Origin of the sequence: Thermomicrobium sp. CFH 73360 (assembly GCF_023806465.1) — a bacterium.
Taxonomy (GTDB): Bacteria; Chloroflexota; Chloroflexia; order Thermomicrobiales; family Thermomicrobiaceae; genus Thermomicrobium.
This window is the reverse complement of record NZ_JAMSLS010000009.1, coordinates 1-54,783: the sequence shown is the minus strand read 5'-3', so window position 1 is coordinate 54,783 and position 54,783 is coordinate 1. Positions and strand designations below refer to the sequence as shown.

The 54,783-nt window shown below is 59.5% G+C and carries 67 protein-coding genes, 4 tRNA genes and 1 pseudogene (1 of these 72 only partly in view); 22 read left to right on the top strand and 50 right to left on the bottom strand.

From position 1 onward, the window contains the following. On the top strand, positions 1-551 hold the 3' portion of the coding sequence (locus NET03_RS12400; protein ID WP_252129237.1) for a CapA family protein. The gene continues 1,168 nt to the left of window position 1, outside the view; only the last 551 of its 1,719 coding nucleotides appear in the window; the start codon falls outside the window, past its left edge; it ends in the stop codon at positions 549-551. Between the two features lie 291 nt (positions 552-842). After that, positions 843-916: transfer RNA gene (locus NET03_RS12395), tRNA-Asp, on the top strand. A gap of 93 nt (positions 917-1,009) precedes the next feature. Here the strand turns inward: NET03_RS12395 and NET03_RS12390 are convergent. Next, complete coding sequence (locus tag NET03_RS12390; RefSeq protein WP_252129236.1) at positions 1,010-1,795, bottom strand: SDR family NAD(P)-dependent oxidoreductase; 786 nt, start codon at positions 1,793-1,795, stop codon at positions 1,010-1,012. Positions 1,796-2,136: 341 nt separating this feature from the next. On the opposite strand from NET03_RS12390, the gene NET03_RS12385 reads away from it, so the two are divergent. Further along, positions 2,137-3,186 (top strand): mannonate dehydratase, encoded by a 1,050-nt coding sequence (locus tag NET03_RS12385; protein WP_252129235.1) that lies wholly within the window; start codon positions 2,137-2,139, stop codon positions 3,184-3,186. A 471-nt stretch (positions 3,187-3,657) separates the two neighbouring features. Next, complete coding sequence (locus NET03_RS12380; RefSeq protein WP_252129234.1) at positions 3,658-4,920, top strand: ATP-grasp domain-containing protein; 1,263 nt, start codon at positions 3,658-3,660, stop codon at positions 4,918-4,920. Between the two features lie 8 nt (positions 4,921-4,928). Here the strand turns inward: NET03_RS12380 and NET03_RS12375 are convergent, their stop codons facing one another. Next, a complete protein-coding gene (locus NET03_RS12375; RefSeq protein ID WP_252129233.1) occupies positions 4,929-5,237 on the bottom strand; it encodes an oxidative damage protection protein in 309 nt (102 codons plus the stop codon). Between the two features lie 62 nt (positions 5,238-5,299). Here NET03_RS12375 and NET03_RS12370 point away from each other — a divergent pair, with 62 nt between their 5' ends. Next, positions 5,300-6,226, top strand: a complete 927-nt coding sequence (locus NET03_RS12370; RefSeq protein ID WP_252129232.1) for a formyltransferase family protein — start codon at positions 5,300-5,302, stop codon at positions 6,224-6,226. Here NET03_RS12370 and NET03_RS12365 read toward each other — a convergent pair. From NET03_RS12365 to aroB, 5 genes are all read right to left on the bottom strand, one after another. Beyond that, positions 6,184-7,146, bottom strand: coding sequence for a GDP-mannose 4,6-dehydratase (locus NET03_RS12365; RefSeq protein WP_252129231.1), 963 nt, complete (start codon positions 7,144-7,146; stop codon positions 6,184-6,186). The two genes, NET03_RS12370 and NET03_RS12365, sit on opposite strands and share 43 nt — an antisense overlap. A gap of 17 nt (positions 7,147-7,163) precedes the next feature. After that, complete coding sequence (metK, locus tag NET03_RS12360; protein WP_252129246.1) at positions 7,164-8,378, bottom strand: methionine adenosyltransferase; 1,215 nt, start codon at positions 8,376-8,378, stop codon at positions 7,164-7,166. Between the two features lie 73 nt (positions 8,379-8,451). Then, on the bottom strand, positions 8,452-9,723 hold the full coding sequence (locus NET03_RS12355; RefSeq protein WP_252129230.1) for an adenosylhomocysteinase: 1,272 nt from the start codon (positions 9,721-9,723) through the stop codon (positions 8,452-8,454). Between the two features lie 32 nt (positions 9,724-9,755). Continuing rightward, positions 9,756-10,817 carry an S-methyl-5-thioribose-1-phosphate isomerase gene (gene mtnA / locus NET03_RS12350; protein WP_252129229.1) on the bottom strand — a complete coding sequence of 354 codons (1,062 nt, stop codon included), beginning with the start codon at positions 10,815-10,817 and terminating at the stop codon, positions 9,756-9,758. A gap of 30 nt (positions 10,818-10,847) precedes the next feature. Further along, complete coding sequence (gene aroB, locus NET03_RS12345; protein ID WP_252129228.1) at positions 10,848-12,494, bottom strand: 3-dehydroquinate synthase; 1,647 nt, start codon at positions 12,492-12,494, stop codon at positions 10,848-10,850. 126 nt (positions 12,495-12,620) lie between these two features. Here aroB and mdh point away from each other — a divergent pair, with 126 nt between their 5' ends. Together mdh and NET03_RS12335 are read left to right on the top strand one after the other, a co-directional pair. Then, the gene (gene mdh / locus NET03_RS12340; protein WP_252129227.1) at positions 12,621-13,550 is read left to right on the top strand and encodes a malate dehydrogenase; all 930 of its coding nucleotides are present in this window, start codon (positions 12,621-12,623) and stop codon (positions 13,548-13,550) included. Positions 13,551-13,577: 27 nt separating this feature from the next. Next, positions 13,578-14,909 (top strand): molybdopterin molybdotransferase MoeA, encoded by a 1,332-nt coding sequence (locus tag NET03_RS12335; protein ID WP_252129226.1) that lies wholly within the window; start codon positions 13,578-13,580, stop codon positions 14,907-14,909. Here the strand turns inward: NET03_RS12335 and NET03_RS12330 are convergent. Continuing rightward, positions 14,906-15,811, bottom strand: coding sequence for a DMT family transporter (locus NET03_RS12330; RefSeq protein WP_252129225.1), 906 nt, complete (start codon positions 15,809-15,811; stop codon positions 14,906-14,908). The genes NET03_RS12335 and NET03_RS12330 overlap by 4 nt on opposite strands. Positions 15,812-15,900: 89 nt before the next feature. Here NET03_RS12330 and NET03_RS12325 point away from each other — a divergent pair, with 89 nt between their 5' ends. The 8 genes from NET03_RS12325 (at position 15,901) to NET03_RS12295 (ending at position 24,052) form a co-directional block, all read left to right on the top strand. Further along, positions 15,901-16,893: an ROK family protein gene (locus NET03_RS12325; protein WP_252129224.1), complete on the top strand. Its 993-nt coding sequence runs from the start codon at positions 15,901-15,903 to the stop codon at positions 16,891-16,893. 212 nt (positions 16,894-17,105) lie between these two features. Then, the gene (locus NET03_RS13635) at positions 17,106-17,231 is read left to right on the top strand and encodes a hypothetical protein (protein WP_286207465.1); all 126 of its coding nucleotides are present in this window, start codon (positions 17,106-17,108) and stop codon (positions 17,229-17,231) included. 35 nt (positions 17,232-17,266) lie between these two features. Continuing rightward, entirely contained in the window at positions 17,267-18,886 is a 1,620-nt protein-coding gene (locus NET03_RS12320) for a hypothetical protein (RefSeq protein ID WP_252129223.1), read from the top strand. 17 nt (positions 18,887-18,903) lie between these two features. After that, positions 18,904-19,824 carry a HEAT repeat domain-containing protein gene (locus NET03_RS12315; protein WP_252129222.1) on the top strand — a complete coding sequence of 307 codons (921 nt, stop codon included), beginning with the start codon at positions 18,904-18,906 and terminating at the stop codon, positions 19,822-19,824. Continuing rightward, the gene (locus NET03_RS12310; protein ID WP_252129221.1) at positions 19,818-20,843 is read left to right on the top strand and encodes a lipid II:glycine glycyltransferase FemX; all 1,026 of its coding nucleotides are present in this window, start codon (positions 19,818-19,820) and stop codon (positions 20,841-20,843) included. Before NET03_RS12315 ends, NET03_RS12310 begins: the two co-directional genes overlap by 7 nt. Before the next feature lie 4 nt (positions 20,844-20,847). Further along, a complete protein-coding gene (locus NET03_RS12305; RefSeq protein ID WP_252129220.1) occupies positions 20,848-22,365 on the top strand; it encodes a UDP-N-acetylmuramoyl-L-alanyl-D-glutamate--2,6-diaminopimelate ligase in 1,518 nt (505 codons plus the stop codon). A 98-nt stretch (positions 22,366-22,463) separates the two neighbouring features. Continuing rightward, positions 22,464-23,315: an LpqB family beta-propeller domain-containing protein gene (locus NET03_RS12300; RefSeq protein WP_252129219.1), complete on the top strand. Its 852-nt coding sequence runs from the start codon at positions 22,464-22,466 to the stop codon at positions 23,313-23,315. A 650-nt stretch (positions 23,316-23,965) separates the two neighbouring features. Continuing rightward, positions 23,966-24,052, top strand: a tRNA-Leu gene (locus tag NET03_RS12295). 903 nt (positions 24,053-24,955) lie between these two features. On the opposite strand, the gene NET03_RS12290 is transcribed toward NET03_RS12295, so the two are convergent. Together NET03_RS12290 and NET03_RS12285 are read right to left on the bottom strand one after the other, a co-directional pair. After that, positions 24,956-25,028 (bottom strand) — tRNA-Gly (locus tag NET03_RS12290). A gap of 229 nt (positions 25,029-25,257) precedes the next feature. Continuing rightward, entirely contained in the window at positions 25,258-26,703 is a 1,446-nt protein-coding gene (locus NET03_RS12285) for an AAA family ATPase (RefSeq protein WP_252129218.1), read from the bottom strand. Between the two features lie 126 nt (positions 26,704-26,829). Here NET03_RS12285 and NET03_RS12280 point away from each other — a divergent pair. The 3 genes from NET03_RS12280 (at position 26,830) to NET03_RS12270 (ending at position 27,483) form a co-directional block, all read left to right on the top strand. Continuing rightward, positions 26,830-26,904: transfer RNA gene (locus NET03_RS12280), tRNA-Ile, on the top strand. Between the two features lie 37 nt (positions 26,905-26,941). Further along, positions 26,942-27,313, top strand: coding sequence for a ribosome silencing factor (gene rsfS, locus NET03_RS12275; RefSeq protein ID WP_252129217.1), 372 nt, complete (start codon positions 26,942-26,944; stop codon positions 27,311-27,313). 14 nt (positions 27,314-27,327) lie between these two features. Next, entirely contained in the window at positions 27,328-27,483 is a 156-nt protein-coding gene (locus NET03_RS12270) for a hypothetical protein (protein ID WP_252129216.1), read from the top strand. A 9-nt stretch (positions 27,484-27,492) separates the two neighbouring features. Here the strand turns inward: NET03_RS12270 and NET03_RS12265 are convergent, their stop codons facing one another. Genes NET03_RS12265 through NET03_RS12245 form a run of 5 tightly spaced genes read right to left on the bottom strand, consistent with a single transcriptional unit; the run spans position 27,493 to position 31,674 of the window. Then, positions 27,493-27,888 (bottom strand): TraR/DksA family transcriptional regulator, encoded by a 396-nt coding sequence (locus tag NET03_RS12265; RefSeq protein WP_252129245.1) that lies wholly within the window; start codon positions 27,886-27,888, stop codon positions 27,493-27,495. Positions 27,889-27,890: 2 nt separating this feature from the next. Beyond that, positions 27,891-29,168 (bottom strand): glycosyltransferase, encoded by a 1,278-nt coding sequence (locus NET03_RS12260; RefSeq protein WP_252129215.1) that lies wholly within the window; start codon positions 29,166-29,168, stop codon positions 27,891-27,893. A gap of 2 nt (positions 29,169-29,170) precedes the next feature. Continuing rightward, a complete protein-coding gene (locus tag NET03_RS12255) occupies positions 29,171-30,535 on the bottom strand; it encodes a nicotinate phosphoribosyltransferase (RefSeq protein ID WP_252129214.1) in 1,365 nt (454 codons plus the stop codon). 27 nt (positions 30,536-30,562) lie between these two features. Further along, positions 30,563-31,243 (bottom strand): RNA polymerase sigma factor, encoded by a 681-nt coding sequence (locus NET03_RS12250; protein WP_252129213.1) that lies wholly within the window; start codon positions 31,241-31,243, stop codon positions 30,563-30,565. 14 nt (positions 31,244-31,257) lie between these two features. Beyond that, positions 31,258-31,674, bottom strand: a complete 417-nt coding sequence (locus NET03_RS12245; protein ID WP_252129212.1) for an HPF/RaiA family ribosome-associated protein — start codon at positions 31,672-31,674, stop codon at positions 31,258-31,260. 162 nt (positions 31,675-31,836) lie between these two features. Between NET03_RS12245 and NET03_RS12240 the strand changes: the two genes are divergently transcribed. After that, positions 31,837-32,268: an Hsp20/alpha crystallin family protein gene (locus NET03_RS12240; protein ID WP_252129211.1), complete on the top strand. Its 432-nt coding sequence runs from the start codon at positions 31,837-31,839 to the stop codon at positions 32,266-32,268. 63 nt (positions 32,269-32,331) lie between these two features. Here the strand turns inward: NET03_RS12240 and NET03_RS12235 are convergent, their stop codons facing one another. Continuing rightward, the gene (locus NET03_RS12235; protein WP_252129210.1) at positions 32,332-34,101 is read right to left on the bottom strand and encodes an adenosylcobalamin-dependent ribonucleoside-diphosphate reductase; all 1,770 of its coding nucleotides are present in this window, start codon (positions 34,099-34,101) and stop codon (positions 32,332-32,334) included. 523 nt (positions 34,102-34,624) lie between these two features. Between NET03_RS12235 and NET03_RS12230 the strand changes: the two genes are divergently transcribed. The 3 genes from NET03_RS12230 (at position 34,625) to NET03_RS12220 (ending at position 37,279) form a co-directional block, all read left to right on the top strand. After that, positions 34,625-35,416: an MBL fold metallo-hydrolase gene (locus NET03_RS12230; protein ID WP_252129209.1), complete on the top strand. Its 792-nt coding sequence runs from the start codon at positions 34,625-34,627 to the stop codon at positions 35,414-35,416. Beyond that, positions 35,413-36,333, top strand: coding sequence for a P1 family peptidase (locus NET03_RS12225; protein ID WP_252129208.1), 921 nt, complete (start codon positions 35,413-35,415; stop codon positions 36,331-36,333). Before NET03_RS12230 ends, NET03_RS12225 begins: the two co-directional genes overlap by 4 nt. An 85-nt stretch (positions 36,334-36,418) precedes the next feature. After that, positions 36,419-37,279, top strand: a complete 861-nt coding sequence (locus tag NET03_RS12220) for a sugar phosphate isomerase/epimerase family protein (protein ID WP_252129207.1) — start codon at positions 36,419-36,421, stop codon at positions 37,277-37,279. A 67-nt stretch (positions 37,280-37,346) separates the two neighbouring features. Here NET03_RS12220 and rpsI read toward each other — a convergent pair whose 3' ends face one another. From rpsI to rpsJ, 34 genes and pseudogenes are all read right to left on the bottom strand, one after another. Then, positions 37,347-37,778 (bottom strand): 30S ribosomal protein S9, encoded by a 432-nt coding sequence (rpsI, locus tag NET03_RS12215; RefSeq protein WP_353655827.1) that lies wholly within the window; start codon positions 37,776-37,778, stop codon positions 37,347-37,349. Positions 37,779-37,807: 29 nt separating this feature from the next. After that, positions 37,808-38,275 (bottom strand): 50S ribosomal protein L13, encoded by a 468-nt coding sequence (gene rplM / locus NET03_RS12210; protein WP_252129206.1) that lies wholly within the window; start codon positions 38,273-38,275, stop codon positions 37,808-37,810. 3 nt (positions 38,276-38,278) lie between these two features. Next, on the bottom strand, positions 38,279-39,160 hold the full coding sequence (gene truA, locus NET03_RS12205; RefSeq protein WP_252129205.1) for a tRNA pseudouridine(38-40) synthase TruA: 882 nt from the start codon (positions 39,158-39,160) through the stop codon (positions 38,279-38,281). Beyond that, on the bottom strand, positions 39,157-39,510 hold the full coding sequence (gene rplQ / locus NET03_RS12200) for a 50S ribosomal protein L17 (protein WP_252129204.1): 354 nt from the start codon (positions 39,508-39,510) through the stop codon (positions 39,157-39,159). Before rplQ ends, truA begins: the two co-directional genes overlap by 4 nt. Before the next feature lie 2 nt (positions 39,511-39,512). Next, positions 39,513-40,493 carry a DNA-directed RNA polymerase subunit alpha gene (locus NET03_RS12195; protein WP_252129203.1) on the bottom strand — a complete coding sequence of 327 codons (981 nt, stop codon included), beginning with the start codon at positions 40,491-40,493 and terminating at the stop codon, positions 39,513-39,515. 37 nt (positions 40,494-40,530) lie between these two features. Then, entirely contained in the window at positions 40,531-41,184 is a 654-nt protein-coding gene (gene rpsD, locus NET03_RS12190) for a 30S ribosomal protein S4 (protein WP_252129202.1), read from the bottom strand. Positions 41,185-41,203: 19 nt separating this feature from the next. Next, on the bottom strand, positions 41,204-41,617 hold the full coding sequence (rpsK, locus tag NET03_RS12185; protein ID WP_252129201.1) for a 30S ribosomal protein S11: 414 nt from the start codon (positions 41,615-41,617) through the stop codon (positions 41,204-41,206). A gap of 30 nt (positions 41,618-41,647) precedes the next feature. Continuing rightward, positions 41,648-42,031, bottom strand: coding sequence for a 30S ribosomal protein S13 (gene rpsM, locus NET03_RS12180; RefSeq protein ID WP_252129200.1), 384 nt, complete (start codon positions 42,029-42,031; stop codon positions 41,648-41,650). A 9-nt stretch (positions 42,032-42,040) separates the two neighbouring features. After that, positions 42,041-42,154 (bottom strand): 50S ribosomal protein L36, encoded by a 114-nt coding sequence (gene rpmJ / locus NET03_RS12175; protein WP_252129199.1) that lies wholly within the window; start codon positions 42,152-42,154, stop codon positions 42,041-42,043. Between the two features lie 18 nt (positions 42,155-42,172). Beyond that, a complete protein-coding gene (gene infA, locus NET03_RS12170) occupies positions 42,173-42,412 on the bottom strand; it encodes a translation initiation factor IF-1 (RefSeq protein ID WP_252129198.1) in 240 nt (79 codons plus the stop codon). 64 nt (positions 42,413-42,476) lie between these two features. Then, positions 42,477-43,226, bottom strand: a complete 750-nt coding sequence (gene map / locus NET03_RS12165; RefSeq protein ID WP_252129197.1) for a type I methionyl aminopeptidase — start codon at positions 43,224-43,226, stop codon at positions 42,477-42,479. Then, positions 43,211-43,915, bottom strand: a complete 705-nt coding sequence (locus NET03_RS12160) for an adenylate kinase (protein WP_252129196.1) — start codon at positions 43,913-43,915, stop codon at positions 43,211-43,213. Before NET03_RS12160 ends, map begins: the two co-directional genes overlap by 16 nt. Before the next feature lie 10 nt (positions 43,916-43,925). Next, entirely contained in the window at positions 43,926-45,224 is a 1,299-nt protein-coding gene (gene secY, locus NET03_RS12155; RefSeq protein ID WP_252129195.1) for a preprotein translocase subunit SecY, read from the bottom strand. Next, complete coding sequence (gene rplO / locus NET03_RS12150; RefSeq protein ID WP_252129194.1) at positions 45,224-45,664, bottom strand: 50S ribosomal protein L15; 441 nt, start codon at positions 45,662-45,664, stop codon at positions 45,224-45,226. Before rplO ends, secY begins: the two co-directional genes overlap by 1 nt. 18 nt (positions 45,665-45,682) lie before the next feature. After that, entirely contained in the window at positions 45,683-45,889 is a 207-nt protein-coding gene (gene rpmD / locus NET03_RS12145) for a 50S ribosomal protein L30 (RefSeq protein ID WP_252129193.1), read from the bottom strand. Beyond that, positions 45,879-46,433, bottom strand: a complete 555-nt coding sequence (gene rpsE / locus NET03_RS12140) for a 30S ribosomal protein S5 (RefSeq protein ID WP_252129192.1) — start codon at positions 46,431-46,433, stop codon at positions 45,879-45,881. Before rpsE ends, rpmD begins: the two co-directional genes overlap by 11 nt. A gap of 20 nt (positions 46,434-46,453) precedes the next feature. After that, positions 46,454-46,828, bottom strand: coding sequence for a 50S ribosomal protein L18 (rplR, locus tag NET03_RS12135; RefSeq protein WP_252129191.1), 375 nt, complete (start codon positions 46,826-46,828; stop codon positions 46,454-46,456). Positions 46,829-46,906: 78 nt separating this feature from the next. Beyond that, the gene (gene rplF, locus NET03_RS12130) at positions 46,907-47,458 is read right to left on the bottom strand and encodes a 50S ribosomal protein L6 (protein ID WP_252129190.1); all 552 of its coding nucleotides are present in this window, start codon (positions 47,456-47,458) and stop codon (positions 46,907-46,909) included. A 16-nt stretch (positions 47,459-47,474) separates the two neighbouring features. Beyond that, positions 47,475-47,873, bottom strand: coding sequence for a 30S ribosomal protein S8 (gene rpsH / locus NET03_RS12125; protein WP_252129189.1), 399 nt, complete (start codon positions 47,871-47,873; stop codon positions 47,475-47,477). Positions 47,874-47,910: 37 nt separating this feature from the next. Then, the gene (locus tag NET03_RS12120) at positions 47,911-48,096 is read right to left on the bottom strand and encodes a type Z 30S ribosomal protein S14 (protein ID WP_252129188.1); all 186 of its coding nucleotides are present in this window, start codon (positions 48,094-48,096) and stop codon (positions 47,911-47,913) included. A 19-nt stretch (positions 48,097-48,115) separates the two neighbouring features. Next, positions 48,116-48,682, bottom strand: a complete 567-nt coding sequence (rplE, locus tag NET03_RS12115) for a 50S ribosomal protein L5 (RefSeq protein ID WP_252129187.1) — start codon at positions 48,680-48,682, stop codon at positions 48,116-48,118. A 12-nt stretch (positions 48,683-48,694) separates the two neighbouring features. Beyond that, a complete protein-coding gene (gene rplX / locus NET03_RS12110; RefSeq protein ID WP_252129186.1) occupies positions 48,695-49,039 on the bottom strand; it encodes a 50S ribosomal protein L24 in 345 nt (114 codons plus the stop codon). A 12-nt stretch (positions 49,040-49,051) separates the two neighbouring features. Then, on the bottom strand, positions 49,052-49,420 hold the full coding sequence (gene rplN, locus NET03_RS12105) for a 50S ribosomal protein L14 (RefSeq protein ID WP_252129185.1): 369 nt from the start codon (positions 49,418-49,420) through the stop codon (positions 49,052-49,054). Then, positions 49,417-49,740, bottom strand: coding sequence for a 30S ribosomal protein S17 (gene rpsQ, locus NET03_RS12100; protein WP_353655830.1), 324 nt, complete (start codon positions 49,738-49,740; stop codon positions 49,417-49,419). Before rpsQ ends, rplN begins: the two co-directional genes overlap by 4 nt. Before the next feature lie 147 nt (positions 49,741-49,887). Continuing rightward, positions 49,888-50,070 (bottom strand): annotated as a pseudogene (gene rpmC / locus NET03_RS13875) (50S ribosomal protein L29); the annotation flags it as partial. Next, positions 50,067-50,507: a 50S ribosomal protein L16 gene (gene rplP / locus NET03_RS12090; RefSeq protein WP_252129183.1), complete on the bottom strand. Its 441-nt coding sequence runs from the start codon at positions 50,505-50,507 to the stop codon at positions 50,067-50,069. The pseudogene rpmC and the gene rplP, both read right to left, overlap by 4 nt. A 16-nt stretch (positions 50,508-50,523) precedes the next feature. Continuing rightward, a complete protein-coding gene (gene rpsC, locus NET03_RS12085) occupies positions 50,524-51,198 on the bottom strand; it encodes a 30S ribosomal protein S3 (RefSeq protein ID WP_252129182.1) in 675 nt (224 codons plus the stop codon). Beyond that, positions 51,191-51,547, bottom strand: a complete 357-nt coding sequence (gene rplV, locus NET03_RS12080) for a 50S ribosomal protein L22 (RefSeq protein WP_252129181.1) — start codon at positions 51,545-51,547, stop codon at positions 51,191-51,193. The genes rpsC and rplV overlap by 8 nt, the downstream gene beginning before the upstream one ends. Positions 51,548-51,562: 15 nt before the next feature. Further along, positions 51,563-51,847, bottom strand: a complete 285-nt coding sequence (gene rpsS, locus NET03_RS12075) for a 30S ribosomal protein S19 (protein WP_252129180.1) — start codon at positions 51,845-51,847, stop codon at positions 51,563-51,565. A gap of 18 nt (positions 51,848-51,865) precedes the next feature. After that, positions 51,866-52,693, bottom strand: a complete 828-nt coding sequence (rplB, locus tag NET03_RS12070) for a 50S ribosomal protein L2 (protein ID WP_252129179.1) — start codon at positions 52,691-52,693, stop codon at positions 51,866-51,868. 23 nt (positions 52,694-52,716) lie between these two features. Continuing rightward, positions 52,717-53,025, bottom strand: a complete 309-nt coding sequence (rplW, locus tag NET03_RS12065; protein WP_252129178.1) for a 50S ribosomal protein L23 — start codon at positions 53,023-53,025, stop codon at positions 52,717-52,719. 4 nt (positions 53,026-53,029) lie between these two features. After that, positions 53,030-53,668, bottom strand: coding sequence for a 50S ribosomal protein L4 (rplD, locus tag NET03_RS12060; RefSeq protein WP_252129177.1), 639 nt, complete (start codon positions 53,666-53,668; stop codon positions 53,030-53,032). Between the two features lie 17 nt (positions 53,669-53,685). Beyond that, complete coding sequence (gene rplC / locus NET03_RS12055) at positions 53,686-54,330, bottom strand: 50S ribosomal protein L3 (protein WP_286207461.1); 645 nt, start codon at positions 54,328-54,330, stop codon at positions 53,686-53,688. Positions 54,331-54,418: 88 nt separating this feature from the next. Continuing rightward, positions 54,419-54,736, bottom strand: coding sequence for a 30S ribosomal protein S10 (gene rpsJ / locus NET03_RS12050; RefSeq protein ID WP_015921949.1), 318 nt, complete (start codon positions 54,734-54,736; stop codon positions 54,419-54,421). Positions 54,737-54,783: the final 47 nt, after the last annotated feature.

Sequence of the window (54,783 nt, the reverse complement as noted above, 5' to 3'; positions counted from 1 at the left end):
GCGCACTTGAACCTGCCATCCTCGGTGCTCGGACATCGACCGTTGCACTGCTGGGCTTTGATGGTGTCTCTGCTGACTGGTATGGCGCGACCGATGAGTCACCGGGGACTGCGCCACTTGATCCCGAGCTCATCCAGCACGCTATCAGTGCCGCTGCAAATCAGGCGACGATCGTGATTCCATTCTTCCATTGGGGCGTGGAGTACACGCTCGTCCCGACCGCGTTCCAGCGGGAAATTGCCCGCCTAGCCATCGACGCCGGCGCCACGTTGGTCGTCGGATCACACCCCCACTGGGTCCAGGGGGTCGAATGGTATCGTGGTCGCCCAATCTTTTACTCGCTCGGCAATTTTGTTTTCGACCAAGAGTGGTCACCCGAGACGAAGCAAGGTCTGATTCTCCACCTCTGGTTCCGCAACTCTGATCTCATGCGTTACGAACTGCTTCCGGTCATCATTGAGGACTATCACCGTCCCCGACTCGCCACAGAAGCGGAGGCCACGATGATCCTCCGTCGGGTGCAGGAGTCTACTCGCGCACTTCGCTCCTGAGCCGGAGATCGCTAGACTCACAGCTCACATCAGGTGACCAAACGGCTACACCAGACTCAATGATCACTGACCGGTCAATCCTGCCCTACTGAGCATGCTGAGGCTGTGAGACTTTGCGCCCGGTGCTCGAAGATGCAGCATCCACGTGGCCGAACAGCTCAACCCACCGCGACGTGGGTCACTCTTGGCTCATGGACCGCAGTGCCGCAAGCGATCCTCGCCCATTCGTGTTGTGCAAGCCACCCTTGACAACGTTGGCCTCGCTATGCCATACTTTCGCCGTGACAACGCGGAGGCGTGGTGTAGAGGCCTAACACGCGGCCCTGTCAAGGCCGAGATCGCGGGTTCGAATCCCGTCGCTTCCGCTGAGTTTTCAAGCGCGGTCTGAAGGCCGCGCTTTTCCTCTTTTTGCGTGGCCTTCAGAAGCTGGTGAGCTCATTCCCACGTGTGCAGGTCCTTCACTGCGGTGTCTCGCCTTGCTCCCACCACAGCCCCATCCGCGCCTGTGTACCGCCATCCACAAACAACACCTGGCCAGTGATGAAGTCCGCGTCATCCGAAACGAGAAAAACCGCCGCTTTTCCAACGTCCTCTGGCCGACCAACCCGTCCCCATGGTACCATCTGGTTCCCTCGTTCCGTCGCATACCCGGGAATCTGGAAGTATCGTGGCACTTCAATCAGCCCAGGCCCAATCGCATTGACCCGAATTCTGAGCGGCGCCAGTTCGATGGCAAGCGACCGGGTGAAGGCAATGATCGCCCCCTTCGTCGCCGCGTATGCCGCATGCCGCGGAAATCCTGCAGCACCGTGAATCGAGGTGATGTTCAGGATTGCCCCACTACCGCGTTCCAGCATATGACGCACAGCCTGCTGAGCACAGAAAAAAGTCGCACGCATATTCAGGTCAAAGAGCTCCTCATAGACCTCCTCCGGGAAATCCAGAAATGATCGCGCGCGCGTCACCCCCGAATTGTTAACTAAAATATCAAGACCACCAAGCGCTGCGGCTGCCTCGTCAACAACGCGCCGACACTCTGCCACTGAGCGGAGATCTCCACCGAGCGCCACCGCCTGGCCACCATTCCGACGGATCTCCTCAACTGCCGCCTCTGCTCCTTCACGGCTGTGAGCATAGTGCAGCGCTACCGCAGCTCCCTCCGCAGCGAGTGCCAGTGCGATGCCACGGCCGATCCCCATCCCAGCCCCGGTGACAAGGGCACGCTTTCCATCTAACCGTCCCACCCCTTCATCCTCCCTTCGTCACGATCCCTCTCCGAGGACGCAGTATCGCGTGATCGCAGCACAACGAGTAGTCCCTCTCTATGCCATCTGTACCGTCGGTGCTGAGATCGTTTAAACAGGCCAACAACTTGAGAGATCTCGCAACGGGTAGCCAGAGGGCCATTGAGAAGGACGCTCGTAACCCCCACAACAGGACACCCGATGCACCCCCAGTCACAGTCACGCGCGGTCGGAGCCATCCACCCCAACAATTCGTCGGACGCAACAGAGGGGGTATCTTCCGCATACGCGTCTTCTGGGCGACAATGGTCTCGGCGATTGCGAAATGAATGGGGGATACTATGGAACTCGCCCTGATCCTTCCTCCTTGGCCCAATGAGCGCTGGAAACTGGCATTGCAGTTGGGTGTCACACATGCGGTCACGACTTTGCCATTCCACGTTGCGGGAGGACATCAGGCATCGAACCCACCAGGGGTACCTCAGCCCGTTGTGCCGCACGACGTGCCACCGCCGGAATATCGTCCCTGGGATTTCATGCCTCTCCTACTCATGGTGCAACGCTTCCGTGAGGCGGGGATCACCGTCTCGGTCATCGAGGCCTCCCCACCGATGCACCGTGCCCGGCTCGGTCTGGACGGTCGCGATGAGGAGATCGAATGGGTCATCACGCTCATTCGCAATATGGGCAAACTCGGAATTCCGGTCTGGTGCTGGAACTGGATGGCCGTGATCAACTGGGCACGCACCTCGACGACCACGCCGACACGCGGTGGAGCACTCGTCACGAGCTATGACCACGAACTTATGGAACGAGCAGGCCCGACAGTCTACGGCGAAATTCCGGCAGAACGGCTCTGGCAGAACCTCGAATACTTCTTAAAAGCGGTCGTTCCAGTCGCTGAGGAGGCTGGCGTCCAGCTCGCCCTCCACCCCGATGATCCCCCTGTTCCATCCTTGCGCGGGATCGCACGAATCCTGATCACACCAGAGGCACTGCAGCGAGCGCTCGACCTCTACCCGAGCCCTGCACATGGGTTGACCTTTTGCCAGGGCACAATCTCAACCATGGGTGTCGACGTCCCACACTGGATTAGACATTTCGGCCGACAAAACAAGGTTCACTTCGTCCACTTCCGTGACGTGCGCGGTGGCCCGACACAGTTCGTTGAGACCTTCCACGATGACGGACAAACCGACATGTATGAAGCGATGAAAGCCTATTACGAGATTCATTTCCAAGGCGTGATGCGGCCAGACCACGCACCAACGATGGAGGGCGAGCCGAACACCGAGCCAGGGTACATGATGCTCGGGCGTCTCTTTGCCATAGGATACATGAAAGGACTGCGCGAGGCTGTGCTGAAGACCGCCGCCGCTTCAGTCTCGTAGTGTGCGACAGTTGTAGTCGAGAGTACCTCGCCCTGGGGGAGCAAGACACTTCGCCTTCGGCACTTCCAGGTCATCCTATCCTGTTCTGATGCTCCCACCACTTCACTCTTCAGAGGACTGCGCGATTGATTGCCGCACAACTCGGCGCCCCTTCGACAACAAGGCTTCGAGTTATCAGCATCAATCTAAACCCTTTCTGAGATCGCGCTCCTTACGTGCTGCAAAGAGGCCATGGGAATCCAGAGACCCCAACGAGATCTCCCATGTGTGGCTTGATACGACACTCAGGTCGCGCAAGGAAATAAGCGCTGATCGCACCAGCAGCGACGAAAAGTCGGTCACCGCCTACAGACTTCTTGACACGTCGCCACACTCACGGTCGTGACGTGCCCCACGGGAACGTCTGCTGATGGAAAACAATTACACTTGTTGTGGCATGCTCACACACGAGGGCGCGAGGTGACGAGCAAAATGAGTGCACATCCCCGTCGCATCATGCTTCTGACTACACCGACAAGCTACCGTACGGCCGCATTCCTCACTGCCGCCGCGCGATTGGGTATTGAGGTTCTGCTCATTGAAGACACGCCTGAGCCCCTCCGGCAGATGTGGGAACTCCGCTACGCCGTTGACTTCAGCGCTCCAGAATGCGCCGCGGAAGAACTCGCGCGCCTTGCTCAAACACATCCGGTTCGTGCTGTCGTACCCGTCGACGACTCCGGGACACTCCTCGCTGCGCTGGTGTCTGAGCAGCTTGGCCTTCCAAGCAATGACCCCGGTGCAGCGCTCGCCGCCCGCGACAAATGGATCATGCGTCAGCGGTTCGCAGCGGCCGGTGTTCCAGCGCCAAAGGCTCAAGCGTTCCCCGCCCTGGTAAACCCGGCAGAAATTGCAGCCTACGTCTCCTATCCGTGTGTCATCAAGCCTACTCGGCTCTCCGGCAGTCGCGGCGTGATTCGAGCAAATAATCAAAACGAGTTCACGGACGCGTTCGAACGTGTCCGTGCCATCTTAGAGAGCGACGGGATGAACCTGCAGCAGGCGTCCATTCTCGTCGAGCCATTCGTGCCTGGTTTCGAGGTCGCGTTAGAAGGGCTATTGACCAATGGCAAACTAGAGGTCCTCGCCCTGTTTGACAAACCTGATCCGCTCGACGGTCCCTACTTCGAGGAGACGATCTACGTGACGCCGTCACGGTTGTCACCCGAAACACAAACAGGGATCGTCTCGGCTACATGGCAGGCAGCGCAAGCGCTCGGACTCCAGACCGGACCGATCCATGCTGAGCTTCGCGTGAATGATCAGGGGCCTTGGGTTATCGAAGTTGCCGGACGGTCAATCGGCGGTCTGTGTTCGCGCATCCTCGAGTTTGGAACCGGGACGACGCTCGAAGAACTCATTCTCGCCCATGCGGTCGGCGATCCGATTCCCTCCCGAGATCACCAGAGAGGTGCGGTCGGTGTCATGATGATTCCGATACCAGGTCGGGGCATCTTGAAAGGCGTTGATGGTATTGCCGAAGCGCAGCGCGTACCCGGTATTACCGGTATCGAGATCACCGTGAAGCGCAACCATCGGATTATTCCATTGCCGGAAGGAGCGAGCTATTTGGGGTTTATTTTCGCACAGGGAGACAGTCCTGACAACGTCGAGACTGCACTACGACGTGCTCACGCGCAGCTCCGGATTCGCCTCGCCCCCGAGCTCCCTCTCATCACTGCCCGACGCGTATGAGGATTCGCTCACTTCTTGCGCGCTGGAGCACCTTTCACCGGTTGTCCAACGCCTGGTGGCACCCAGCCCTCCGGCAACTCCTCTTCTTCTCCGAAGAAGAACGTTTCCATATGCTCACGGAGAATGGTACGATCCTCCGGGTCAGCTGGATTCAAACCGTAATGATTGATCACGATCGTCTGATACTCACGCCACAGCTCCCAGGCCTCTTGGGAGACCTCCCGGTAAATGCGCTCTCCCAGCGGACCGGGGAAAGGCGGTCGCTCAAGACCAGGCAATTCCCGCTTCAACTTCACGCAGTAAACCATACGCGCCATGGTGAGCCGTCCTCATTCGTCGTCGCGTTTGACACTGCGGCAAGGGTATCGAACGGGAACCGATGATGTCAAAAGGATCTCAAATACCCCGCGTTGTGCTCTGGGGCTCCTTAAGTCGTCAAACTGCGGTTACGCTGCACGCTTTGCTCCAGGCCGAAATTCCCGTACAAGGTCTCATCGTCGCTGGCAATCCACTGCAGCACCCAATACCGTCGGCTGTGCCCTTTGCAATCTGGCACACCGATCCATTCACCATCGCTCGCCGCAGAAACATTCCTATCATCACTCTCAACCGACGTTCAAAGCTCCACGAGTTGACGCATACCACGCAACTGTCCGGTGAACTCGGACTCGTGTCATGTTTTCCCTGGAAGCTGCCAAAGGAGGTGGTAGCCTCGTATCCTGGCGGAATGCTGAATATCCACCCCTCTCCCCTACCAGCTTACCGCGGACCAGCACCGCTCTTTTGGCAGTATCGTGATGGCTGCCTCAAGACCGGCGTGGCCCTGCATGAGGTCACTGAGCAACTGGATTCCGGCCCGCTTCTGGCGCAGGTTTCTTGTACTCTTCCGCTTGCCTTCCCCGGTGATCGGCTCGAGGCATGGCTTGCTTGGTATGGGGTCGGATTGCTCCTTTGGGTTCTCCGCGGGGAGCGTACCGTGTACACGGCACCGGCCGAGTCCGTCTCTTCCGGGTGGGCACCACTCCCAGGACCAGCACAGTCAACCATCGATTGGACCTGGTCCTGCTGGCGCGCTGCACACTTCTTGGCTGGCGTCCTCCCGCTCGGTTACAACGTCACGATCGTAGATCGTGACGGCCAGAACTGGCTTGTTGAGCGTTTTCTCGCGTGGAGTTCCCACCCGCTCGTTCCACACAAGGGATCCTCCACAATCGTCTCACTCGAGTTCGCCGACGGATACCTCACCGTCCAAGCACGACCGCTTTACTCTGTCGAGCGACCTCGCCGCAGCGTCCGACGCCAATAGTCGAGCGTGTCAGCGAGCGTCTGCTCAAGCGGAATTTCCGGGCGCCAGCCAGTCGCTGCTCGCAATGCACGCGCATCACCGCGTAACGCCCGTACTTCCACCGGCCGCAGTCTCCCCGGGTCTTGTTCAACACGGAGCGCAAGTCGCGCCATCGCGAGTAAACGCTCTACCACCTCAGCCAACTTCCAGGAGTATCCGCTGGCAATATTGAACACCTGTCCAACGAAGCGCTGGTCAGCCACAAGCTCATACGCACGGACGACATCACGCACGTCAAGCAGGTCACGCTCCACGTTCAAGTCGCCGACGAGCAGAACAGGGGGGGCGAGACCGAGTTCAGCCTCGGCAATCTGTCGCGCAAAGCCAGATATCGAGAAACGCTCGCTTTGTCCGGGGCCAATATGGGTGAATGGCCGAACCCGTACCACCGGCAAGCCATAGGCCAAGTAGTACTGCAGCCCAAGGAGATCCTGACCGGCCTTACTCACGCCGTACGGGCTCAGCGGCCGAAACGGCTGCGCCTCTGTCACCGGCAGCTCGTCCTCGTGAACCAGACCGTAGGCATCAGAGGAACTCACCACGATGACGATCGGAGGCGGATCGAGTGTCCGTGCTGCCTCGAGCAAGTGCACTTGACCAATCATATTGTTTGCAATCGTTCCGACCGGATCTTGGAACGATCGCGGAACGTAACTGACAGCCGCAAGATGGAAAATCACCTCCGGTCGCCAGTAGGTGATTGTCCGCCGGACCAGTTCGCCATTGAGGAGGTCACAAACCAGATGCTGGACGAAATACGGCGACGGCGCGCTCGGACGAGCCGAGAGCCCGATCACCTCCCAGCATCCCGAGGATGCCAAATGTGCTGCCAAGTGACTTCCAGCGAAGCCGGACGCACCGGTGATCAAGGCCCTGTGCATCGTGCGGCCGCGCTCCTTTACCGTTCGGGGAGCCTTTCGACAACTCCTGCTTCCGCCCTGAGAAGCTCTGCCTTATCTGTCCGCTCCCAGGGCAGATCCAGGTCTGGGCGGCCGAAGTGTCCGTAAGCCGCAACCTGTCGGTAGAGCGGCCGTTGCAGTCCCAGTCCATGGATGATGGCTGCAGGGCGCAAATCGAAATGCTTCCGGATCAATTCCACAAGTCGTTCTTCGTCGATTCGGCCAGTTCCAAACGTCTCGACATGGATCGCGACCGGACGCGCGCGACCAATCGCGTACGAAATCTGGATTTCAAATCGATCCGCGAGACCCGCCGCAACCACGTTCTTCGCAACATAGCGTGCCGCGTACGCGCCTGAGCGATCGACCTTGGTCGGGTCCTTTCCGGAAAAGGCTCCACCACCGTGCCGTGCCATTCCACCGTACGTATCAACCATAATCTTCCGGCCGGTCATACCGGCATCGGCCCGCGGACCACCAAGCACGAATGAGCCACTCGGATTGATCAGAATTTCGGTCTCGCGATCAAGCAACTCCCCGGGGATCACCTCGTGGATAACCGCCTCGATCAGGTCGCGCCGCAGTTGCTTTTGCGACACATCGGGATCATGCTGCGCCGACAAAACGACCGTTGCCACACGTGCCGGCTGTCCATACCGATACTCGACGGTGACTTGGCTCTTTCCATCAGGCCGCAAGTACGGCAGGAGCTTCGCCTTTCGCAGGAAGGCAAGCCGCCGGACGAGGCCATGTGCCAATGCGATCGGCAGAGGCATCAACTCTGGCGTCTCAGTGCAAGCGAACCCGACAACCATCCCTTGGTCGCCCGCACCGATACGATCGAACTCGTCTACCGCGATCCCCTCACGCACTTCTAACGACTCGGAGACCCCTTGTGCAATCTCCGGAGCCTGCTCTTTCACCGAGAGGATGACACCCATGGTCTGACCATCAATCCCAAACTCCGATGTCGTGTACCCTGCCTCGGCGACCACTTGGCGCGCAATTTCCGCATAATCGACGCGTGCCGTCGTTGTGATCTCTCCAATGATGATCATCAAGCCCGTCGTCGTCGCCGCTTCGCAAGCAACACGTCCTGATGGGTCCTGTTCCAAAACAGCATCGAGCACCGCATCGGAGACCTGATCACACAGTTTATCGGGATGCCCCTCGGTCACGGATTCTGACGTGAAAAACGCTTGTGGGGCACGCATGATGCTCAGCGTCACTGTTCCCAACCCCTTCTGCTCATCGAACGGGCCGTTGCCCGCCTCCACGCGCGGCCTCTCACGTTCCGTGCTGCCAGGACATGAGATACGCCTCTTGCTCCTGCGTCAGCCGGTCGATTTCGATCCCCATGCTCTGAAGCTTCAAGAGTGCAACGTGCCGATCGATGTCCTCCGGAACTTGATAGACGCCTGGGGCCAGTTCCCCCTGACGCTGTACCAGATACACACAGGCCAACGCCTGGTTTGCAAAACTCATGTCCATGACGCTCGCCGGATGGCCCTCGGCAACAGCAAGATTCACCAACCGGCCTTCCGCAAGCACAACCAGCCCACGCCCATCTGGCAAGACAAACTCCTCCACGGCGGGACGCAAAGTCCGCCTTTCAACAGCAAGTTCTGCCAGCGCCTCCAAATTGATTTCAACATTAAAATGACCAGCATTGCAGAGAATAGCCCCATGCTTCATCACAAGGAAATGCTCGCGATCGATCACATGGACATTCCCCGTCGCTGTGACGAAGAGATCACCGACTCGCGCAGCCTCCCTCATTGGGAGCACACGATAGCCATCCATCGCGGCCTCAAGTGCCCGCACGGGATCGACCTCGGTCACGACGACCTGAGCCCCCATACCTCTTGCCCGCATTGCGATCCCTCGACCGCACCAGCCGTATCCCGCCACGACCACGGTCTTCCCAGCGAGCAGGATGTTCGTGGCGCGAAGGATCGCGTCGATCGTGCTTTGCCCGGTTCCGTAACGATTGTCGAAGAAATGCTTTGTCTGGGCATCATTGACCGCGATCGCTGGGAAAGCCAGTAGCCCATCCCGTGCAAGAGCCCGCAGTCGGATTACTCCGGTCGTCGTCTCTTCAGTCGAGCCAATCACAAACTCTAAGACGTCGCGGCGTTCCCGATGAACAGTCGTCACGACATCAGCACCATCGTCGATGATCAAATGCGGACGATAATCAAGTGCGAGATTGATATGCCGATAGTATGTCGCCGCATCCTCACCCTTGCGGGCGTACACCGAAAAACCGTCGGCGACGAGTGCAGCCGCCACATCATCCTGCGTCGATAGCGGATTACTCGCGCAGATCACCGGGATAGCTCCCGCTGCCCGAAGCGTGTAGGCCAGATTTGCGGTTTCCGTCGTCACGTGCACACAGGCGACGATGCGGATCCCTTCCAGGGGTCGCTCATGCGCGAACCGTTCTCGCAAGAGCTGTAATACTGGCATCTCACGGCGAGCCCACTCGATCCGCTGTCGCCCCTGTTCCGCAAGCCCCGGATCTGCAATGTCGTACCGAATTGCCACATGCTCACTCACCGCTCGTCCAGCTCCGTTTCTCTGATCCCGACCTACCGTCTAGCACCGCTCGCCGCCAAAAGTGCCGCAATCTTCGGTCTGTCAGGTGACGGTACGACGCCGTACTCAGTCACCAGCGCTGTGATGAGCCAGCCTGGCGTCACGTCGAAAGCAGGATTCCACACCGGGGTCTCGGCCGACGCAATCCAGGCCTCTCCCAAGCGTAGCACTTCTGCCGAATCTCGCTCCTCAATCGGAATCGCCGATCCTTCACTAACGTTCGGATCGAACGTGGAGAGTGGCGCAGCCACGTAGAAGGGAACGCGAAACCGATCTGCCGCGACCGCCAAGGCGAGCGTGCCAATCTTATTAGCGACGTCTCCGTTCACCGCCACCCGATCTGCTCCGACCACGACTGCCTGAATCTCACCTCGTGACATTAACCAGGTTGCGGCTCCATCCACGATCAATGTGTGCGGAATCCCGAGTCGCCGCAGTTCCCACGTCGTCAACCGGGCACCTTGTAGTCGCGGTCTCGTCTCCGTCACCCACACATGGTCAAGATGTCCGAGCTCGTACGCGCGTCGCACAATTCCCAGCGCCGTTCCGTATGCACCGGTCCCCAGCGCGCCGGTGTTACAGTGTGTCAGTACTCGTGCGCCTCGCGGCAGGAGCCCTGCGCCATGCTCGGCAATCGCTTGGTCGATTGCCCACTGCCGTTCCAGCAATTCCTTCACGAACTCCGAGAGGACTTGAGCGGCCTCTTCTGGATCTGTGGCGCCCACGATCCGCTCTCGTGCACGTTCGAGCCCATGGAAGAGATCGACCGCTGTCGGCCGCGTACTCACGAGGAGGCGTGCAGCAGCCTCGAAAGCTTGCCTCCAGTCACCTCCTGTGCTGGCGCTGCCACGAAGTGCCAGCGCGAGGCCCGCCACCGCAGCGATTCCGATCGCTGGCGCTCCCCGGATTCGCATCTCGCGAATCGCTGCTGCAACCTCCTCAGCTGTCCGACACTCTAGATATCGTTCCTCACGAGGGAGCGCCGTTTGATCGAGAAGAATCAGCGCATCCCCCGTCCACTGCATGGGGCGCCAGGTCGCTTCCCTCTCGGCCATCCGGTCCTCCTCGCATGACCAGCCGTGACCCTAGCCCGTAGTGAGGAGCGCGGCAGCCACCTCCCGGACCAACTGACTGGGAACATCGCGTCGCACGACCACACGACCTGGTTCGACCGGAAGAATCCAGGTCGGCATCCCGCCAGCAACCTTCTTGTCATACCGGAGACGCGCGAGTACTTCCTCCACTGGAAGTGTCGCGGTACGCGGCAAGCCCGCCGCGTCTAAGAGTTCGTCCTGGAGTGCGACCAGTTCCTCGCTGCAGAGCCCCATTTGCTGCGCAATACGTGCTGCCGCCCGCAGACCGAGCGCTACAGCTTCACCGTGGCGTAGCTGATATGCGCTGGCCGCTTCAATGGCGTGTCCCAGCGTATGCCCATAATTGAGGATTCGCCGTAATCCGCTCTCCCGTTCGTCCTGAGCCACAACGCTCGCCTTAATCACAATGTTCCGCCGAATCACCTCATCCAGATCCGTCGAATGCCACCAGTCCTCAAAGCGTCGCTGCTGGAGTAACTCCACCAACGGAGGAACAACGCTTTGGCATGTCGCCGAGTACTCAATCATCGCGTGCTTCACAACCTCCGCCCAGCCAGAACGGCGCTCCGCCTCTGGGAGTGTTTCGAGTACAGTCGGATCCGCGACCACGAGGTGCGGTTGATAAAAGGTCCCGATCAAGTTCTTCCCGAGCTGGTGGTCAACTCCGGTCTTCCCTCCCACGCTCGCATCAACCATCGCGAGGAGACTTGTTGGGACCTGTACCAGTCCAACTCCGCGGAGCACGATCGACGCCACGAATCCGGCAAGATCCCCAACCACTCCCCCTCCAAGAGCGACGACAATATCAGTGCGTTCGATACCATGCCCTAATAGCTGATCAAGTAACCACTCAACCGTGGTTAAAATCTTCGACGTTTCTCCCGGAGGGATGCGAAGCACACTGACGTCAAAGCCACCAGCCTCAAGGGCACGTCGGGTAGGCTCACCCCAGTGCCGCGCGACATGATCATCTGTAATCACGAACGCCCGCCGCGCATCTGGCCAGCGATGCCGTGCAAGCTCACCGAGCGCAGCGAGCAGCCCCGACTGGACGTAGAGATCCGAGCGGCCTGTTGCGCTCGCCAGGGCGAGAAACGGGATTAGTCCGCGCTCCGCACGTGAATGAACCGCTGCGGCGATCACTTCTACGAGTTCCTCGGGGGTCCGCCTGTCGGTTTCCACGACGATATCAGCCCGCTGGTACAGCGCGCGACGCTGCTCCCAGAGCGTGTGCAACCGCGCTTCCAGATCACCGGCCAATAGCGGCCGAGCGGACGCGGCATCCAACGCCCATTGTGAGCGGAGCCTTGCGGCAAGCGTTTCGATACGCGCGGTGAGATGCACGACGGCTGTGCCCGAACGGAGCGGAACCCAGTTCCGCTCGTCGAGCACAATCCCCCCACCAGTCGCGATGACAACGTGGCGCTGCGCCGTCGCCTGGAGCAGCGCCTCACGCTCCGCGGCACGAAACACCGACTCGCCGAATCGTGCGAAAATCTCCGTGATCGGAAGCCCAAACCGCTCCTCGACCATCTGGTCTGTATCAACCGGTCTCCAACCGAGCCGGTCCGCAAGCAGCGGAGCGATAGCACTCTTCCCGGAGCCACTTAGTCCAATCAGTGCGATTCGTTCGACCACCGGCTATCCTCTCCCAGCAACGCGCCGGTCTCGCGCGATTGTATCCCACGAATCGTGTTAGCTGTGTGTTAGGATACCGGTGATGAACGGTCCGCGAGGGCAAGGGCCCAATGGAGGCATAGAAAAATGCGACGGAAGGTCTCAATCATTGGTGCAGGTGCAGTCGGCGCAACCACGGCGCAGTATCTCGCCGGACGCAACATCGCTGATATTGTTTTGGTGGATATTGTCGAAAACCTTCCGCAGGGCAAGGCGCTCGACTTACTCGAGGCCGGACCCGTCATCGGGTATGACTGCGAGATCGTCGGTAGCAATGGGTACGAGGCGACCGCCGGCTCAGACGTGATCGTCATCACCTCCGGCTCGCCGCGCAAGCCAGGTATGAGTCGAGACGATCTTTTGCGCGTCAACATGAATATTGTCCGCAGTGTGACCGAGCAAGCTGCTCCTCTTTCGCCTAACGCGGTCATCATTGTCGTCACCAATCCGCTCGACGCAATGTGTCACGTCGCCCTCGAGGCCTCTGGTTTCCCGTCTGAGCGCGTTATCGGCCAGGCTGGAGTCCTCGATGCTGCCCGGTTCCGAACCTTCGTCGCGATGGAACTCGGTGTCTCTCCACGTGATGTGCATGCAATGGTGCTCGGCGGGCATGGAGACACGATGGTTCCGTTGCCGCGCTATACCACTGTGTCGGGGATTCCGATCACACAACTCATTCCGCCCGAGCGCATCCAGGCAATCGTCGAGCGCACTCGTGACGGTGGTGGTGAAATCGTCCGTCTCCTGGGGACAAGTGCCTTCTATGCGCCAGCAGCCTCCGTTGCCGAAATGGTCGAGGCCGTCTTGCTGGATGAGAACCGCGTCCTCGCAGCCAGCACCTATCTCACTGGACAGTACGGCATCACCGACCTCTACGTTGGCGTCCCCATCAAGCTTGGAGCCGGCGGTGTCAAGCAGGTCATCGAGATCCAACTTACGGACGAAGAGCGCGCGGCTCTTCACCGCTCTGCAGCAGCGGTCCGCGAGCTCGTGCAAGCAATGCGGCAACTCGCATAGGAGCAAGGGCGTTTAAGGAGGAGCATCATGGCGAGCACCGCAACCCACTCCTCCGGTCCACGCCAGCAGTTCATCAGTGTTGACGAGGCACGGCAGAGGATACTCGACCACTTTGTTGCTCTGCCTCCACGGCGTTTGCCATTGCTGGAGGCACTCGGACTGGTGCTTGCAGAGTCGGTTTGGGCCCACGAACCGGTACCGCCATTTACTAATTCAGCAATGGACGGATATGCGGTCCGCGCTGCTGATACAGTCGGAGCAAGCCCTGATCGTCCGCTGACCTTACGTGTGATCGGTGAGGCTCCCGCCGGTGGTGCCAGGCCGCGTCCCCATTCACCGAATGCTGGGAACCTCGCTGTACAACCTGGTACAGCGGTTCGCATTATGACGGGTGCCGTCCTTCCACCCGGGGCCGACGCTGTGGTTCGCTTTGAGGAGACAGACGAAGCCGACACGGAGAACCTTAGGGGTCGACGCGAGACCGTCACAATACGGCGTGCGGTTCTTCCCGGAGAAAATGTGCGTCCCGCCGGAGAAGACATCCCATCAGGAAGCCTTGTCTTGCAGGCGGGAACGGTACTCGGGCCAGCGCATCTTGGAATCCTGGCCGCGCTGGGTCATACCTGGGTTCTCGTTCATCCTCGGCCACATGTCGCGATTCTCGCGACTGGTGATGAAATCGTCCCGCCCGATCGGCCGCTTGAGCCAGGGCAGATCCGGAATACCAATAGCATTGTCCTCGCAGCGCTCGTGTCCCAGACCGGTGGAATCCCTCATCTCATCGGTATCGCCTCCGACCAAGACTCCGATCTCGAACGGCACTTCCACCTTGCTCGTGATGCGGATCTGATTTTGACCTCTGGCGGTGTCTCACAGGGTGACTACGATCGGGTGAAAGAGTTCCTTCGTCGTCGTGGTCGATTCGAGATCTGGCAGGTACGTATCAAACCTGGTAAACCGATGGCCTTTGGCTTCATTGACGAGACCCCAGTTATCGCGCTACCTGGAAACCCGGTCGCGAGCGTGGTTGCCTTCCTCCAATTCGCACGTCCGGCCTTGCTCCGTCTCCTTGGACGGAGCGAACTCGAACCGCTACGTGTGCGGGCGACATTGACACAACGAGTCGACAACCGCGGGCAGCGACGGCACTTCGTTCGTGCTCAAGTCGAGGCACAAAACGGGCGGTTGTTCGTTACTCCGGTACCGAACCAAGGATCTGGTGTACTAACCGGACTTGCGCGCGGCAACAGTCTCGCAGTCATCCCAGAGGAGTGGTCGGAGGCTCCAGCGGGCAGCGAAGTGGAAGTCGAACTCTACGACATGGCCACCGCGGCCGCTCTGCTTGCTGCACTACACTAACGCAGCAAAACGAGCAGTATTCCGAGCAACATGATCGCGGCACCAACAACCGCGTTGGTGCTGGGAATCTCGCCCAGGATCAGCCAGGCCAAAATGATGGCTCCGGTCATCTCCTGTGTATAAATTACGTTCGCAACGGCAGCATTCAGACGGCGCACACTCGCGTTATACAAGGTATGGCCGAGCGTATTGGGTATAAGCCCAAGACCAAGTAACGCCAAGATGACGTTCCAATCGTAGCGTGCTAGTCCAGCGCCGCTCTGCACGGCCGCTACAAGCGCAAACGGTAGAACCCATAATGCCGCAAATCCATACACTGCGACTGCATAGACAAAGAGCGGCAGACGTGTCCGCTCCCGCCTTCCCACCAGTGAATAAGCGGCATATGCTGCCGCCGAGACCAATGCCAGGCCGTCCCCAAGAGCGATACGCGCATTGAACTTGGGCTCGAAACCGGCGAGGACGACAACACCGGCAAGAACAAGAACAATCCCTATCAACTGGGCTCGGCGTAACGGCTCGCGAAGTGCAAGCGCGGAAAGAGCAGCAAGCATAATGGTAGAGGTGTAGAGCAACGGAAGAACGTGCGCGACCGGCGCAAAGCGCAAGGCAGCGTTGTATGCAACGAAGTGCACCGCGAGCGTTCCGCCATAGAGTGCGAGTCGCATCCACCCCACACTACGCATGGCGTCTAAGGCTCGACTGGGTCGGATAAAGGGGAGCAGCACGCTCGTGGCCACCACAAGTCGCCAAAACGCGATCTCGAACGCGCTGACACCTTCAGCCAATCGGATTAAGACGGCGCTGGTCGAAACTGCCAAGACACCGAAGAGAGCAAAACCCAGCCCGATGACATAGTCCACTTTGGGCTGCTCTAGCTCGACCGACTGTCGCGTCTCCACCTTCCTGGAGTCCTTCCCCGCTCTCGATCGTGGGTGGTAGGATACAACGCCTAAAGTGTCGCGTCGTCGAGTTGACCGGATCTCGAACGATGACGGAGTTGACTGTCCGGCGGTTCCGAGCCCGCCCGCCAGCGGCAAGCGACCGAGTCCTCGGACTCGCGATTGCAGGCGGTTTGCTGCGTGCAGTGGTTGCAGATGGAACAGGGCGCATTCTTGGTGAAGCATCGGAACCACTTGAGAACTTGGATGCATCAGGCGTACTGCGCCGCTTGACCCAGCTCGCCCACCTGGCCTCGACGCGCGCTGGGTTGGCCCACCTCGATGTCAAGGCAGCCGGCATTGCGTTTGGTGGACCGGTCGATCCGGTGCGTGGCCTGACCATTCTGTCACCCCGTTCACCCGGTTTCGAGCAGTACCCCTTGGCAGCATTAATTGAGGAGCGCCTTGGTATTCCAACTGTTCTGGAAAACGATGCTCGCGCTGCGGCCTTCGGTGAAGCGGTCTTCGGAGCAGCCCGCGGTTGTCAGACAGTGATCTATCTTCATCTTGGGACAGGCGTGGGCGGCGGCATCATTGTTGATGGGCGCCTCGTCTATGGCGCGAGCAATACTGCGGGTGAAATTGGTCATATTGTCGTGACGGCTGGAGGACCAATTTGTTCGTGTGGGAAGCCAGGGCATCTCGAGGCCTATGCTTCTGAACCTGCGATCATCGCTCGCGTCCTGGAAGCTTTGCTTTTGGCCCCGGACGATCCCGGACAGCAGCTGCTGGCAAGTCAGTTGACAACCCGTCGCTTATTTGAGTTCGCCCGGTTGAGCCCGACCATTCGGCGGGTGCTCGATGACACAGTCCAGATGCTCGGCTTGGCCATTGCCTCCCTGATTGCTACGCTCAATCCCGAAGCGGTCATCATCGGTGGACCAGTCGCCGAAGCTGGTCACGAACTCCTGGAGCCACTCCAGGCGCGGGTGCGGCAGTTTGCGTACCCGGCCTCGCTGCGGCGCGTGCGAGTCGCGTTCGCCGAACTTGGCGCGGACGCGCCGGTGATCGGCGCTGTGGCGCTCGCCCTCGCTCGCACGTGACACTTGGATCCCCAGGGAAAATGAGATGAGCAGAGAGTCTCCCAAAGCTCATGGTCCTGTCGCCATTCTCCGCGGTGCAATGAGTAAATCAGTCTTTCAAACACTACTTCGCCGACACGACGGTCGACACGCTCCCAGTGCACGCTGCCCCCTGTTGCGAGGTAGACGGCGAGGAGGTATCCTTGTTTGGTGGCGCGACTGAAGGGGGTGGCATGTCCACACCGACCCTGAGCCCAGAAGTCCAGAAGACGCTCGTGCAGATCCTCCGCGAGCTCGGTCGTCCGGCGTCCACGGAGGAACTCGTGCGACTGCTTCGCGAGCGTCTCCAAACTGCATGACGAGCCGCGACATGTGAACAAAGGGAGCCTACGACGTGGCTGAGACGACTCAGCTGTCAACTCTGCCGGAGATCGAGTTTCTGGGCAGCGAGGAGGAACAGCGCCTCGCACAGCGTGTGTTTGCCTTGCTCCGTGCGACAGCACGCTTTTATCCCTTGAATGCGCCGATTCGGGTTCCTTTGGCGGTTCTCGCCGAGCATTTCTCGACTGTTGATCCGGCTGTGTCGTCTGCCGAGTGGGAGGAGCGGCTCCAGAAGGCGATCGCCGCAAACGCGCATGTCTTCGCCCTGGAGATCGAAGAAGGGAAAGTATTCGTTGCAACCACACGTGCCGGAAAGCCCCCCTTGCCCCCCGAGGCACTGATCGACACAGCGCATCAACTTCCCCGGCGCTTCATGGAGCCACCGCCGGAGGCCGTGGCCCCGGTGCGTCGGCCACCAGTCGCCGAGCCGGTACCAGCAGTAAGTGAGCAAGAACACCCGCCGGTCGAGGAAGTCGAGGTCGTCGAGCAGCCGCGCCTCCAGGTCGTTGAAGATATCTCAATGCTTTCCGACGAGGAGCTCGCTGCTGCGATCCGCGCGACACTCGGCAGCACACCGGAAGTCGTTGGATTCGGTGATCTCTGGGCTCCAGCCGAGCTTGTGCCGCGCCTGTCCCGAGGAGATGTCCGACGCATTCGCGAGTACATCGTCGAACGCGGTGAGCCACTGACTGATGCCGAGCTCCTCGAAGTCGTCTTGGGAGTCCGCCCGACTGCCCCCGACTTCGCTTTGCAACAGCTCGCCCTGGATGCACGGCTGGCGAGCGAAGACGATTTCGAATTCGTCGGCGTTCCGGGCGGTCATGCGTGGACCGTGCGCGAGGTGAACCCGGTTCTTGCTCCGAAGCGCCGCCCAGCCGACATTGGACAGGATTACCGGTTCCTGCTGGAAGAACTTCAGGGGATCACTCCGGGCAGCGAAGCTGTCGTCGATCACGTTCTGACCTTCTATGAGCATTACCACGGCGTCTTGCCCTACAATGCCTTGCTTGCCTCAGTCTTGCCACCACGCGTGTACCCGAGTCAGACCCGAGCCCTCCTCCGCTTTGAGGCGCCACAGACACACGAGACGTTCTACGTGGAACTCCGCTACCCGACGGCGAATCGCGGGGGTTTTCTCTTCGGGTTCGAGCACTTCTTCGCCGCCAACCTTGTCGCGGGCGCACTGATCACCATCGAGCGCTCAGAACAACCCGGGCACTTTATCATCGACTATCTGCCGATCTCTCGGCAGGAGCGCCGCCTCCTGGCACTGGACGAGAAGCAGCGCAAGTACATCTTCAAGCCCACAACGTATTTCTGCGCGGTCCAGGACAGCATGTTGCTCACCGAGCAACGGTTCCCGCGCTTTGCCGGCCAGGAACCACTCGACGAACGAACCCGCCGCTCATACGAGCGTGTCCTAGAGATCACCTTCGAGCGGGTTGGAGAGAACGTCGGTACGGCAGAGTCGCCGCGTTACATGGCAACGCTCGATGATCTCGTTGCGGGGGTCAATGTCGAGCGCCCGTTGAGTGCGGATAAGATCCGGCAACTCCTGACCTTGGGAGAGTTTCCGCAATTTGAAGCGGATCCCGACGTCGCAGACCTGTACTACTTCACACCACATCGCTGACAGACACACGAGGTGACATGGTAGGGACGTCCGATCTTCAGAAACTTCTCACCCGCTTGAGCGGACAGATCCGAGCAAGCGATATCGCGCAACTATCCGATCTCCCTCGTGCCACAGCTCGCACCCTGCGCCAGCTGTGGCCAACGGTTCCGGTTGCAAATCGCCGGCGGATCATACGCGAGATGGTCGAACTGAGCGAGTTGAACCTTTCATTGAATTTCCGTCAGGTCTTCCTTGTCGCGCTCGACGACCCTGATGCTGAAGTACGACGAAGCGCTGTGGATGGGCTTTGGGAGGAAGAAGATCCCGCCATCTTGAGACGACTGCTGGCGCGACTAGCGGTTGAGACGGAGATTCCAGTCCGCGCGGCACTCGCTCAAGTTCTTGGGCGGTTCGCTGAACTTGACGTCTTTGGCCGACTTCCCCGCCAGGAGAGCGAGGAACTGCGCAGCGCACTCATTGCACTGCTGGACCCACGAGAGCCAATCGACGTTCGACGTCGAGCACTCGAGTCTGCCGCTGTCTATGCGGATGCGACAGTCATCGCAGCAATCGAGGAGGCGTACTGGTCAGGAGACCCGCTCTTGCGTACCAGTGCGTTGTATGCGATGGGACGCTCAGTCGACCGCCGCTGGCTTCCCCTCCTGCTGGATGAACTCCACAGCGAGGATCCTGAACGCCGCTACGAGGCGGCGACCGCTTGCGGCGAGTTAGGCGCAGAGGAAGCTGTCGACGATTTAATTGGTCTCACGAGCGATCCCGATCGCGATGTTCAAGGGGCTGCGATCCTCGCTTTGGGACGGATCGGCGGCACAGTGGCCACGAATGTTCTCCGTCGGCTCGCCCGCTCAGCCGATCCCGTGGTGCGGGAAGCTGCAGAAGAGGCACTCGCCGAAGCGGTTTTCGCCGCTGATCCTCTCCGGCCGACTCCATGGTGACGCACCTCGCCCCTGCACAGACGATTGAAGACTCAGAAGCATGGGATGCTCTTGTCTTACACTTTGGGGGCCGCCTCCTCCAGAGCTGGCGGTGGGGCGAGTTCAAGAGGCGACACGGCTGGAAACCTTATCGGATTATCGTCCGCATCGGCGGTGCTACTGGCCTCGCCCAGATTCTCGTGCGACGTGTCTACGGGTTATCTGTCCTTTACATCCCCCGTGGCCCATTGGCAGACGCTGTGTCGCCTGAATTGGCTGTCGCTTTTCGGGAGGCTGTCGACCGGCTCGCTCACGCGACCCGTGCGATCAGCATCCTTGCCGAACCAGAAGATGAGCGTGGTCTTACGCTTCTACCGGAACATCTCGGTTGGCGTCCAAGTCCCTTTGTCATCCAGCCCCGGCGTACGCTGCGTCTTCCCCTCGGTGACGACGATCAGCTTCTCAACCAGATGAAGCCGAAAACACGCTACAACGTGCGCCTTGCGTTTCGGCGGGGTGTGACCACTCGTCAAGCCTCGCTCGCAGAACTCCCAACGTTTTACGAACTCCTCCGTGAGACAGCCGAGAGAGACGGCTTCGGTATTCACCGCATCGACTACTTCAGCGATCTTCTCCGTGTATTCAACGAAGACGCTGCACTGCTCTTCGCAGAATTCGAGGGGCAGCCGGCTGCGGCGGCATTGGTTGTTCGCTTTGGGGAGGAGGCCGTGTACTTGTATGGCGCCTCCAGAACCGAACTGCAACGACATATGCCAGCCTATGCGGTTCAGTGGGCCGCAATGCAATGGGCTCGCGCAAGAGGCTGCCGGTGGTACGACCTCTGGGGCATTCCTGAGTCAAACGAACTTCCCCCTGATACGGACGAAAACCACCTTAACGTCCGCTTCGGACTCTGGGGTGTTTACCGCTTTAAGCTTGGGTTCGGAGGGCATCCGTATACTTACCCCGGCACGTGGGAGCTCGTTCGGCAGCCTCTCCTCGTTTGGCTGTGGCGTCGCCTGCGGCCGTTAGGAGGCTGATCATATGCCGAAACTCCAGGAATTGCTTCACGATCTTCCCGTGGAAATCCGAGGTGATCCCACTGTCGACATCAATGCCATCTCATACGACTCACGGTGCGCCAGTCCAGGGAGCCTTTTCGTTGCGCTGCGTGGTGAACACACTGACGGGCATTTGTATCTGGCCGACGCTCGCACTCGTGGTGCGGTCGCAGCACTCGTGGAAGAATGGCCAAATCAACTAACTGTGCAGCTACCAGCAATAGCTCGTGTAGCCGATACCCGAGTAGCCTTGGCGACTCTCGCTGCCCGTTTCTACCAATTTCCAGCTCAGAGTCTTGGGCTTGTCGGTGTCACCGGAACTGATGGGAAAACCACCACTTCCTTTCTCATTGACAGTATCATGCGAGTAGCAGGCTACCGCACTGGACTCATCGGGACTGTCGCAATCCGCATCGGTGACGCATGGTATCAGCATGACCTTCGCCAAACGACCCCGGAGTCACTCGACGTGCAACGCCTTTTGGCCGACATGCGTGCTGTCAATGTGGAGTGGGCAGTTCTCGAGGCGACAAGTCATGGCCTTGTCCTTCATCGACTGGACCACTGTCCGTTCGATATTGCAGTTGTAACCAACGTCACCCAGGAGCATTTGGACTTTCACGGCACAATCGAGAACTACCGACGAGCAAAAGGAAAACTGCTCGAGTTCGTTCGCGATCGGGGCGCCCGCCCATATCCCACAGGCATCGTGTTGAACGCCGACGATGAGGGAGCGCGCTCGCTGGCTTATTTCGCCGGAGACACGCCAATTCTCTGGTATTCCACCAGAAGACAGGCGCAGCTGACTGCTGATGCGATCCGTGTCTCCACGAAGGGAACCACTTTTCGTTTCCATGTCGGCGAACAGATCGCCGATGTTACGCTCCAACTTATTGGCTCTTGGAACGTCGAGAATGCGCTCGCCGCAGCAGGAGTCGGGCTCCTACTGGGTCTCCCGCTCGACGTGATCATTCGCGGACTCGAACAGCTTCCCAGCGTACCGGGGCGCTTCACAAAGGTCGATTGTGGGCAGCCGTTCAGTGTGATTGTTGACTACGCTCATACGCCGGAGTCTTTCCAGCGCGTTTTGCCGCTCGCGCGACAGATCGCGAGAGGACGCGTTATCGTGGTTTTCGGAAGTGCTGGTGAACGAGACCGTGTCAAGCGCCGGCTTCAGGGCACGATAGCTGCTCAACTAGCCGACTTTGCGATCCTGACGTCTGAGGACCCGCGTTTCGAGGATCCAAGGTTCATCATCGATGAAATCGCTGAAGGGATGCGTTCGGCCGGTGCACGCGAAGGCCAAAACTATCTGCGCATCGAAGATCGCCGGATGGCGATTCGGGAGGCACTTCGACGTGCGCAGCCGGGCGATATTGTCTTGCTCTTGGGGAAGGGGCATGAGCAGTGCATCATTTACGGCTCCGAACGCCGACCGTGGGACGAACTTGCCGAGGCCCAGAGCGCGTTGGAGGATCTCGGCTATCGCTGCTCGCGCTGATACTCTCCGTGGTGCTGACGATCGCTCCGTCGTGTACTTCTCCATCCACAGAAGAGCGAGTGGGGTTCGCTGCGACCCCAAGCGGTAGGATTTTGTTCGTGCAGAATGGTGACATCTACATCTGGGAAAATGGCAAGATACGCCGCGTGCTCGAACTTGGGAACGCAGCCTGGCCACGCTGGTCACCAGATGGCACCCGCATCGCGTTCGTCCGAATGGGTGATGCCTTCTCGGATCTCTACGTGGTACGAAGCGACGCCCAGAATATGCGGCAACTCACCCGCAACCAGCCTGGCTTCACACCTGGATCCTACGAATACGTACAAAATGCCGTGTGGGCACTCAGTCCCGCGTGGTCACCCGACGGCGCCACAATCGTCTATGTTTCGGACCTGAACTCACTCAAAAACTTCCTTTGGCTCATCCCTAGTCAAGGAGGGACTCCTCAGCGGCTCGAACCTTCGACACGCCTCGGCGACAACGTGGACCAACCCACCTTCTCTCCGGACGGGACTCGCATTGCCTTCGTTCATCGGGTAACTCGCGAGGATGGGCTGAGTCGGAGGACCGACATCTGGGTTGTCAATCTTCGTACGGGCGAACTGACACCGCTTGTACAAGGTGGCGACGGCCAGTACGCCCCGACATGGTCCCCGGACGGGAGCTGGATCGCTTACGTCGGGCGCAGTGGCAGTGCCAATGACCTTTTTGTGATTCCAGCATCAGGGGGCCAACCGGTGCAGCTCACGAATTCGGGCGTCGTCGCAAGCCCCACTTGGTCACCCGACGGCCGGATGATCGCCTTTCTCCAGCTCGAACGAGACGGTTTCGCGGTGTACACTATTGAGTTCACGCTCGGGTCAGATGGGCAACCGCATGCAGGAGAACCAAAGAAGTTGTTTGCCGCAGAAAACATCGACGCGGTCTCTGGTCTCTCTTGGCACTCGTAAGGAAGTGAAAATAACTTAAAATCGCCGAGCAACGGGCATCAACCACAAAGCCCATTTGTAGTTTTCGGCTGCCCCACGGCATCACCACGAGCCGGTTCTCAATCAGTCAGCCTCGCTGATTCGGTTTCGGAAACGACGTGGCCGAAGACTGAAGGACGCCGCTTCCTGGGCCGAGGACGAACGTACGGGGACCACCACCGGGTGCCGGCCATCCCCGAGCAGCGAATCAGATGCTCTGTCCAGTGCTCCTTCTACAGAAAGACCCTTCGGCATCCTTAACGCAGAAAGGACCAGTCGAAGAGCTTGTCTGGAGACGCACGCGCAGCGTATTGGTACGGAATGGTGAGGGTTTTGCTCACTGCTCTGGTAGCCTGCGCTCACCGTGTCGAGTGTCCTAACGTTCCGAACTAACAGCAGCTTCTGCCCACTCGTGCTCCACAAGACCGTTCGGCTCCCCGAGAACGTCACTTGCGAAAGATGGCGGAATCAGAGTTGGTAGCGGATCAGGTACCGCCGAAGCCGGATAGTCACCACTGAGGCCCGAACAGGCGAGGGTCTTGCCAGAGACCTGAGTGAGGACCAAGGAAATACGGTAAGGTAGACTCGGCAAAAGTGCGTCGCACAGCGCATACTATTATTGGTGGGCACGGGCGGGGATGGCGGAACGGCAGACGCAGCCGTCTTAAAAACGGCAGGGATGACCTCCCGTGCGGGTTCGAGTCCCGCTCCCCGCACCAAACAGGCGGAATGAACCTGGGGTCAAAGTGGGGTCACCCTAGTCTACTGGAAAACCGCACTCCACGGGCACCTGGCCGGTCGGAGCCGTGTTCAGCTCCGCTTGCTGCTTCCGGGCGAGACCATGCCCCACTCAGCTCAGTGCCGCGATTGATCGAGGAGTGCCGCGACACTCGTTTCGGAAACGTGCAACAGCCTTTTGTGACCCAGCTGGTGGCCCTTACCCTGGATGTGAAGCCCCTAGTACATTGACCAGAAACTTCTTGCCCCCAACGAGTAGGGGGTACAGTCGTCGGTGTGAAGTCCTTCGTCCGTTGACCAGAAACCGAACCAGCCAAAAGAATCCGCCAGACGTTCTGAGGAAGCCACGTGATAGGCTCCCTCCATTGCAGGCCCAACCTGCCTGACAATGAGGATCCATTCTCTGGCTCAACACTTTGCGCACGCGCTGGTGCAAGCACACGAGCTGACGAGTTGTGGCCAATCAGACACCCCTTGGGAAGCCGTCTCAGCAACGAGCCCGCTAATCCTTTTCACCTCGCTCGGTTTCCTGACAAGCCAAGGTTGAAGACCAACAATTTGCTCCGCAGTATTGATACGAACTTTATGCCGCTCCAAGAAGCAGGCAAAGTCTCCGCTGCAATATCTTTCGGATGCCCAACACATCGCTCGCAGGTCGCTTCGTTCGGCGCGCAGAGGGGATACCGCTTTGGGGTGCTGCTTTGCCGCAGCCCGGTATAACCGCCGGCGGCACAAACTTGGTTACCAAGTGTCAAAAGCGAAGAATGCAAGAGATGCCAACCCGCAAAACTCGCCAATCTGAGGCTGCAAGAGTCTCTGAACGGAGGGAACGCGCCTGCCAAAATCATAAAAAGTAAGCCCCGGAGATTCTCCGGGGTTTCCGGAGCGGAAGACGGGATTCGAACCCGCGACCTCCTCCTTGGCAAGGAGGTGCTCTACCAGCTGAGCCACTTCCGCATCAGCTCTCGGCGGCTCCTCACCGCCACTTGCACTCCTGAGTATAGCGAGCGCCCACGCCGATGTCAAGCCCCTTACCCACCTTCTCTAAAGCGCAGCCTGTGAGACTCAACGAACGTCTCCAGCCGTTCGTGGCTCGGTTCTCTCATTGCTTGTGACTCCTCACGTTTCGATCGAATGCCAAAGGAAAGTTTCCCTAGGACATCCACTCGTGATCCGCTCGAGGAACTCAAGCACCCAACGAAGTCGCGCTTGGTCTACCACTTTCCGGCGCACTCGTAACTGTGCTCGTCGGCCACTCGTTCATCGGCGTCTCCGATGCCATTATCCTCTCCACTTCCTCGCGAGGCAGAAGAAGCGACTGCGTGAGGTCTTCTGGAGTGAGCAATCGACGCGGTGGAACCGCATACGCATGACGTGCAGCGACCGATACAAGCTCGAGTTCTGGGTAACGAAGCGCCGTGAGTCGATTGCCAAAGACACACCCCGTATCGATGTTGATGGTCCGATTGATCCAAACTGCTTCCGTAACCGGCGTATGCCCATAGACGACAATCGCACGTCCACGGTAGGCAAGTGCCCAGTTCACGCGGATCGGCAAACCACGCTCATCGACTTCACCCGTGGTCACACCGAAAAGCGCAATACGACGCACCACGGGGGAATCTCGCCCGTGATACTCCTGAGGCAGCCCAGCATGGGCCACCACAAGACGCCCCTCGTCGAGAACCAAGTGATGCGGAAGACGCTGCAAAAATCGCCGTACTCGTGCTTTGAAATCCTCCGATTCCGCCTCGAGTTGCTCAACCGTTGCTTCCAATCCATGCGCAATGCGGACAGGGTGCCCGGTCAGATACCTCAGAAGCTTTCGGTCGTGGTTTCCGAGGACAATCGCAGCCCGTCCACGCGCACACGCAGCCATCGCGAGTCGCAGCACCGGGACTATCTTGGGGCCACGATCGACCAGGTCTCCGATAAAGAGCAGCCGCCTTCCTTCCGGATGGGCAATCGCATACTCAAGCTCGCCACTCGGAGAACGCCGCTCGGCGACACGGTACCCAAGACGCTCCACGAGTTCGACGAGTTCGTCAAAGCAGCCGTGAACGTCGCCGATGATATCAAACGGCCCATGCCACCACCGGCGGTCACAAGCCAAAGGACGCCGCACGACCAGCGCGTGGATCGCCTCTTCTGGTTTCCGTATCCAGTAACGGCGTTGGAAGGGTTCTTCTAGGAGCGCGCTTCGATTCGCCGCGAGCTGCGCCAGCTGGCGTTCGATCACTGCGCGTCCGACTTGTCGTCCAACGCGCTGGAGGTCATTCGCCAGATAAACTTCGAGCGGGTAATCGAAGATGATTGCGACGCAGGGAACGTGATAGCGCCGGGCAAGTTCGAGGAGAGGGAGACGCGCTTCTCGACGCGTGTTTGTCGCATCGATCACCGTGAGACGTCCCCGCCGGAGACGCGCCTCCGCAACTCGATGCAGAATCTCGAACGCCTCACGAGTCGCTGTTTGATCTGCCTCATCATCCGCGATCATCGCACGAAACGTATCCGAGGACAGGACCTCTGTTGGTCGGAAATGCGTCCGCGCGAACGTCGACTTCCCAGCTCCGGAGGGGCCGATCAAGAGAAGAAGCGAAAGAGCAGGGATGACCAAGCGGCGTCGACGCATCTCGCGATGTTCATGCCTCGAAGCCGTATCCCATTCCACTCCCACACCACCCTCAGTCGCCGCGCAATGGTACTATGGCGAGGGTGGCGTCCGCCTATGACGGGCAGTAAAATTGGAAAGCGATGAGGGCCTGTAGCTCAGCGGCAGAGCACGAGGCTCATAACCTCAGGGTCGTAGGTTCGAATCCTACCAGGCCCACCACGGGGCTTTGCCCCGACACAACTCAAGTGAGGTGACGATGACACGGGTACACGAGGAAATTCGTCTGACGCCCCAGCAGATTGCCCGCGTGGCTGCAGAAACAGCAGCAGACGCACTCGCAACAGATATCCAAGTTCTTGATCTGACATCAGTCACCCCCTTCTTCGACCTTTTCGTGCTCTGTACAGCCGATAACTCCCGTCAACTGCGAGCCCTAGCCACACACATCAGTGACGCCCTCGACGAAATGGGAATCACCCTTCGGGGTGTCGAGGGTGAACCCGAATCCGGGTGGGTCATTTTGGACTACGGAGCAGTGGTTATCCACTTGTTCACGCCTGAGCAGCGCGCGTATTATCGCCTCGAAGAGCACTGGGCAGCAGCGCAGCGCGTACTGGTGATCCAATGACGTGAGGAGAGGCCATGCGGCAGTTGCCTGGGCGGGAATGGATCCTGCTCTTGCTGAGCTTTGCTCTTGGGACGGCCAGTGGTCTGACATTTGGCATCGTGTTCAGTCGCCCGTGGCGACGAACACGCTCACACCCACGTCCACCTGATCCGGCCTTGTTCATGCAATGAGTTATTTGCTCAGCTCGAACGGTACTGCCGCTCGAGCTCTTTTTCAAACCGCTCCTGATCAGCAATACAACGCGCTGCCCACGGTACTGCCTCAAGCCGCTCGCGCTCGATCGGACGTCCACAGTCAACGCAGATTCCGTATCGGCCTTCTGCGATGCGGTCGAGCGCGAGCAGGACTTCGTGGAGTTCCTCCTCGAGCGTTCTGAGCACCGTCTGCTGGTACTCCGCCATCGTCACATCGCTCGCAGCATCGGCCGGGTGACTGGCTACGGTGCCCTCGTCCGCTTGGCTTTGACCCTCGGCTGCCAGGAACCGCAGCCCCTGTTGATGTTGCCGCACGAGCTCCTCTCGGCGCTGCTCCAGCCTCTTCCGTATCGTCTCCAACCACTCGCGATCGCTCGTCATACTCACGATGCCGTTCCCCCCGTATCGATTCCCTCACCAGTTGAGATCAACCGGGCAAACAACTGTAACTCATCAGCGACATAGCGGGTGACCAAGAAACGTTCGCGAACCCTTTGTCGCCCTAGCAGCCCAATCCGCCGTGCAAGCTCCCGATTCCGCAACAACTCAATGACCCGCTCGGTAAACGTCTCCTCGTCATCAGGATCGACGAGGTATCCTCCCTCCCCATCAGCCATCTGCAACGTGATACCACCACTCCGCCCAGCGACGACCGGCGTCTCCTTCCAGAGCGCTTCGCTGACAACCAACCCAAAGCCTTCGCGACGCGATTTCTGCACCACCACCCATGCACAATGCTGAAACGCATTGACCTCGACAAAGCTGATTCCTGTGAGGTTCGTTCCGACCAAGATGTCGCTGTCTTGCTCAGCCTCACTGCGAACTTGCTCGTAAATGCGCCATCCTTCCGGATCGTCAAGCGCCATCGCCCCGATGAGAGCGAGTTGAAGACCCGGAACCTGCTCCCGTGCGCGACGAAACACCCGAATGACACCGAGCGGATCTTTCCACGGATCGAAGCGTGAGACTTGGACCATCAGCGGCCGTTGGTTGTCCACACCATACCAGCTGACGATGCGCCGACAGAGAGACGCCGACAGCGGAAGGTTCTTTGGACTTAGCGGATCGATCCCTGGCGGGAAAATTTCCACCGTCCCTCCACGCAAGGCAGGCAGCACGAAGTCCGTTAATGTGAAGACCAGAACGTCATAACCCTCTAACCACGGAAGAAGAAACGCTTCAGCAGCCGGATCTGGCTCAGAGGTATCGATGTGACAACGCCACACCCACCGCGCTCCCAGTCGCGGCGCAAAAGCCCGTATCGCAGCCGGCTGCGGATCGTGAACAACAATGATATCGTAGTCTGAGGGGATGGTAGCAGCATTCGCTCGATTGTTCAGGAGGTAGATCTCCTCGACGTCCGCCGTGGAGACAAAGGATGCGCCCTGTAGGCCGTTGTGGAGCGCCTTCGTCACTTCAAAAAATCGACTGTCACCGGAAATGACCAGCCAGTCCACTGCTAACCCGAGTCCACACTCGAGCGCGACGCTCGAGCGGAGAAGTTCAGAGACTCCACCTCCATACGGAGTGGCGTTAATGTGCGCCACACGCAATCCCTGCAGTTGGCGTCCAAGCTCGGCCAACTCCTCGACCTGACTCTCGGGAGCCACCTCACGGTATGCATCCAACTGTACCGGAGCCAAGCGGACGCGGTGGAGCATCGCTAGAGCCCCTCACGCTGCCTCACCAAATGCTCCGCTTCACGCTGTCGTCTTTGCAGCCGCTCGCTCAGTCGTACTGGATAGCCGCCGGTCGGCGATAGCGACCGCAACCAGTCTGGCAACCGTGCCATCTCTTCCCGATGGTGTTCCCGCAGATCGGCCAAACTTGGCAATTCGACAATTGTTCCGCCACGCATGACCGGTCGAAGCAAGGGGATCCAGTCCGGTCCAGGCGGTGGTTCGTCTCGTAATGCAATCATGTCTTCGCTATACCGCCCGTCCGGTCCCACACGGCGCCAAACTTGCTTCGCCCCAACCAGTGTCCGTTTCCCTGTACTGAGCTTGAGCACTGGCTGGCCCTCATACTCGACGAGTTTGTACGCCATGTCGGCTAGCGGCGCATCAGCGGAAGTGCCCAGCCGCGACCCAACACCATAGCCGTCGATCGGAGCCCCCGCTGCCTCCAGTTCTGCGAGTTCGTACTCGTCCAGCCCGCCGCTGGCGAAAATCTGAATGTCAGGAAATCCTGCTTGGTCGAGAATTTGACGTACTGCCCGGCTCAAACTTCCGAGATCACCACTGTCCAAGCGAACAGCACGAACCCGTCGCCCCTCCTGTGCGAGTTCGCGAGCAACAATGACTGCATGCTCCGCACCCCGGAGTGTGTCATAGGTGTCAATTAACAGAATCGGATCACCAGGGTAGGTCCGCGCGAAAGCACGAAACGCTTCAAGTTCCGAGGGGAAAGACTCGATATAAGAGTGCGCGACAGTTCCGGACACCGGGATGCCGTATCGTACCCCCGCAAGAACATTGCTGGTCGCGGCAAAACCCACCAAATACGCAGCGCGCGCTGCTGCCAGTCCCGCGTCCAGGCTGGGAGTACGCCGTAAGCCGAAATCGACGAGCGTCTTTCCCGGCGCTGCCAGAACACAGCGAGCTGCCTTGGTTGCCACGAGTGTCGGATAGTGGATCGCATTCAGGACGAGCGTCTCGATGATCTGCGCCTGGTCAATGGGCGCTTCGACCTCGAGAATCGGCTCCTCGGGGAAAATCACGGTGCCTTCGCGAACCGCCCAAACATCTCCCTGAAAGCGAAACGACGCCAACGAATCAACAAACTCAGGGCGCAGCACCGGTAACGTGCGAAGAGAGGCACGCGCCTCGTCGTCGAAGCAGAAATCCAGTAAGCGCTCCAAGAGCTCGTTTACCCCGGCGACAACGAGAAAAAACCGCTGTTCGGGGAGTTTCCGCACATACAGGCTAAAAACGGCTCGACCGTGCCGACCGAGCGCATGGTAACTTGACGCCATCGTGAGCTCGTACAGGTCGGTCGAGAGCGCGATTTCAAATGGACTCGCATCCATCTCGCCCCCGATCGGCCAATCACCCTCCTACGCTTCCAACTCCTGTCGCCGTTCACGAAGGAGTTCGGCGAGAAATGCCCGGCTCGCTTCGACAATACGTCCAACCTGCTCGGGCGAGACCCCCTCTGCCTGTGCGATCTGATCGTCCGGCCATCCGTCGACCTTGAGGAGGAAGACCTCGCGCCACGTTTCCGGCAGGCGATCCAGCGCCTCATCCAGAATCCGCTGTGCCTCTTCTGCCAGGATCACATCCTCAGGAAGCTGCGCTGTTGGATCGGCGAGGATGTCAATTAACCGGACCACTTGATCCGGCCACTCATCCCCTTGATAGGCAACTGGTTCCTCGAGCGATCGTTCATGTTCGATCCGCCGCCGCTCTTCTTCGACGAGCTGGCGGACGACGCGCCGTGCAGTACGTCGCAGCCAGCGAAACAGGCCTCGTACCGGAGCCTCCCGCCAATGTTGCAGGGCTCTGACCAGAACCATGTCTGTCACATCCTGGTCGGTGAGGACACCAGAGGGCACCACGCCGAAGGCGACAAATCGTCCAAGCTCGCGACGCACAAACCGCCGCAACGGGCGGTAATGCTCGACAAGTTGCTGCGCGAGCCACTCGCGACGCGTACGCCCCTCGCTCGTCACCTCGTCTGGATGCTGCTCCAAATGTTGCCGGAGCCTTGTGAGGAGCCTCTCACGTTCGACATTCATCGATTCTCGTGCATTCATTGCTCGCCCCCGGTTGTCGCCTCCCTCGCCTCGCCGGTCTCACCTTCTTCTTCTGGCGGAACTCCCTGCGGCCGAGCTAGCCCGGGGTGGAGGCGAGCCCGTCGGATGAACGGCTCGTTGCGAATCTTCGCTAACTGGCGCTCCAGTGCATCATAAAGATCTGCAAACGCGTCACGAAGCGCATGCGCCGGATTTTGCCCCTCCCCCTTTGTGGCAATGTCCGGCCCAGGGATCCTTAAGTGAAGACGGGCAACATACGTATTGCTCCGTTGCTGATGCTCCAGTGTGATATCCAGCAACTTCAGATCATCTTCGAGATCCGCCAACTTCTTTTCTAAAATTCGAATCTCGCGCTCGACAACGTGGTTCACCTTGTCTTGGCTGACTCCGAGATCGTGATACCGAATCCGCATGCGTCTTTCCTCCCGCATTCCCCCACCGGACACAAACCGGCTAGTGTCTTTGAGGATACTATGGATCAGGCCAAATGCCGATCTCCCCTTCGTGTCTCACCCGCGGTATGCTTATCACTGCTGGATACTCGGATGAGGCAACCGGAGGGAGGGTGTGCCGTTATGAGCATTACCGCTTGGAATCCCTGGCGCGAACTTGAAGCTGTGCGCGAGCGGTTCGATCGTCTCTTTGGTGAACTCGCCCGCTGGCGTGGTGGTGAGGAGCTTGGCATTCCGCTTGACGTGCAAGAGACTGATGACGCGATCATCGTCCGAGCTTCACTACCCGGCATCCGCCCCGAGGATATCTCGGTCGAATTGCGTCAAGGTGTTCTCACCATTCGTGCCGAAACGCGAGAGGAACGCGAAGAGTCAAAGGGAACTTGGCACATCCGCGAACGGCGTGTCGGTAGCGCATACCGGGCAATCACGCTTCCCTCTCCCGTTCGGGAAGATGAAGCGCAGGCAACCTACGAACACGGTGTGCTCGAGATTCGTATTCCGAAAGCAGAAGCGGCAGAGCGCAGACGAATTCCTGTTCAGGTTCGTAGCTGAGCGAATGCGACCGGGCGCTGGGAATCCCCAGCGCCCGCGCCGTCCTCTTGCGTGCGGTCCGTATCAGTATTGCTGTTGCGTCTCAGGTACCGTATCCTCCCCCATGCAACTCAAGCAGTGTCCGAGGACTTGAAGAACCTGCCCGCGTGGAGCTCCCTCCCGATAGACAGTCACCCCTTTACAATCCAGCTCGTGTGCCAGGAGAAACGCTCTCCGCACGTCCTCGCGCGTCGCCTCATGAGGCAGATTGATCGTCTTGCTCACTGCGTTTTCCACATGGCGCTGCACCGCCGCCTGCACCCTCAGATGCTCTTCGGGCGTGATCTCTGTTGCAACCCGGAAGAGTCGACGGAGTTCTTCAGGGAGATCGGTGCGATGTCCAATTCGCCCGGTCAGCTCAATGTCCCGAATCAGCGCCGGATCGTATTTGCCAAGCCGAGCGAGTTCACGTAGAAGGAGCGGGTGGGGTTCGACCACACCGACGAACTCCCCAACGTGCCGATACGCAAGCGCGTACAGTGGTTCAATCCCGCTACTGCAGCCGGCAATGATGCTGATGCTTCCGGTCGGTGCCACGGTCGTGACCGTCGCATTCCGACGGAGCGGCTCGCCTCGTGCAGCATACCGACTTAGGGGAAAGTTCGGGAACGGACCGCGTTCCCAGGCAAGTTGGCGACTCGCCTCGACCGCGGCCGATTGCACAAGTGCCATGAGGCGATCCGCCAGCGCAACCGATTCATCCGATCCGTAGGGTATCCGCATCGCGAGTAAGACATCGGCAAAACCCATTATTCCGAGGCCGACCTTCCGATTGGCTCGGCAGATCGTCTCGATCTCCCGCTTCGGATAACGTGACACTTCAACCATGTTGTCCAAGAATCGCAGCGCACTCTGCGCTGCTCGCCAAAGACCCTCCTCATCGATCACTATGCGGTCATCCTGTTCAATCACAAACGCCTTCAAGTTAAGGGAACCGAGCACACACGCCTCCCAAGGGTGCAAGGGCACTTCTCCGCAGGGATTCGTCGCCTCGAGTGGCCCAAGTACGGGAACCGCATTGTCTCGCTGGATTCGTTCATAAAAGAGCAGGCCTGGATCCCCAACTTCCCATGCCGCGTCGACCATTTCGTCGAACAGGTCGCCAGCATTCGCCCGTGTGAATGGCTCCCCTGTGCGTGGATTGATGAGATCGACCTCTCGACGCGCGATCGCTGCCTCGAGGAAGCTATCAGCCACGAGGACCGAAAAGTTGAAGCGCGAGAACACGGCCGGATTGCGTTTTGCATTAATGAACTCCCGGATATCGGGATGATCGCAACGTAACACCGCCATATTCGCACCGCCGCGGACGCTCTCTGTAGCGATCACATCACTCGCGGTGTCAAAGATCCGAATGAACGACACTGCCCCCGATGATGGTCTCCGCGTCGATCGCACGAGGTCACCACGCGGACGGAGGTGTGAAAACGAAAAACCTGTTCCTCCACCCGTTTGTTGGATTTTGGCTGCGTCACGGATCGCCCCGAAGATACCATCCAGCGAATCCGGCACTGGTAGAACGAAACAGGCAAACAACTGCCCGAGCTCGGTCCCCGCGTTGATCAATGCGGGTGTGTTGGGGAGGAAACGCAGCGACGTCATCAATTCAAAGAACTCTTCAGCGACCTCCTCGCTTCTCCTCCCACGCGGAAAAGCATCTTCTGCCGCGGCAACGGCTCGTGCGACGCGCCAAAACAGCTCCTCTTCCGTTTCAATCACTTGTCCCTCTTCGTTGCGGCGCAGATAGCGCAGACGCAACAACGAGCGAGCTGATTCGCTCAACACCAAGGTCATCTCCACACCTCCCGAGATGTTCGGTCGCTTGTATCATGCCATTCGAAAGCGTCACGATGGAGTGGTCCGCGATGCAGTCTGCACCTACAAAGACCAATAGTGACCAACTTCTTCCACTCCTCCAAAAACTTCTGGGACACCTTCTGTCACGTTACCGTTATCTCAGCAAGCTGGCTGCTGTCCTGTTCAAAAAGACTTACCAACGTCTCATTCGCGTAGCCGGCACGAGCCGGAAGTCCGCCTCTTGCAGGCTGATAGTCACGCTTGGTAGGCCACCCGTTTTGGTGACTTGGCACAACTTTCGCGCGCGCTTTCTCGGCGTGCCTGATGACACGACTTCCATCCCGCTCAAGCCGGCCTGTAAGGTACGTGCGTTCATCGTGGCCCGCCGGTTGCCAATGCTCCACGCCACAACGATGCGCCACGCCAGGCATCTGCGCTATGCGTGGTGTGGGCTTTTGCGTAGCTGTCCGTCTCCAGCTGCATTGCGTGCAGTCACTCAACCGACCGGAGGGATCGAACGATGCGTCTTGTTGTGCTCGGCGGGAGCGCCGCATGTCCAAACCCAGGACAGGGCTGTAGCGGGTACTTACTGTTGGAGGATAATGCCGCGCTGTTGCTCGATTGTGGTCCAGGAACTCTTCCAGAGCTCCTGCAACATGTCTCAATGGATGCACTGGATGCCGTCATTATTACCCACCTACACCAAGACCACGTTCTTGATCTCGTGCCACTGCGTTACGGTCTGAAGTATGCTCCTGGACTGAAGCGGCGGCGGCTGTCGGTCTGGTTGCCACCTGGCGGGCGCAGGTACCTCGACGAACTCGCTCGGGTGGTTTCGCTCGGTAGCGAGCCGAGGAGCGATGACTTCTTCACGGAAACCTTCGAAATTCAAGAATACGACCCGGAGCGCCCACTTCAGGTACGTCTTTGGCGAATCTTCTTTCATCCCACCCGACACTGGGTCCCCTGTTGGGCTTTCCGCATCGAAGGTCTGCAGTCGTCAATCGCTTATCTGGCCGATACAGGGTGGGATAACTCCCTTATCCAGTTTGCCCAGGATGTCGATCTCCTCATCGTGGAGGCGACTCTACCACCTGATACAGAAAATGGCGCGCGGGAGGGACACCTTGATGCGGAGGAAGCAGGGCGGCTGGCAGCGCTCGCAGGTGCGCGACAGGTTCTCCTAACACACTACTGGGCAACGCCAGACGTACCCACCAAGGTGGTGCGAGCGACTCGCCACTTTGGTGGCCACGTGGATTTGGCCCGGCCCGGCCTGACTATTGACGTAGACGAACGGAGAGACCAATGATGACGGAACATGTTGTCCCAGGATTCCTCGTTGGCCATTGGACACACCCCTCTGGACGCACCGGTTGCACGGTTGTCATCGCCGAGTGTCCTGCACTGGCGGTTCGAGACGTACGGGGCGGAGCACCAGGCACGCGGGAAACGGAGCTCTTGTCTCCGGGTTGCCTCGTACGGCACTTGGATGCTGTTCTCCTTACGGGCGGGAGCGCCTTTGGGTTGGCAGCTGCGGATGGTGTCGTCCGCTGGCTCCGCGAGCGTGGCCGAGGATATCCAACGGACGTCATGGCCGTCCCGATTGTTGCCGCCGCTGTCCTCTACGATCTTTCGGCCCCAGATCCTGTCGTCCCAGATGCTGAGGCAGGTTACACCGCCTGCCAGGTAGCAGGCCCACATGGCTGGCGCTCGGGTCGCATCGGCGCTGGTGCCGGCACGACCGTCGGGAAGCTGCTCGGACGAGAACGGGCCACGCCCACAGGAATCGGCGCTGCGGTCGTTAACATCGACAGCAATTCTGTTGGGGCATTGGCTGCCGTCAATGCGGTAGGAGAGCTCGTGGATCCATCGACTGGCCTCATCCGGGCTGGTATCCGCGCAGATGATGGGAGTTGGCTCGTCGCTCGGGAACTTATCCTGACAGGATCTTCTCTCTGGACTCAGCCTGAAACCAACACCACGCTCGTGGTCGTCGCCACGGATTTGGCCCTTGATCAAAATGCGTTGATCCGCATGGCTATCGCAGCGCATGATGCAATTGCACGGACAATTCGCCCCGCTCACACGGTCTACGACGGGGACACCGTTTTTGTTCTCGCACGTGAGGAAGCACCGACGAGCCCCGCCCAAATCCTGCGCATTGCAACAGCAACCGAAGTGGCCGTTGAACGCGCAATCCTGGCGAGCATCCAAGACAACCGGTGAGTGTCATTGACCCACTCCGCGCCTCCAGACGAGTGGTACACTATCCGCCACGAGACGGCCGCCTCGGTTCGGGAGTATCCCCGCGATGCAGCTCCTTGTTTCGACCGGGTCTCTTCCTTGGTTACCACTCGGTGAGCGCTTCCGCCTCATTCGCCAAGCTGGCGCCGATGGAGCGGAACTGCTCTTAACACCAGGACTCGCCAAACGCGACCCTCTGTCGATTGTGCATCTCGCTGCCCTCCAAAACACACCGATTTACTCAGTCCATACGACACTTCGACTTCGCTCTCCATCACCGGACATCGAAGCCTCGGACGTGATTGAGTCTGCTCGGTTTGCTGCCGCACTTCCTGATTGCCGGGTTCTCATCGTGCATCCACCCGTGCAGCGAGGACAGATCGGTACTTGGCTTGCTGCGATTGCCAAAGCCACGCGGATCTTGGGTTCCCGTGTTGCGATCGGTTTGGAGAACCTTGGTCAGCATCAACCCACCGATCGACCGGTCCCCTTCGACTCGCTTGAGTATCTGATGCGATTCGCTGAGGAGTGGCACTTGGGGGTTGTCTTCGATACTGCGCACGCTGCCTCCCTCGGATGGGACATTCTTGCCACCCTCCAGACTTGTCTGCCTCGCCTGGTGAACATCCATCTGAGCGACGCCACCGACACAGACTGGCGATTGGGCCTCCTCAATTCGCTCTTGCGTGATCACCGACTTCCCGGACAAGGCACCTTACCTTTGACCAGCTTGTTACATCTTTTGCGACGGAAGGGCTATCGTGGCTTTGTGACACTGGAATTGAGTCCACTCCGGCTCCTTTCGCTGCGGCCGAGCACGGTCCAGCGGCGTTTGGCTACCGCTGTCGAGTTCGCTCGCCACGGCATCAGTGAGCGGGCTCCTCAGCGTTCACGGCCTTCTTCCGGAGACTCCGCACAAACGAACTGAGGCGCAGCGCTGCGCCTCAGTCATCGTAACGGGATGAACAATATGTCCTCGAGTCGGTAAGTCATTCTCACCGCTTGGTATACTGCGGCGCCTTGCGGGCACGCTTGAGTCCCGGCTTCTTTCGTTCTTTGACACGCGGATCGCGCGTCAGCAGTCCTGCACGCTTGAGCACGGGTCGAAGATCCGGATTGTAGCGGAGTAGCGCTCGGGCGACACCGTGTCGGACTGCGCCAGCTTGCCCTGAAAGGCCGCCGCCAACGACCCGTGCACGAATGTCGAAGTGATCTTGCAAGCCAGTCAAGCGCAGCGGCTCGGTAATCATGACATGATAGAGCAAGCGATTTCCAAAGTACTGAGCCGCTGGCCGTCCGTTGATGATGATCTGGCCAGTTCCAGGATACAGTCGCACTCTGGCCACCGCGGTTTTGCGGCGCCCCAAGCCGTAGTAGTACAGCGGCTTGGTCCCGGTCGCTTGTTGGGCACGTGCGGTCTCGACCACGATGCTCACACTCCTCTCATCCCTGCCGCTTAGGCCTCAATATGCAAGAACTCCGGTTTTTGCGCCGCGTGCGGGTGATTGGGGCCAGCGTAGACCTTCAGCTTTCGGAACAGTTGCCGCCCCATTGGCCCTTTCGGGAGCATACGCCGGACCGCGAGCTCGATCGGCCGGGCCGGATGTTTGGCGATTAAGTCGCGAAAAGTGATCAGCTTGAGGCCTCCCGGATACTGGGAATGTCGCCAGTAGACCTTGTCGCGTTCCTTCGTCCCCTCCAGCCGCACCTTTTCCGCGTTGATAACGATGACGAAATCTCCGACGTCCACGTGAGGTGTGTACTGCGGCTTGTGCTTGCCACGCAGAATCGCCGCGATCTGGCTTGCCAGGCGTCCCAGCCGCTTCCCTTCTGCGTCAACGACCCACCACTTCCGCTCCACTTCGCCTGGTTTCGCCATATACGTGCGCTGGAGGTAGCGCCGCTTCTTGGCCTTGACCGTCATCGCTCACCCCTTATCTGCTCGGTTCTCTTCGCCAATGGCGCGAGTTGGCTCCGTCCGTTCTGGTTCACATGCCACTTCATCGGGATATCGTACTCGCCAAAGGACCAATCCGCAGGCAGGAGCGGGCGGCGGTGCTGCTCGCCGGTCATGAACAGCCAATAACTCGGCAATCCACTCCGGTGGCGCAGCGCCAGCGCCCACACGGACGAGTGCTGCCACCATTGTACGGACCATTTGGGGAAGAAAGCCATTCGCCCGGACGCGGTATTCGAGGACCATCGCTTGTCCCTCGTGCCGCTCGAGTGGCGGCTCCAGAACGTGCCACTCGGACAACGTGATGGTCCGGACACGTGGTTCGGTAGCCTTTGGCCCGCCCAATCCCTGTCCAGCGAACGAGCGGAAGTCGTAGCTCCCCAGGAAGTAGCGTGCGCCTTCCTGGAGTGCGACCAGATCCAGTGAACCTGGATAAACCCAGACGAAGTGCCGGAGGAAGAGCGGCGGCCGCCTTCCCAGCCAGATGCGATAACGATATTCACGGTCGACTGCCCAGCGTCGCGCATGGAACCCTGCGGGCGCCATCGATGCGCGATAGACAACCACGTCTTCAGGCAGCCAGGCTTGGAGCGCTCGCGCCAGCGTCGCCTCGTCGTGCCTCCACACGAGATCACAACTTGCGACCTGACCCACGGCATGGACACCTGCATCAGTGCGCCCGGCCAAGGTGGCTCGGACCGGCGCACCGGCCAACCGCGCCAGCGCATCCTCCAGAACGCCTTGCACGGTACGCAGTCCAGGCTGACGCTGGGAACCGCTGAAAGCCGTTCCCTCGTAACCAAAGTCGACCCGGTAGCGTCGTGCCTGCATGCCGTGGTCATCGGTCGTCACGCCACGAACTCGATCAGCGCCAGCGGGGCTCCGTCGCCGCGTCGCTGTCCAACCCGATAGATACGGGTGTATCCACCAGGTTGTCCGGCGAACCGCGGCCCGATCACTTCGAACAGTTTGGCCACCGCTCGCTGGTCACCCAACCGAGCCCACGCGAGGCGGCGATGGTAGTCCGTATCCTCACGGGCCAGCGTTACCAGCTTTTCGACGATCGGCTGGATCGCCTTAGCTTTCGCCAGCGTTGTTGTCATCCGCTCATGCAGAATGAGCGACACGGCAAGATTGCGAAACAGGTTCTTTCGCGGGTTGGTTCGTCGACCGAACTTCCGCCCTGCCTTACGATGTCGCACGCTCAGTCCTCCTCACCCTCTCCTGCACCGACCCCGACCTCGGGAACCGCGCCGGTGAAGAGCGGGCCCTCGGTGTACCCGTTTTCCTGCAACCGCTCGCGGAGCTCCTGGAGCGCACGAGGGCCGAAGTTGCGAATTCCAAGAAGTTGATCCGGCCGCATCGCTAGCACCTGGCTGACGCGCTCGATGCCGCGCGCCCGCAGCGCGTTTAGAACACGCTGCGAAAGGCCAATCTCCGACAGCAAACGAGTGTCGTCGACTTGAGCTGGCGTCCACTCTTCAACAGGCTGCTCGGTGGCTTCGCTGTCAAACTCTGCGATCCACTTCGCATGCTGGACGAGGATTCGAGCCGCCTCGACGAGTGCCTTCGCCGGGTCAACCGTGCCGTCAGTGACGATTTCCATGATGAGCCGATCGTAGTCCGTTGCACCACCGACTCGGGTGTGTTCAACGACGTAGTTCACCTTGAGAATTGGCGTGAAGATCGCATCGATCGGAATCTCGCCGATCGACCGAATCTCTTGCGCCTCTGCCGGAAGGTAGCCACGGCCTCGCCCAATCCAGAGGTCCATCTCGAGACGCGCCTGATCATTGTCGAGGGTCGCAATGACATGGTCAGGATTGACCACCTCGACCTCGGCGGGCCAGTCCACGTCTCCGGCCCGAACGACACCCTCGCCCTGGGCGAAGAGGATCGCGCGTGCCTCACGGAACTCCGTGATAGCACGCAGCCGGATCCCTTTGAGATTGAGTACGATCTCGGTAACGTCCTCTCGGACACCCTCGATCGTCGAGAATTCGTGCCACACACCAGCAATGCGGACACGTGTAATAGCTGCTCCTGGCAGGGAACGCAGCAGGATGCGACGCAGGGCGTTCCCGAGCGTCGTGCCGTATCCTGGATCGAGTGGCTCGACGACGAACCGCCCGTATGTCGGGGCAGCGTGGGTCTGGATCACTCGCGGTCGTGCAAAGTCGAGCACGAATCTCGCCTCCCCAAGTGATGAGTTTCGTGTGCGATCAGCGACGGCTGTAGTACTCAACGACGAGCTGCGTATTCACCGACGGGATATCAATCTCATCCCGAGTCGGCAAGCGCAGCACGCGCCCACTCATGGTCTCAAGATCCCGGCTCAGCCAGTCTGGCACCGCCTTATTCTTCGCCGTCTCCTCGAGCACCTTGAAGTACTCCCGGCGACGGCTCTCAGGGCGGACAGCGATGATATCACCGGGACGTACGAGGTACGACGGAATATCCGTCTTCCGCCCATTGACGAGGAAGTGTCCGTGTCGTACCAGCTGGCGAGCTTGGCGACGTGAGTCGGCAAACCCCAACCGGTAAACGACGTTGTCCAAACGCGACTCCAGGATCTGGAGCAGGTTATCTCCAGTGAGCCCGGGGCGCCGTTCCGCCTCCTCGAAGTGACGGCGGAACTGTCGCTCCAGGATCCCATAGATACGCTTCAGCTTTTGCTTCTCACGCAACTGCAGCGCGAACTCGGAAGGACGCCGAGCAGCGCGCTGTGCCGGGCCATGCTGCCCCGGCGGGTAATTCTTGTTGGGGTGACGCTTCACAATCGGGCACTTGGGCCCAAAGCAACGCTCACCCTTGAGATAGAGCTTCACGCCCTCCCGCCGGCAGAGCCGGCAGACTGGGCCGATGTATCGTCCCATTGACCCTCCTTCATCATTCCTATGTTCGTCGTCGCTTCGGCGGCCTGCATCCGTTGTGTGGAACCGGCGTGATATCGGTGATCGACATGACCTGAAGACCCGCAGCCGCGAGGGCACGAATCGCCATCTCGCGCCCGGCACCCGCACCCTTCACAAAAACGTCAACCTGCCGCATGCCGTGCTCCATGGCCTTTCGGGCAGCATTCTCGGCTGCCACCTGGGCCGCGTACGGAGTGCTCTTCCGAGTCCCTTTGAATCCGCTCGACCCAGCACTCGCCCAGCAAATCACGTTTCCGTTCGGGTCGGTCATGGTTACAATCGTATTGTTAAATGTCGCATGGACATAGGCGCGACCGCGCGGCACATTCTTGCGCTCGCGCCGTCGTGGCCGAGCCGCACCGCGCTGGGCTGCTCCGCGTCGTCGATCTGCCATCGCGCTCTCACCCTTTCTGGAAGTCTCCGACTAGGACTGCTGCTTCGTCTTCTTCTTAACACCAATCCGCGGGCGCGGCCCTTTCCGTGTCCGCGCGTTCGTCCGCGTCCGCTGACCACGCACCGGCAAGCCCATCCGATGGCGGATACCGCGGTAACACCCGATGTCAATCAGGCGCTTGATGTTCATCGCAACCTGACGTCGGAGGTCGCCCTCGACGACCATTTCTTTCTCAATAATGTCCCGAAGGCGCTGCACCTCGTCGTCCGTCAAGTCGCGCACTTTCGTCCACGGGTTAATGCCGGTGCGCTCCAGAATCTTCCGCGCCGTCGTCCAACCGATTCCGTAGATCAACGTCAGCGCATACTCAATGCGCTTGTCGCGCGGGAGATCAACTCCAGCAATGCGCGCCATTGTACCCCCTCATCCTTGGCGCTGCTTGTGCTTTGGATTCTCGCAGATCACGCGGACAACACCATGCCGCCGGATAATCCGGCACTTAGCGCAGCGCCGCTTCACCGATGCCGAAACCTTCATTGCTCCTCACCCCCTCGCTTACTCTTCCTCACGTGTCGGCCCGCGCAGCCGGTATGTGATCCGGCCGCGCGTCAGGTCGTACGGTGAGAGCTCAACCCGCACCCGGTCACCAGGCAAGATACGAATGAAATGCATCCGCAGGCGTCCTGAGACGTGGGCAAGGACTTCGTAGCCATTGTCGAGTTGCACACGAAACATCGCGTTTGGTAACGCCTCAGTGACCGTCCCTTCGACTTCAATAACGTCCTTCTTCGGCACACGACACCCCGCTCACGCGCGAACGCTCGCACGCATCACAAACATGCAGTATACCACGGTTTCCTCACAATTGCGTGAGGATCACCGGCCCAGACTCCGAGATCCATACCGTATGCTCGTAGTGTGCTGCCAGGCTCCCGTCACGCGTGACGACCGTCCAGCCATCCCGCTTGACGAGTGTCTGCCCACTTCCGGCACTGATCATCGGTTCAATCGCCAGAGTCATCCCACTCCGCAAGAGTATCCCTCGGCCTGCCTCCGCGTGATTCGGTACCGAAGGTTCCTCGTGTAACGCACGGCCGACGCCGTGTCCCGCATACTCTTCAATCACAGAAAAACCGTTACGCCGCACGATCTCCTCAATCGCCGCTCCAATATCTCCAAGGTAACGGCCAGGTCTCGCCATCGTATAACCTGCCCAAAAGGCCTCCTCCACGACCTCCACCAGACGGTGAGCGAGTTGACTGCCTCTGCCAACAACCACACTCACGGCCGCGTCAGCATACATCCCTTGCCAGCACACCCCCACATCAAGCTTCAAGAGGTCTCCAGCGCGTAGTACCCGCCGTCCCGGAATCCCGTGTAAGACTTCGTCGTTCACCGACGTGCAAATGGTCGCTGGGTATTCCCGGTATCCACGGAAGGCTGGTTCTCCTCCTTCACGTGCGATGATTTCCAGTGCGAGCCGATCCAATGTCGCCGTTGTGACACCGGCTTGAGCAGCCGTACGGAGCTCCGCAAGCACGAGCGCAACGATCCGTCCGGCTTGCCTCATGCACTCAATCTCGCGCGGAGACTTCAAGACGATCGACATCGCGAGGGATCGCCCACACGCGGCTCGAGTGCAGCAAGAATCGCCTCGGTCACCGCATCGATTGGCTGATTGCCATCGATATCCACGACGAGGCCACGGGCCCGATAGTAGTCCAGCAGTGGTGCGGTTTGCTGCTCATATGTCTCGAGTCGCCGCGCAATCGCTTCCGGCGTGTCGTCACTCCGTTGAATCAACGCACTACCACAGCGATCGCACTGACCTGCAGTCTTCGGTGGAGAAAAACGGATGTGATAGGTTGCACCACACTGCGGGCAGATCAGACGTCCACTTAATCGCTCGATCAACACGGCACGCGGAACGGCAAGGTGAACCACCGCAGCGATGCTATCTCGCCGTTCACGCAGGACCTGGTCGAGCGCTTCAGCCTGGGCGCGATTTCGCGGGTACCCATCAAGGAGCGCTCCTCTGAACGCCTCCGCACTCTCACGCTCCAGCTCATCGAGCCGCTGCAGAAGGACGCGCAACGTCAACTCGTCCGGAACGAGCGCTCCGCGATCGTAGTAACTTCGCACCTCCCGGGCAAGTTCGTCATCACGGGTCATCAGCTGGCGGAAAAGGTCGCCCGTAGCAACGTGCACAAGACGCAGCCGCGGAGCGATGCGGGCAGCCTGCGTACCTTTCCCCGATCCTTGCGGACCGATCAGCACCACGTGACACCGGTCAGCCACCAACAGCCCCCTACCGGATGAAGCCCTCGTAGTTCCGCATCAATAGCTGCGCCTCGAGCTGCCGCATGGTGTCAATGGCAACACCGACGACGATCAATAGGGAAGTCGAACTCAGGAAGAGAACCGTCACACCAGTGATCTTCGCCACAATATACGGCATGACCGCCACAACACCGAGGAAAAGGGCCCCGATCAACGTGATGCGCATCAACACTTTGGTGAGATACTCGTCTGTCGCTCGTCCCGGGCGTATTCCAGGGATAAACGCTCCCTGCCGCTGAAGCGTCTCAGCGATGTTTTGCTGCTGGAAGAGGATCATGGTATAAAAATACGTAAACGCTACGACCATTACGAAATATGCGACTTGATACGGCAGACTATTGGGGTCGAATACTCGCGCTAGCCCGTTCGCGAAATCGCGCAGCCACCCGATTTGCGAGGTCGCGAGGAAGTTGGCAATCATCCCTGGCAACAGCAACATGCTGATCGCGAAGATCAACGGGATCATGCCGGCAGAGTTCACCTTCAGCGGTATATACGTCATGCCACCGCCGTAGACACGACCACGACGCACCCGCCGCGCGTGTTGCACCGGAATACGCCGTTGTCCTTCCGTGATGAGCACGATTCCAACGATGATGAGGACACCAATCGCAAGAAAGGCCACAGTGCCGATAAGGTTTTCGGAAAGGGTGCCGCCCGTGACCAACCGGCCGATTGCACTCGGCAATTGGGCTACTATACCACCCAAGATGATGATCGAGACACCGTTACCAATACCGTTCTCTGTGATCAGCTCTCCGAGCCAGACGAGAAAGATCGTCCCGGCCGTGAGCGTGAGCAACAGCGCCAGGCTCCGCAACCACGTGCCACTGTTGAACAGGCCGAAGTCTCTGAGGACCCCCGCACTACTCATGAGGACGGCATGGCCGTAAGCCTGCAGGAACGCTAGCGGTACCGTCAACCAATGGGTGTACTGATTGATTTTGGCACGCCCCAGATTCCCTTCCTTCGAAAGCTCCGTGAGTCTCGGGATAACCGGGGTTAGCAACTGCATGACGATCGACGCTGTAATATAGGGATATACCCCCAAGGCCACGATTGAGAAGTTGGTCAAGGTGCTACCGGAAAAGAGGTTCAGTACCCCAAGAAACTGGTTCGTCTCGAGGAGTCGTTGCAGCGCCTCCTGATCAACACCAGGCACAGGGATCGTGGCCACGAAGCGAAAAATAATCAGAATGCCAAGGGTGAAGAGGAGCTTCCTCCGTAGGTCCGGCAGTTTGAACGCGCTGACGACTGCCTCGAGCATCAGCTTATGACCTCCACGGTGCCACCAGCCGCCAAAATCTTCTGACGAGCACTCTCCGAGAATGCGTGCGCCTGCACGTGCAATGGCCGTGTCACCTCACCATTACCCAAAATCTTCACCGGCGCACCGTTTTCACGCACCAGACGATACTGTCGCAGAATATCAGGGGTAATGACACCTTCTACCGGAAGATCGTTGAGCCGCCCAACGTTGACGACCTCGAAGACGATCTTAAACGGATGCTTGAAACCCCGTTTGCGACCAACGCGCATATACAAGGGGTTCTGACCACCTTCGAACCCAGGCCGAACCTTTCCGCGAGCTTTCTGCCCCTTGGTTCCCCGTCCAGCGGTCTTCCCTTTCCCCGCGGCAATCCCACGACCAACCCGGGTCTTCGGCTTTCGGGAACCTGGGGCCGGTTTCAAATCATGAAGCTTCATCGCTGTATCCTCCGAGCCTCACTCCGTGGCTGGGCGCTCGTCTAGCTCTTCAACACGGACGAGATGCTGCACTTTTGCGATCATTCCGCGAACGCTCGGTGTATCGGGATGTTCCACCGACTGACCGAGCCGACGCAGCCCCAGTGAGCGCAGCGTCTCACGCTGCTTCTCCCGGTAGCCGATCATACTCTTGACGTACGTGATACGGAGTCGCTTACTCGCCATTGCTCTCCACTCGCTTCCGCCGTCCACGCAAGAGGCGGTCGACCGGAAGGCCACGCCGCGCAGCAACGTCTTCTGGGGATTCAAGCTGACTGAGTGCCAACAGCGCGGCCTGGGTGACATTCACCGGATTATTGCTCCCGTGCGTCTTCGCAATCAGATCCTTGATGCCAGCCGCCTCCACAACCGCACGAACACCCGCACCCGCAATGACGCCGGTGCCCGGCGCTGCTGGCTTCATGAGGACACGTGTCGCTTTGAATTTCACCTCGATCTCGTGCGGGATCGTCGTGCGATCGAGTGGCACCTCAATGAGGTGCTTCTTCGCATTCTCAACTGCTTTACGAATCGAGTCGGGGACTTCGGTGGCCTTGCCAATGCCTACGCCCACATGCCCTTGACCATCGCCCACCACGACGACGCTTCGGAAGTGGAAGCGCCGACCGCCTTGGACGACTTTGGCCACCCGCGCAATCTGGATGACCCGCTCCCGGAGTTCACCCACGCGGCTCGGATCGACTCGTCGTCCTTCTTTGACCAATACCATCGTCGTCCTCGCCCCTGTCCTCAGAACTGCAAGCCCGCAGCGCGCGCTCCCTCAGCGAGCGCCTTCACCCGACCGTGGTATTTGTACCCACCACGGTCGAAGACAACCTTCGTGATTCCCTTTGAGAGCGCACGCTCTCCAATAACCTGGCCGACAACCCGTGCCTCCTCCACCTTCGGGTGCGGCTCCGGTAACCGTTCCCGCACCTCTCGCTCTAGCGTTGAGGCAGCGACCAGGGTATGACCGCGTGTATCATCAATGATCTGAGCATAAATGTGTTTGTTGCTTCGGAACACATTAAGACGTGGCCGCTCTGGGGTGCCGAAGATCTTTGCTCGCACCCGCAGGTGCCGGCGCTTTCGCGGCGATAGTTGCCGCTTGAACTGGAACCGCATCCGCTCCCTCCATCGATTCCATGACCGCTCGATCCTCGTCGGCAGACGTTTCCGAGCGGTAGCCTGCTCTGAGGTTCGTTACTTCTTGCCCTTTGTCTTACCCGTCTTGCCGGCCTTACGGCGAATCACCTCACCCGCGTACCGAATTCCCTTCCCCTGGTAGGGTTCCGGTGGGCGAACACGCCGAATCTGTGCAGCAACCTCACCGACCAGCTGCTTGTCAATCCCGACGACACTGATGCGAGTCGGCGATTCAACGATGAAGCTGATACCAGGGGGAGGATCAATTCGCACCGGGTGTGAATACCCAACGTTGAGGACGAGCGTCTTACCTTCCAGCGCTGCACGGTACCCGACCCCATGAATCTCGAGATCCTTCCGAAATCCCTCAGTAACTCCTTGGACCATATTCGCAATCAGGGTTCGGTACAGTCCATGCAGCTGCTTGAAGAAACGCTCGTCAGAAGGGCGCTGGACCTGAATGACTCCATCCACTCGTTGGACGATCATCTTCGGGTGAACTTTCAGTTCCAGCTGCCCCTTGGGGCCACTGACACGGACGAGTCCGTCCGCAATCTGGACGTCCACCCCAGCCGGAATCGGAATTGGGCGCTTGCCGATACGCGACATCTACGGCCTCCAGCACCTAGAACACGGTACAGATGACCTCACCGCCGATGCCACGACGACGCGCCTCGGCGTCGGTCATCACCCCCTGCGAGGTTGTCAGGATGGCGATGCCAAGGCCCCCTTTCACCCGCGGAATCTCGTCCTTCCCCACATAAATCCGCAGACCGGGCTTCGAGACGCGTTTGATCTCCCGGATCGCATGCCGTTTATCAGGGGTGTACTTCAAACGGATCCGCAGGATTGGTCGTGGCTCAGCCGGTTCGACAGTATAGTCAGCGATGTACCCCTCTTCTTTGAGAATGCGCGCGATTTCCACCAGCATCTTCGATGCCGGCATGGTCGCTTCTGCTTTGCGTCCCATCCCGGCATTACGGATACGCGTCAACATGTCTCCGATCGGATCGGTGATCGTCATTGCCCTCACACCCCGCTCTCCAAGCGCCGCACCACACTCACCAGCTCGCCTTCTTCACTCCCGGCAGCTTCCCTATTGAAGCCAACTGCCGGAAGCAGATCCGACACAGTCCGAACTTCCTCATGTAGGCACGCGGCCGACCACACAGTTTGCAGCGGTTCCGGTGCCGTACTGCGTATTTCGGCGGCTTGAGTGATGCGACAATCTTCGCCTTTCGCGCCATTGCTCTTCTTCGCTCCCCGTTAGTCTCGGAACGGCATACCCAGCAGCTCAAGAAGCCGCCGGGCCTCGACGTCCGTGCGGGCCGTCGTCACGATCGTCACCTCAAGACCGCGCACTTTATCGATCTTATCGTAATCAACCTCAGGGAACACGAGTTGCTCCCGCAATCCAATCGTGTAGTTTCCACGGCCGTCGAACGATTTCGTCGACACGCCACGGAAGTCACGGATTCGAGGCAAGGCAATCGAGATCAGACGGTCCAGGAAATCCCACATGCGATTGCCACGTAGCGTCACCATAACGCCAATCGGCATCCCCTTGCGCAAGCGGAATGCCGCGATCGACTTCCGTGCTCGTGTCACGACCGCCCTTTGACCACTAATCGCGGCAAGATCATTCATCGCGTGATCAATGGCCTTGGGATTCGAAACCGCTTCACCCAGGCCAATGTTCAATACAATTTTTTCCAGTCGCGGCACCGCAAAACGGTGCGGATACCCAAACTCTTCCATCAGTTTGGGTACGACTTCTTCGCGATACAACCGCTTCAAGCGCGGTTCCACGCGTTCATGTACCTCGGTCGCCATTGTTCACTCGCCTCACTTCGTACGCCGATGCGCCGTCGGCTTCTCGATCGTCTGCTGGCACTTCTTGCAATACCGAACCTTTTCACCGCTCTCTGTAAAGCGGAATCCCACCCGCGTCGGTTTCCCACAATGCGGGCAAAGAAGCATGACCTTCGAGACGTGAATTGGAGCTTCCATTTCGATGATGCCCGCTTGCCGCACGCCCGGAATCGCACGCTGATGGCGTTTTACTATGTTGACACCTTCCACGATCACGCGATCTTCGCGCGGCAAGTTTTGACGGACGCGCCCGCGCGCCCCCTTGTCCTTGCCGCGAATGACGATAACCTCGTCGCCTGTGACAATCTTCTCCGCCATATCCGGCACCCCTCACAATACTTCCGGGGCTAGCGAGACGATGCGCATGTACTGCTTGTCCCGGAGTTCCCGTGCTACTGGGCCGAAGATACGGGTGCCTCGTGGCTGGCCCTGGGGAGTTACAAGGACGGCCGCGTTATCATCAAACTTGATGTACGATCCATCCTTGCGCCGGTACTCCTTGTTCGTGCGGACGATGACCGCATAGACGACATCGCCCTTCTTCACCGAGGCATTCGGCTCGGCCTTCTTGACCGAGGCAACAATCAAATCCCCTACTGACCCGTAGCGACGCTTGGAGCCCCCGAGGACACGAATACACATGATTTCCTTCGCGCCCGTATTGTCCGCTACAACCAGTTTCGAGAGCGGTTGGATCATTGTTCGACCTCACCCTCTCGTTCGCGTGCTTCGCGTTCCTCGATTAGCTCCGCCTGTACCTCTGGCGTCGCGCGCTCGAGAATCTTGCGCACGATCCAGCGCTTCATTTTGCTCAGCGGCCGGGTTTCTTCAATGAGCACCAGATCCCCGACCCGGCAAAGGTTATGCTCGTCGTGCGCATAAAACTTGCTCGTGCGGCGAATCGTCTTCTTGTACAGTGGGTGGCGCCGCCAATAGTCAACCGCCACCACCACTGTCTTATCCATTTTATCCGAAACGACGCGCCCAATCTTCGTAAGCCGTCGTTTCGGCTTCTGGATCGATACTTGCCCCTGTGATTCCCTGCCGCGCTCCTCCACCCGTCATCACCCCTTTCGCTGTTGTAGCTCGAGCTGCTTCCGGCGCCTCCGTTCCCGCCGCGTGAGCTTCGGCGGGGGAAGCAGTCCCTGTTCGGCCAAACGTGCTCGCTCGCGCTCCGTGAGGATCGTCAAGATCCGTGCGATATCCTTCCGCGCGTTCCGGATCGCCGAGGTATCCTTGAGCTGCCCCAGTGCGGCAGCGAAGCGGAGATCACGGACCTCATTCCGGAGCTCCTCCAGCTTCTGCCGCAACTGGTCATCTGTCATCGCTCGCAGTTCAGCGGGCTTCATTCCGCTTCCTCCTCGGCCATCTCGCCTGGACGCTCGCGCTTCACAATGCGGCAGCGACACGGCAGCTTGTGGATGGCACGAGTGAGCGCCTCTACGGCGAGTTCCTCGCGTACGCCGGCCAGTTCGAAGAGAATCCGGCCCGGCTTCACCACGTCCATCCAATATTCCGGATTCCCCTTGCCGCTTCCCATGCGCGTTTCAGCCGGCTTCTTGGTGACCGGCTTGTCGGGGAAGATCCGGATCCACACTTTTCCACCACGCCGGACCGCGTTTGTAATCGCGCGACGTGCTGCCTCAATCTGCTGCGCGGTCACCCAGGCCGGCTCGAGAGCCTGGATCCCATATTCGCCAAAGGCGAGCGTGTTGCCTCGCCAGGCGATCCCTTTCGTTCGGTAGCGGTGCTGCTTGCGATGTTGCACCCGTCGTGGCATCAACATCTCTGTGCCCCTCGTCTTACTCAGCTGAGACCATCGCAGGCGCGACCTTCGGCTGCGCCTCGGGCAGGACATCTCCGTGGTAGATCCACACCTTCACGCCGATTTGCCCGTAGATCGTGGGCGCATGAACCACCGCATAGTCGATATTGGCGCGAATTGTGTTGAGCGGTACGCGCCCTATCATCTCCCATACCATGCGCTTCATTTCAGCGCCACCCAGGCGTCCTTTGACTCGGATCTTGACTCCCTTCGCCCCCGCTCGCATTGCGGCTGCTGCCGCATGCTTCATCGCTCGGCGATAAGAGACGCGCCGCGTGATCTGCTCCGCAATACTTTCAGCGACAAGGCGGGCGTCGAGCTCCGGTTTGCGGATCTCCTGGATATTCAAGTGCACCTTCTTTCCAATGCGCGCCTCCAGGAACTGGCGCAGTCGCTCGACGTTGGCGCCTTGCTTGCCAATCACCACGCCAGGCTTTGCGGTGTGGATCGTAACATCCACCCGGTTCACCGCGCGTTGGATCTCGATGCGCGCTATTCCAGCTCGCGGCAGCTCCCGGTGAATCAGTTCACGAATGTCGAGATCCTCGTGCAACTGCTCCCGGTACTGCCGATCTTTCTCGGCAAACCACTTCGATTCCCAGTCGTGAACGATCCCCAACCGAAAGCCGATCGGATTAACTTTCCTACCCACGCGGCGCTCCCTTCTCCGGCAACTCGTCAAGAATGACCGTGATGTGCGAGGTGCGGCGCCACTTGCGCCCGACCCGACCGCGCGCGTGGGGCTGCCAGCGCTTGTAGCGCGGCCCCTCGTCGACGTAGATCCGCTTGACGTAGAGCCGCTCCGGATCCAGATCATAGTTATGCTCTGCGTTTGCCGCCGCAGATCGAAGCAATTTAAGGGCAATCGGTGCAGTTTTCTGCGGCAGCACCTGCAAGATGGCCAGCGCCTCTTGGAGCGGCTTACCGCGGATCACATCGATGACCATCCGCGCCTTTTTCGGCGAGACCCGGACCTCTCGCACCTTCGCTCGGACTTCCATCGCTCGCTCCCTTCGTCAGCGTCGCCGGGTCGTCCGCTCAGCATCCTTGCCATGCCCGCGATAGGTCCGGGTCGGTGCAAACTCACCGAGTCGATGGCCGACCATCTGCTCGGTGATGTAGATCGGCACATGCCGCCGACCGTCGTGAACCGCGATGGTATGACCGACCATCTCGGGGAAAATGGTGCAATCGCGAGCCCATGTTCGGATGACCCGGCGTTCCCCCGTCCGGTTCAGTTCGTCAATCTTCTTCTTCAGTTTCGGATCAATGTACGGACCCTTTTTTGACGATCGTCCCATTCACGCACCTCCTACCGGCTAGGCCTCGTAGCGCCGCCGGATGATGAAGCGATCGGACTTCTTGTTCCGGCGCGTGCGCTTCCCGAGCGCCGGCTTACCCCACGGCGTCTTCGGTGGCATACCCCGTGGAGCCTTCCCCTCACCCCCACCGTGCGGGTGGTCACGCGGCGTCATTGCCGAACCGCGCACTGCGGGACGCCAACCCATATGCCGCTTACGCCCCGCCTTGCCGATGCTTACGTTCTGGTGATCCAGGTTCCCAACCTGCCCGATCGTCGCCATGCAGTCAGCATGCACCATCCGGATCTCACCGGATGGGAGCCGCAAGTGGACATAGTTGTCCACCTTGGCGATCACCTGTGCCACTGCACCGGCAGCCCGAACCAATTGACCGCCGCGCCCCGGGTACAGTTCCACATTATGGACTTGAGTACCCAGCGGAATCTCTCGCAACGGAAGCGCGTTCCCCACCCGGATCGGCGAGCCCGGCCCCGACTGCACCACATCACCCACTTTCAGGCCCAGTGGCGCCAAGATGTAGCGCTTTTCACCATCCACGTAGTGAAGGAGTGCAATAAACGCCGTCCGGTTGGGGTCGTACTCGATCGCTGCCACCTTCGCGGGGATTCCCCATTTGTCCCGCCGAAAGTCGATAATGCGGTAGAACCGCTTGTTCCCACCCCCACGATGTCGGGTCGTGATGACCCCACGATTGTTCCGCCCGGCGTGTTTCTTGAGCGGCTCAATGAGCGACTTCTCGGGCTCTTCCTTCGTGATCTCCTCATAGGTGAGTACCGACATATTGCGACGCCCGGGCGTCGTTGGTTTGTATACCTTGATCGGCATCGCCGCACCTCATCTCTGCCGTGTCACAGCTGGCTGAAAAGATCGATCGTGTACCCGGGCTCGAGCGTGACAATCGCCTTCTTCCATGAGCGCTCTCGCCCGACGATCGGCGCGCCACCGCGCTTCCGCACGCGTCGGCGAACCTTCCCACGGACATTCATCGTGTTCACCTTCTTCACCTTCACGTTGAATGTCCGCTCGATTGCTTCCTTGATCTGAACCTTGTTCGCCTCGGGATGAACCTCGAACATGTACTGGTTCATCTGCATAAGCCGCGTATTCTTTTCAGTTATCAGCGGGCGCCGGATGATTTCCTGATACGTGAGCTCCATACTCTCACACTCCTTCCTGCGCCCACAAGCGATGGATGACATTGATCGCTTCGGGAGTTAAGATCATCCGCTCGTACTTCAATCCATCACGGATGTTCATGTTGTGTGCAACGAGCACTTTCACGTCCTCAAGATTCCCGGCTGCCCGTCGCACGTTCTCCCGACGTTGATCGACTACGATCAACGTTGACCGGGCGTTGGCCAGTGGCAGCCGCTGTAACACGCCCTTCATCACCTTCGTCTTCGGTTCAATCTCATTCAATCCGCGCACCACGACCAGCTGATTCTCACGCTGCTTCACTGACAGTAAGGACCGGATCGCAAGTCGCCGCATCTTCTTGGGCATCTTCTGGCGATACGAACGCGGATGCGGTCCCCAGACGACGCCACCACCCTTCCAATGCGGCGCTCGGATACTCCCCTGTCGTGCGCGTCCGGTTCCCTTCTGTCGCCATGGCTTACGCCCACCACCCCGCACTTCGCCGCGCGTCTTGGTGTCGTGGGTTCCCGCACGCGCATTGGCCAACTGCCGTACCAGGGCTTGATGCATCACCGGAATATTCGGCGTGATGTTGAAGACCGAGTCAGCCAACTCGATCTGGTCGACCGCTCGCCCTTCAAGATCGTAAACCGGAACCAACATTCTTCCCTCTCCCTCCATCACGCCGTTGCCTTGGCTCGCCGTTGCTTCACGGCATGGCGAACAATGACAAGACCGTTCGGATGACCGGGCACGGCGCCCTGGACGAGCACGAGGTTGCGCTGCGGGTCGACCTGCATCACCTTCAGATTCTGTACAGTAACACGCACCGGCCCCATCCGGCCAGCCATGCGTTTGCCTTTGTGCACACGTCCAGGATCGGTAGTCGGACCGATCGAGCCAGGGGCCCGATGGCGGTCAGACTGTCCGTGCGTCTTTGGGCCCCCGGCGAAACCATGCCGCTTCACCCCGCCCTGGAAGCCTCGCCCCTTTCGCCAACCAATGACGTCCACCAGTTGTCCCGGTTGAAACATGGAACAGTCGACCACTTGGCCGACTTGAAACTGCCCGGGATCATCAACGCGAACTTCTTTCAGATAGCGGGGTGATGCTCCCGAGGCGCGCAGATGCCCTTGCATCGGCTTATTCTGACGCTTGCGGTGTCCGAAACCGAGCTGGACGGCTTCATAGCCATCTCGCTCTTTCGTCTTCACCTGGGTCACGACGCACGGGCCGACCTCCAGCACGGTGACGGGTACAGCCCGCCCCGACTCATCAAAGATCTGTGTCATGCCGAGTTTTCGGCCCAAGAGTCCCTCGATCATCGGCTCTCCTCGCTTCTCTGGTGGCCTCAGACACTCCTGCGTGTCCACGCCACACGATGAGCATGACCAGGAACGCAGTCTCCTGCGTTCACAGCTTGATTTCGATGTCTACTCCCGCTGGCAACGTCAGCCGCATCAGCGCGCGGATCGTAGACGGACTCGGTTCCAGCACGTCAATCAGCCGCTTGTGCGTGCGGATCTCAAAGTGCTCCTGCGAGTCCTTATCGATGAATGGCGAGCGAATGACCGTAAACCGCTCGATCCGCGTCGGCAGCGGGATCGGCCCAGCAACTTTCGCCCCTGTGCTTTCGGCTGTCTCGACAATCTGCCGGGCCGATTGGTCGAGAATCCGGTGGTCGTGCGACTTTAGGCGTATGCGGATTCGTTGTGTCGGCCGACGAGACATAAGCGATCACCCCTCACTTGATGATCTTGGTGACGACGCCGGCGCCG

Excerpts from the sequence above, each read along its gene's own strand:
- rsfS (WP_252129217.1), top strand. The coding sequence starts at position 26,942 with ATGACACGGGTACACGAGGAAATTCGTCTGACGCCCCAGCAGATTGCC.
- NET03_RS12225 (WP_252129208.1), top strand. The coding sequence starts at position 35,413 with ATGATGACGGAACATGTTGTCCCAGGATTCCTCGTTGGCCATTGGACA.
- rpmD (WP_252129193.1), bottom strand. The coding sequence starts at position 45,889 with ATGGCGAGTAAGCGACTCCGTATCACGTACGTCAAGAGTATGATCGGC.
- rplF (WP_252129190.1), bottom strand. The coding sequence starts at position 47,458 with ATGTCGCGTATCGGCAAGCGCCCAATTCCGATTCCGGCTGGGGTGGAC.
- rplX (WP_252129186.1), bottom strand. The coding sequence starts at position 49,039 with ATGGCGGAGAAGATTGTCACAGGCGACGAGGTTATCGTCATTCGCGGC.
- rpsH (WP_252129189.1), bottom strand. The coding sequence starts at position 47,873 with ATGACGATCACCGATCCGATCGGAGACATGTTGACGCGTATCCGTAAT.
- NET03_RS12270 (WP_252129216.1), top strand. The coding sequence starts at position 27,328 with ATGCGGCAGTTGCCTGGGCGGGAATGGATCCTGCTCTTGCTGAGCTTT.
- secY (WP_252129195.1), bottom strand. The coding sequence starts at position 45,224 with ATGCTCGAGGCAGTCGTCAGCGCGTTCAAACTGCCGGACCTACGGAGG.
- NET03_RS12245 (WP_252129212.1), bottom strand. The coding sequence starts at position 31,674 with ATGCGGATTCGGTATCACGATCTCGGAGTCAGCCAAGACAAGGTGAAC.
- NET03_RS12265 (WP_252129245.1), bottom strand. The coding sequence starts at position 27,888 with ATGACGAGCGATCGCGAGTGGTTGGAGACGATACGGAAGAGGCTGGAG.
- NET03_RS12310 (WP_252129221.1), top strand. The coding sequence starts at position 19,818 with ATGGTGACGCACCTCGCCCCTGCACAGACGATTGAAGACTCAGAAGCA.
- rplO (WP_252129194.1), bottom strand. The coding sequence starts at position 45,664 with ATGAAGCTTCATGATTTGAAACCGGCCCCAGGTTCCCGAAAGCCGAAG.
- rplM (WP_252129206.1), bottom strand. The coding sequence starts at position 38,275 with ATGACGGTCAAGGCCAAGAAGCGGCGCTACCTCCAGCGCACGTATATG.
- rplE (WP_252129187.1), bottom strand. The coding sequence starts at position 48,682 with ATGGCGACCGAGGTACATGAACGCGTGGAACCGCGCTTGAAGCGGTTG.
- NET03_RS13635 (WP_286207465.1), top strand. The coding sequence starts at position 17,106 with ATGTCCACACCGACCCTGAGCCCAGAAGTCCAGAAGACGCTCGTGCAG.
- NET03_RS12325 (WP_252129224.1), top strand. The coding sequence starts at position 15,901 with ATGACGGAGTTGACTGTCCGGCGGTTCCGAGCCCGCCCGCCAGCGGCA.
- rpmJ (WP_252129199.1), bottom strand. The coding sequence starts at position 42,154 with ATGAAGGTTTCGGCATCGGTGAAGCGGCGCTGCGCTAAGTGCCGGATT.
- metK (WP_252129246.1), bottom strand. The coding sequence starts at position 8,378 with ATGCGTGCCCCACAAGCGTTTTTCACGTCAGAATCCGTGACCGAGGGG.
- NET03_RS12250 (WP_252129213.1), bottom strand. The coding sequence starts at position 31,243 with ATGAATGTCGAACGTGAGAGGCTCCTCACAAGGCTCCGGCAACATTTG.
- NET03_RS12375 (WP_252129233.1), bottom strand. The coding sequence starts at position 5,237 with ATGGCGCGTATGGTTTACTGCGTGAAGTTGAAGCGGGAATTGCCTGGT.
- NET03_RS12255 (WP_252129214.1), bottom strand. The coding sequence starts at position 30,535 with ATGGATGCGAGTCCATTTGAAATCGCGCTCTCGACCGACCTGTACGAG.
- mdh (WP_252129227.1), top strand. The coding sequence starts at position 12,621 with ATGCGACGGAAGGTCTCAATCATTGGTGCAGGTGCAGTCGGCGCAACC.
- rplP (WP_252129183.1), bottom strand. The coding sequence starts at position 50,507 with ATGTTGATGCCACGACGGGTGCAACATCGCAAGCAGCACCGCTACCGA.
- rpsJ (WP_015921949.1), bottom strand. The coding sequence starts at position 54,736 with ATGTCTCGTCGGCCGACACAACGAATCCGCATACGCCTAAAGTCGCAC.
- NET03_RS12230 (WP_252129209.1), top strand. The coding sequence starts at position 34,625 with ATGCGTCTTGTTGTGCTCGGCGGGAGCGCCGCATGTCCAAACCCAGGA.
- rplV (WP_252129181.1), bottom strand. The coding sequence starts at position 51,547 with ATGGAAGTCCGAGCGAAGGTGCGAGAGGTCCGGGTCTCGCCGAAAAAG.
- rplN (WP_252129185.1), bottom strand. The coding sequence starts at position 49,420 with ATGATCCAACCGCTCTCGAAACTGGTTGTAGCGGACAATACGGGCGCG.
- NET03_RS12240 (WP_252129211.1), top strand. The coding sequence starts at position 31,837 with ATGAGCATTACCGCTTGGAATCCCTGGCGCGAACTTGAAGCTGTGCGC.
- rpsS (WP_252129180.1), bottom strand. The coding sequence starts at position 51,847 with ATGGGACGATCGTCAAAAAAGGGTCCGTACATTGATCCGAAACTGAAG.
- NET03_RS12365 (WP_252129231.1), bottom strand. The coding sequence starts at position 7,146 with ATGCACAGGGCCTTGATCACCGGTGCGTCCGGCTTCGCTGGAAGTCAC.
- NET03_RS12305 (WP_252129220.1), top strand. The coding sequence starts at position 20,848 with ATGCCGAAACTCCAGGAATTGCTTCACGATCTTCCCGTGGAAATCCGA.
- NET03_RS12315 (WP_252129222.1), top strand. The coding sequence starts at position 18,904 with ATGGTAGGGACGTCCGATCTTCAGAAACTTCTCACCCGCTTGAGCGGA.
- NET03_RS12370 (WP_252129232.1), top strand. The coding sequence starts at position 5,300 with ATGATGTCAAAAGGATCTCAAATACCCCGCGTTGTGCTCTGGGGCTCC.
- NET03_RS12120 (WP_252129188.1), bottom strand. The coding sequence starts at position 48,096 with ATGGCGCGAAAGGCGAAGATTGTCGCATCACTCAAGCCGCCGAAATAC.
- rpsE (WP_252129192.1), bottom strand. The coding sequence starts at position 46,433 with ATGGTATTGGTCAAAGAAGGACGACGAGTCGATCCGAGCCGCGTGGGT.
- mtnA (WP_252129229.1), bottom strand. The coding sequence starts at position 10,817 with ATGGCCGAGAGGGAAGCGACCTGGCGCCCCATGCAGTGGACGGGGGAT.
- NET03_RS12385 (WP_252129235.1), top strand. The coding sequence starts at position 2,137 with ATGGAACTCGCCCTGATCCTTCCTCCTTGGCCCAATGAGCGCTGGAAA.
- NET03_RS12335 (WP_252129226.1), top strand. The coding sequence starts at position 13,578 with ATGGCGAGCACCGCAACCCACTCCTCCGGTCCACGCCAGCAGTTCATC.
- rpsD (WP_252129202.1), bottom strand. The coding sequence starts at position 41,184 with ATGGGACGATACATCGGCCCAGTCTGCCGGCTCTGCCGGCGGGAGGGC.
- rplR (WP_252129191.1), bottom strand. The coding sequence starts at position 46,828 with ATGCGGTTCCAGTTCAAGCGGCAACTATCGCCGCGAAAGCGCCGGCAC.
- NET03_RS12220 (WP_252129207.1), top strand. The coding sequence starts at position 36,419 with ATGCAGCTCCTTGTTTCGACCGGGTCTCTTCCTTGGTTACCACTCGGT.
- rpsM (WP_252129200.1), bottom strand. The coding sequence starts at position 42,031 with ATGGCGCGCATTGCTGGAGTTGATCTCCCGCGCGACAAGCGCATTGAG.
- NET03_RS12260 (WP_252129215.1), bottom strand. The coding sequence starts at position 29,168 with ATGCTCCACCGCGTCCGCTTGGCTCCGGTACAGTTGGATGCATACCGT.
- rplW (WP_252129178.1), bottom strand. The coding sequence starts at position 53,025 with ATGGAGCTCACGTATCAGGAAATCATCCGGCGCCCGCTGATAACTGAA.
- rplC (WP_286207461.1), bottom strand. The coding sequence starts at position 54,330 with ATGATCGAGGGACTCTTGGGCCGAAAACTCGGCATGACACAGATCTTT.
- rpsK (WP_252129201.1), bottom strand. The coding sequence starts at position 41,617 with ATGGCAGATCGACGACGCGGAGCAGCCCAGCGCGGTGCGGCTCGGCCA.
- NET03_RS12235 (WP_252129210.1), bottom strand. The coding sequence starts at position 34,101 with ATGACCTTGGTGTTGAGCGAATCAGCTCGCTCGTTGTTGCGTCTGCGC.
- map (WP_252129197.1), bottom strand. The coding sequence starts at position 43,226 with ATGTCGATCGTCTTGAAGTCTCCGCGCGAGATTGAGTGCATGAGGCAA.
- NET03_RS12380 (WP_252129234.1), top strand. The coding sequence starts at position 3,658 with ATGAGTGCACATCCCCGTCGCATCATGCTTCTGACTACACCGACAAGC.
- NET03_RS12285 (WP_252129218.1), bottom strand. The coding sequence starts at position 26,703 with ATGCGTCGACGCCGCTTGGTCATCCCTGCTCTTTCGCTTCTTCTCTTG.
- rplB (WP_252129179.1), bottom strand. The coding sequence starts at position 52,693 with ATGCCGATCAAGGTATACAAACCAACGACGCCCGGGCGTCGCAATATG.
- rplD (WP_252129177.1), bottom strand. The coding sequence starts at position 53,668 with ATGTTGGTTCCGGTTTACGATCTTGAAGGGCGAGCGGTCGACCAGATC.